At 40.8% G+C, this 57,671-nt stretch carries 46 protein-coding genes (2 of these 46 cut by a window edge); 26 read left to right on the forward strand and 20 right to left on the reverse strand.

The window, feature by feature from the left end:
• The 7 genes from I5349_RS07340 to I5349_RS07370 form a co-directional block, all read left to right on the forward strand.
• Nucleotides 1–135 carry the end of an ATP-dependent zinc protease family protein gene (locus I5349_RS07340; protein WP_226390096.1) on the forward strand. It extends 294 nt beyond the left edge of the window, so only the last 135 of its 429 coding nucleotides appear in the window; the start codon falls outside the window, past its left edge; its stop codon occupies nt 133–135.
• A 43-nt stretch (nt 136–178) separates the two neighbouring features.
• Nucleotides 179–1,084 carry a 30S ribosomal protein S6--L-glutamate ligase gene (gene rimK, locus I5349_RS07345; protein ID WP_226390097.1) on the forward strand — a complete coding sequence of 302 codons (906 nt, stop codon included), beginning with the start codon at nt 179–181 and terminating at the stop codon, nt 1,082–1,084.
• A gap of 1 nt (nt 1,085) precedes the next feature.
• Nucleotides 1,086–2,024, forward strand: a complete 939-nt coding sequence (gene hemC / locus I5349_RS07350; RefSeq protein ID WP_226390098.1) for a hydroxymethylbilane synthase — start codon at nt 1,086–1,088, stop codon at nt 2,022–2,024.
• 8 nt (nt 2,025–2,032) lie between these two features.
• Nucleotides 2,033–2,869 (forward strand): peptidylprolyl isomerase, encoded by an 837-nt coding sequence (locus I5349_RS07355; RefSeq protein WP_226390099.1) that lies wholly within the window; start codon nt 2,033–2,035, stop codon nt 2,867–2,869.
• Nucleotides 2,856–3,773, forward strand: a complete 918-nt coding sequence (locus I5349_RS07360) for an SDR family oxidoreductase (protein ID WP_226390100.1) — start codon at nt 2,856–2,858, stop codon at nt 3,771–3,773. Before I5349_RS07355 ends, I5349_RS07360 begins: the two co-directional genes overlap by 14 nt.
• A 45-nt stretch (nt 3,774–3,818) precedes the next feature.
• Nucleotides 3,819–5,213, forward strand: coding sequence for a sodium-dependent transporter (locus I5349_RS07365; protein ID WP_226390101.1), 1,395 nt, complete (start codon nt 3,819–3,821; stop codon nt 5,211–5,213).
• A gap of 152 nt (nt 5,214–5,365) precedes the next feature.
• The gene (locus I5349_RS07370; RefSeq protein WP_226390102.1) at nt 5,366–5,953 is read left to right on the forward strand and encodes a porin family protein; all 588 of its coding nucleotides are present in this window, start codon (nt 5,366–5,368) and stop codon (nt 5,951–5,953) included.
• Between the two features lie 59 nt (nt 5,954–6,012).
• Here the strand turns inward: I5349_RS07370 and I5349_RS07375 are convergent, their stop codons facing one another.
• Together I5349_RS07375 and I5349_RS07380 are read right to left on the reverse strand one after the other, a co-directional pair.
• Nucleotides 6,013–7,482: a Gfo/Idh/MocA family protein gene (locus I5349_RS07375; protein ID WP_226390103.1), complete on the reverse strand. Its 1,470-nt coding sequence runs from the start codon at nt 7,480–7,482 to the stop codon at nt 6,013–6,015.
• A gap of 179 nt (nt 7,483–7,661) precedes the next feature.
• A complete protein-coding gene (locus I5349_RS07380) occupies nt 7,662–10,442 on the reverse strand; it encodes a VPS10 domain-containing protein (protein ID WP_226390104.1) in 2,781 nt (926 codons plus the stop codon).
• A gap of 198 nt (nt 10,443–10,640) precedes the next feature.
• On the opposite strand from I5349_RS07380, the gene htpG reads away from it, so the two are divergent.
• A complete protein-coding gene (gene htpG, locus I5349_RS07385) occupies nt 10,641–12,521 on the forward strand; it encodes a molecular chaperone HtpG (protein ID WP_226390105.1) in 1,881 nt (626 codons plus the stop codon).
• An 81-nt stretch (nt 12,522–12,602) separates the two neighbouring features.
• Here the strand turns inward: htpG and I5349_RS07390 are convergent, their stop codons facing one another.
• The 9 genes from I5349_RS07390 to I5349_RS07430 all read right to left on the reverse strand — a co-directional run bounded on the left by I5349_RS07390 (nt 12,603) and on the right by I5349_RS07430 (nt 22,642).
• The gene (locus I5349_RS07390) at nt 12,603–14,021 is read right to left on the reverse strand and encodes a Glu/Leu/Phe/Val family dehydrogenase (protein WP_226390106.1); all 1,419 of its coding nucleotides are present in this window, start codon (nt 14,019–14,021) and stop codon (nt 12,603–12,605) included.
• 56 nt (nt 14,022–14,077) lie between these two features.
• Nucleotides 14,078–15,175, reverse strand: a complete 1,098-nt coding sequence (locus I5349_RS07395) for a DUF3810 domain-containing protein (RefSeq protein WP_226390107.1) — start codon at nt 15,173–15,175, stop codon at nt 14,078–14,080.
• Nucleotides 15,176–15,248: 73 nt separating this feature from the next.
• Nucleotides 15,249–15,830: a NifU family protein gene (locus tag I5349_RS07400; RefSeq protein ID WP_226390108.1), complete on the reverse strand. Its 582-nt coding sequence runs from the start codon at nt 15,828–15,830 to the stop codon at nt 15,249–15,251.
• An 80-nt stretch (nt 15,831–15,910) separates the two neighbouring features.
• Nucleotides 15,911–16,327, reverse strand: a complete 417-nt coding sequence (locus tag I5349_RS07405; protein ID WP_226390109.1) for a hypothetical protein — start codon at nt 16,325–16,327, stop codon at nt 15,911–15,913.
• Between the two features lie 81 nt (nt 16,328–16,408).
• Nucleotides 16,409–17,044, reverse strand: a complete 636-nt coding sequence (locus tag I5349_RS07410; RefSeq protein ID WP_226390110.1) for a carbonic anhydrase — start codon at nt 17,042–17,044, stop codon at nt 16,409–16,411.
• 6 nt (nt 17,045–17,050) lie between these two features.
• A complete protein-coding gene (locus tag I5349_RS07415) occupies nt 17,051–18,625 on the reverse strand; it encodes a SulP family inorganic anion transporter (protein ID WP_226390111.1) in 1,575 nt (524 codons plus the stop codon).
• A 139-nt stretch (nt 18,626–18,764) separates the two neighbouring features.
• Entirely contained in the window at nt 18,765–20,093 is a 1,329-nt protein-coding gene (locus I5349_RS07420; RefSeq protein WP_226390112.1) for a dicarboxylate/amino acid:cation symporter, read from the reverse strand.
• Nucleotides 20,094–20,112: 19 nt separating this feature from the next.
• Entirely contained in the window at nt 20,113–21,189 is a 1,077-nt protein-coding gene (aroC, locus tag I5349_RS07425; protein WP_226390113.1) for a chorismate synthase, read from the reverse strand.
• A 1-nt stretch (nt 21,190) separates the two neighbouring features.
• Nucleotides 21,191–22,642, reverse strand: a complete 1,452-nt coding sequence (locus I5349_RS07430; protein ID WP_226390114.1) for a BatD family protein — start codon at nt 22,640–22,642, stop codon at nt 21,191–21,193.
• Between the two features lie 112 nt (nt 22,643–22,754).
• Between I5349_RS07430 and I5349_RS07435 the strand changes: the two genes are divergently transcribed.
• Both I5349_RS07435 and I5349_RS07440 read left to right on the forward strand, forming a co-directional pair.
• Nucleotides 22,755–22,943, forward strand: coding sequence for a hypothetical protein (locus tag I5349_RS07435; RefSeq protein ID WP_226390115.1), 189 nt, complete (start codon nt 22,755–22,757; stop codon nt 22,941–22,943).
• 56 nt (nt 22,944–22,999) lie between these two features.
• A complete protein-coding gene (locus I5349_RS07440) occupies nt 23,000–24,124 on the forward strand; it encodes a PQQ-dependent sugar dehydrogenase (protein WP_226390116.1) in 1,125 nt (374 codons plus the stop codon).
• Nucleotides 24,125–24,151: 27 nt separating this feature from the next.
• Here I5349_RS07440 and I5349_RS07445 read toward each other — a convergent pair whose 3' ends face one another.
• Nucleotides 24,152–24,613, reverse strand: coding sequence for a YehS family protein (locus I5349_RS07445; protein ID WP_226390117.1), 462 nt, complete (start codon nt 24,611–24,613; stop codon nt 24,152–24,154).
• A 141-nt stretch (nt 24,614–24,754) separates the two neighbouring features.
• Nucleotides 24,755–27,367, reverse strand: a complete 2,613-nt coding sequence (gene clpB, locus I5349_RS07450; RefSeq protein WP_226390118.1) for an ATP-dependent chaperone ClpB — start codon at nt 27,365–27,367, stop codon at nt 24,755–24,757.
• Between the two features lie 189 nt (nt 27,368–27,556).
• On the opposite strand from clpB, the gene rlmN reads away from it, so the two are divergent.
• Together rlmN and I5349_RS07460 are read left to right on the forward strand one after the other, a co-directional pair.
• Nucleotides 27,557–28,618 (forward strand): dual-specificity RNA methyltransferase RlmN, encoded by a 1,062-nt coding sequence (rlmN, locus tag I5349_RS07455; RefSeq protein ID WP_226390119.1) that lies wholly within the window; start codon nt 27,557–27,559, stop codon nt 28,616–28,618.
• Nucleotides 28,619–28,732: 114 nt separating this feature from the next.
• Nucleotides 28,733–31,444, forward strand: a complete 2,712-nt coding sequence (locus I5349_RS07460) for a TonB-dependent receptor plug domain-containing protein (RefSeq protein WP_226390120.1) — start codon at nt 28,733–28,735, stop codon at nt 31,442–31,444.
• Between the two features lie 15 nt (nt 31,445–31,459).
• Here the strand turns inward: I5349_RS07460 and I5349_RS07465 are convergent, their stop codons facing one another.
• From I5349_RS07465 to I5349_RS07480, 4 genes are read right to left on the reverse strand one after another with little or no spacing between them, the layout of a single operon-like run.
• The gene (locus I5349_RS07465) at nt 31,460–32,344 is read right to left on the reverse strand and encodes a rhomboid family protein (protein WP_226390121.1); all 885 of its coding nucleotides are present in this window, start codon (nt 32,342–32,344) and stop codon (nt 31,460–31,462) included.
• Nucleotide 32,345: 1 nt separating this feature from the next.
• Complete coding sequence (locus I5349_RS07470; RefSeq protein WP_226390122.1) at nt 32,346–33,185, reverse strand: rhomboid family intramembrane serine protease; 840 nt, start codon at nt 33,183–33,185, stop codon at nt 32,346–32,348.
• A gap of 1 nt (nt 33,186) precedes the next feature.
• Nucleotides 33,187–35,025, reverse strand: a complete 1,839-nt coding sequence (gene mutL, locus I5349_RS07475; protein WP_226390123.1) for a DNA mismatch repair endonuclease MutL — start codon at nt 35,023–35,025, stop codon at nt 33,187–33,189.
• Nucleotides 35,025–35,402, reverse strand: a complete 378-nt coding sequence (locus I5349_RS07480; RefSeq protein ID WP_226390124.1) for a hypothetical protein — start codon at nt 35,400–35,402, stop codon at nt 35,025–35,027. Before I5349_RS07480 ends, mutL begins: the two co-directional genes overlap by 1 nt.
• A gap of 190 nt (nt 35,403–35,592) precedes the next feature.
• Between I5349_RS07480 and I5349_RS07485 the strand changes: the two genes are divergently transcribed.
• The 3 genes from I5349_RS07485 (at nt 35,593) to I5349_RS07495 (ending at nt 40,521) form a co-directional block, all read left to right on the forward strand.
• Nucleotides 35,593–38,559: a serine hydrolase domain-containing protein gene (locus I5349_RS07485; RefSeq protein ID WP_226390125.1), complete on the forward strand. Its 2,967-nt coding sequence runs from the start codon at nt 35,593–35,595 to the stop codon at nt 38,557–38,559.
• A 100-nt stretch (nt 38,560–38,659) separates the two neighbouring features.
• Entirely contained in the window at nt 38,660–39,802 is a 1,143-nt protein-coding gene (gene bshA / locus I5349_RS07490) for an N-acetyl-alpha-D-glucosaminyl L-malate synthase BshA (RefSeq protein ID WP_226390126.1), read from the forward strand.
• A 95-nt stretch (nt 39,803–39,897) separates the two neighbouring features.
• Complete coding sequence (locus I5349_RS07495; RefSeq protein ID WP_226390127.1) at nt 39,898–40,521, forward strand: sterol desaturase family protein; 624 nt, start codon at nt 39,898–39,900, stop codon at nt 40,519–40,521.
• Nucleotides 40,522–40,598: 77 nt separating this feature from the next.
• On the opposite strand, the gene I5349_RS07500 is transcribed toward I5349_RS07495, so the two are convergent.
• Nucleotides 40,599–41,756 carry an iron-containing alcohol dehydrogenase gene (locus I5349_RS07500; protein WP_226390128.1) on the reverse strand — a complete coding sequence of 386 codons (1,158 nt, stop codon included), beginning with the start codon at nt 41,754–41,756 and terminating at the stop codon, nt 40,599–40,601.
• A gap of 131 nt (nt 41,757–41,887) precedes the next feature.
• The gene (locus tag I5349_RS07505; RefSeq protein WP_226390129.1) at nt 41,888–43,723 is read right to left on the reverse strand and encodes a TonB-dependent receptor plug domain-containing protein; all 1,836 of its coding nucleotides are present in this window, start codon (nt 43,721–43,723) and stop codon (nt 41,888–41,890) included.
• 173 nt (nt 43,724–43,896) lie between these two features.
• Between I5349_RS07505 and I5349_RS07510 the strand changes: the two genes are divergently transcribed.
• From I5349_RS07510 to I5349_RS07535, 6 genes are all read left to right on the forward strand, one after another.
• Entirely contained in the window at nt 43,897–45,861 is a 1,965-nt protein-coding gene (locus I5349_RS07510) for a M1 family metallopeptidase (RefSeq protein WP_226390130.1), read from the forward strand.
• Between the two features lie 124 nt (nt 45,862–45,985).
• Nucleotides 45,986–46,855 (forward strand): glycerophosphodiester phosphodiesterase family protein, encoded by an 870-nt coding sequence (locus tag I5349_RS07515; protein ID WP_226390131.1) that lies wholly within the window; start codon nt 45,986–45,988, stop codon nt 46,853–46,855.
• A gap of 66 nt (nt 46,856–46,921) precedes the next feature.
• Entirely contained in the window at nt 46,922–48,091 is a 1,170-nt protein-coding gene (locus I5349_RS07520; protein ID WP_226390132.1) for a GNAT family N-acetyltransferase, read from the forward strand.
• 3 nt (nt 48,092–48,094) lie between these two features.
• Nucleotides 48,095–49,102 (forward strand): adenosine kinase, encoded by a 1,008-nt coding sequence (locus I5349_RS07525; protein ID WP_226390133.1) that lies wholly within the window; start codon nt 48,095–48,097, stop codon nt 49,100–49,102.
• Nucleotides 49,103–49,339: 237 nt separating this feature from the next.
• Nucleotides 49,340–50,665, forward strand: coding sequence for a M16 family metallopeptidase (locus tag I5349_RS07530; RefSeq protein WP_226390134.1), 1,326 nt, complete (start codon nt 49,340–49,342; stop codon nt 50,663–50,665).
• Between the two features lie 23 nt (nt 50,666–50,688).
• Complete coding sequence (locus tag I5349_RS07535) at nt 50,689–52,740, forward strand: M16 family metallopeptidase (protein WP_226390135.1); 2,052 nt, start codon at nt 50,689–50,691, stop codon at nt 52,738–52,740.
• A gap of 42 nt (nt 52,741–52,782) precedes the next feature.
• Here the strand turns inward: I5349_RS07535 and I5349_RS07540 are convergent, their stop codons facing one another.
• Nucleotides 52,783–54,420 carry a M61 family metallopeptidase gene (locus tag I5349_RS07540; protein ID WP_226390136.1) on the reverse strand — a complete coding sequence of 546 codons (1,638 nt, stop codon included), beginning with the start codon at nt 54,418–54,420 and terminating at the stop codon, nt 52,783–52,785.
• A gap of 141 nt (nt 54,421–54,561) precedes the next feature.
• Between I5349_RS07540 and rpmH the strand changes: the two genes are divergently transcribed.
• The 5 genes in view from rpmH to tsaB are tightly spaced (at most 44 nt apart) and all read left to right on the forward strand, a layout consistent with a single transcriptional unit that may run on beyond the window.
• Nucleotides 54,562–54,720: a 50S ribosomal protein L34 gene (gene rpmH / locus I5349_RS07545; protein ID WP_226390137.1), complete on the forward strand. Its 159-nt coding sequence runs from the start codon at nt 54,562–54,564 to the stop codon at nt 54,718–54,720.
• 44 nt (nt 54,721–54,764) lie between these two features.
• Nucleotides 54,765–55,142 carry a ribonuclease P protein component gene (gene rnpA, locus I5349_RS07550; protein WP_226390138.1) on the forward strand — a complete coding sequence of 126 codons (378 nt, stop codon included), beginning with the start codon at nt 54,765–54,767 and terminating at the stop codon, nt 55,140–55,142.
• Nucleotides 55,139–56,797 carry a S41 family peptidase gene (locus I5349_RS07555; protein WP_226390139.1) on the forward strand — a complete coding sequence of 553 codons (1,659 nt, stop codon included), beginning with the start codon at nt 55,139–55,141 and terminating at the stop codon, nt 56,795–56,797. The genes rnpA and I5349_RS07555 overlap by 4 nt, the downstream gene beginning before the upstream one ends.
• The gene (locus I5349_RS07560) at nt 56,794–57,606 is read left to right on the forward strand and encodes a sulfite exporter TauE/SafE family protein (protein ID WP_226390140.1); all 813 of its coding nucleotides are present in this window, start codon (nt 56,794–56,796) and stop codon (nt 57,604–57,606) included. The genes I5349_RS07555 and I5349_RS07560 overlap by 4 nt, the downstream gene beginning before the upstream one ends.
• 1 nt (nt 57,607) lies before the next feature.
• Nucleotides 57,608–57,671 carry the 5' portion of a tRNA (adenosine(37)-N6)-threonylcarbamoyltransferase complex dimerization subunit type 1 TsaB gene (gene tsaB / locus I5349_RS07565; RefSeq protein WP_226390141.1) on the forward strand. Its footprint extends 623 nt past the window's final position, so the window shows 64 of its 687 coding nt (coding positions 1–64); the start codon lies at nt 57,608–57,610; its stop codon lies beyond the right edge, outside the window.

The raw sequence follows: 57,671 nt of genomic DNA on the forward strand, positions 1-57,671 counted from the left end.
GCAGAATTTACGCTTACTAATCGTTCGGAGATGAAATATCCCATACTTTTGGGAAGAAAACTTCTCAAGGGTAGATTTCTAGTGGATGTCTCTAAAATGTACTTAGCCAAAAAGTCAAAGAGAACCGCGCTTTGAGCAAGTGAAGGCAATCCGCTCATTATTTTAAATCAGGAGAATTATGAAAATCGCTATACTGTCCAGAAACTCAAACCTCTACTCTACCAAGAGATTAGTAGAGGCTATTCGTGAGCGAGGTCATGAAGCCTTAGTGATCGACCACATGATCTGTGACTTGATCATCGAGCAAGAGGGACCCTCTATTTGGTACAAAGGAGCCAAGCTGACTGATATAGATGCGATCATTCCAAGGATTGGTGCTTCTGTTACTTTTTACGGTACAGCAGTAGTCCGACAGTTTGAAATGATGGGCGTATTTACAGCCATAGAATCACAAGCGATCGTACGCTCGAGGGATAAGCTTCGTAGCTTGCAGATTTTATCCCGATCAGGTCTAGGCATGCCAAAGACGGCTTTTACCAATTATTCCAAAGGAGAAAAAATGCTCGTAGAGCAAGTAGGTGGTGCACCACTGATCATTAAGTTACTAGAAGGTACACAAGGACTAGGGGTTGTTTTGGCCGAGACAAAAAAGGCCGCACAAAGTGTGATCGAAGCATTTCATGGATTAAAAGCTAGGATCATCGTCCAAGAATTTATCAAAGAAGCTAAAGGAGCAGATATCCGTGCCTTCATCGTCAATGGTGAGGTAGTAGGAGCGATGAAGCGCCAAGGAGTAGAAGGGGAGTTTCGCTCAAATCTCCATCGTGGAGGAAAGGCTGAAATCATCAAGCTAAGTAGAGAAGAGAAACAAGCAGCGCTCAAAGCAGCCAAATCCTTAGGACTTAATGTTGCTGGAGTTGACATGCTCCAGTCTGCAAGAGGACCGCTTATCCTAGAGGTCAACTCCTCTCCTGGTCTAGAGGGCATAGAGAAAGCCACGCAAGTCAATATCTCTGGCAAAATCGTAGAATACATCGAACAGGCAATAGAGACTAAAAAGAAAGTAAAAAAAATAAAAGCTTGAAATGAGTAAAGTAATCAAAATAGGCACGAGAGGGAGTAAGCTTGCTTTGTTTCAGGCGTATTATGTAGAGAAGTTGCTTAATATCTGTGGTCTACTTACCGAGATCGTGATCATCGATACCAAAGGAGATCAAATACTCGATGTGTCGATCGCTAAGATCGGGAGCAAAGGGGTTTTTACAGAAGAGTTGGAGGACAAGCTGAGTAGTGGAGAGATAGACATCGCAGTCCACAGTGCTAAAGATATGCAGTCAGTATTGCCTGAGGGATTTGAGTTGATCGCATTTACAGAGCGCGAGGTGGTGAATGATATCATTCTCAGCCACCGCAAAGACATCAATATAGCAGATGCCAATAAACCGCTCACGTTAGGGACTTCCTCTACCCGTAGAGTAGCCATGCTCAAGCACTACTATCCACATGTGAAGACGGTAGATGTCAGAGGTAATTTACAAACGCGCGTAGCCAAGATGGAGGCCGGACTATGTGACGGACTTTTACTAGCATATGCTGGGGCGCACAGGATGGGTTTTGATGAGATGATCGCAGATAGATTGGATATAGGGAAATTTACTCCTGCAGTCGGTCAGGGTAGCATCGCTGTCGAGTGTGCTACTTCACTAGATCCTATGATCAAAGGTACGATCCGCAATGCTGTCAATCATCCAGAGACAGCCTATAGATTATTAGCTGAACGCGCTTACCTCAGAGAGTTAGAGGGAGGGTGTAGTATCCCTGTTTTTGGATTGGCTACAGTTAGCGGGGCATCACTTTCACTTGAAGGAGGTATCGTGAGCTTAGATGGCCAGCAGATCATTCGTAAACAAGTCAGTGGTCCTCGTCATCAAGCAGAACAGCTTGGAGTGCAGCTAGCTGAAGCTGTGCTCACTGCAGGTGGAGATCATATATTAAAGGAGATAAAAAGTCAACTCAATAAATAAGTAGGAAGATGAAAAAGATCGGTTTGATCCTCATATTGGCAGTGATGTTCACTGCTTGTAAAACAGAAAAGGACTATCTAGTCACTATCCAAACGAGCTATGGCGATATGCAAGTGATTCTTTATGATGAGACGCCACAGCATAAAGCCAATTTTATCAAACTAGCAGAATCTGGGAGATATGATTCTACTATTTTTCATCGTGTGATCAAAGGCTTCATGATCCAAGGGGGAGATGTTTTCACCAAAGAAAAACTCAATCAAAGCGACATGTACACTGTACCTGCTGAGTTTGTAGCAGATAAGATCCACCGAAAAGGGGTCCTCTCTGCTGCGCGTATGGGAGATAATGTCAACCCTGAAAAAGCCTCTAGTGGCTGTCAGTTTTATATAGTCCAAGGGATGGTCTGGGATAAAGATCAGCTGCTAACGGACATGAGGAAGCTCAATCAGTATCTAGGTACGTTCATCACCATGGAGAGCAATCAAGCTCTGGCAGATGAGTACACTAAGATCTATGAAACAGGTGACAAGGATGCACTCAATGATTTCATCTTTAGTCTCAAACCAAAAGTAGAAACTTACTATGGTATAGACTTATCTCTCAAGAAAACACCTCAGCAAATAGAAACTTATACAACCGTAGGTGGTACGCCACATTTGGATGGAGAGTATACTGTATTTGGTGAGGTGATCAAAGGTCTAGAAGTGATCGATCAGATAGCTGATCAAGAGACAGGAAGGGCGGATAAGCCTCTTCAGGATATTTTTATGAAAATGAAAGTAGAGCAGCTTTCCAAAGCTAAGATTACGAAAGAATACGGCTATCAATATGAGCAAAAGTAAAAGAGTAGTTTTGGTCACGGGAGCCAATGGGCTTTTGGGGCAAAAACTACTTGTACAACTTTCAAATGACCCATCTATAGAGCTACATGCTACTGGAAGAGGTGTCCGTAGATTGAAGGATCAAGGAGCTTATACCTATCATGTGGCAGATCTATCGCTCGCAGCAGATGTCGATCGTATGATTGATCAGATCCAGCCTGATAGTATCATCCATGGGGCAGCTATGACCAATGTAGACCAATGCGAGACAGATCGTGAAGGATGCTATGCGGCCAATGTCACCGCTGTCAAAAACCTACTTGAGGCAGCAGCAAAGTATCAAAGCTACTTTTTACTAGTCAGCACTGATTTTATTTTTGATGGATTTGACGGGCCTTATGACGAGTCCGCAGAGGCAAATCCTCTGAGCTATTATGGTGAAAGTAAACTACTTGCTGAGCAGCTGGTACAGGCGTATACAGGGTCGTGGGGTATCGCTAGGACAGTACTTGTTTATGGAATTGCAGAGGACCTTAGTAGATCAAATATTGTGCTTTGGGTAAAGAAAAGTCTGGAAGAAGGAAAACCTATACAAGTAGTCGATGATCAGTGGAGGACACCTACTTTGGCAGAGGATCTGGCTACAGGATGTTTATTGATGGAAGAGACGCTCGCTACAGGTATTTATAATATTTCTGGAAAAGAGTTGATGACGCCCTATGAAATAGCATTACAGATAGCTGATTTCTTTAAATTAGACATAAAGCTCATCCAGCGAGTAGATGGCTCTATATTTACACAGACGGCTAAGCGTCCTGCTAAAACAGGTTTTATCATCAAAAAAGCACAAGAAAAGCTGGGTTTTCAGCCACATACTTTTGTGGAGGGAGTTGCTATTTTGGCAAAACAGCTTAATTTAGCCTAAATTTTAATATTGCATAATTAAACCAAACACCTTAAACTAAACAATATGGCAGCAATTCCTGATGCAGATAACAGAGGACAATGGGGCTCAAAATTTGGGTTTATCATGGCCGCAGCCGGATCGGCAGTAGGTCTGGGTAATATTTGGAGATTTCCATACGTGACTGGTATGAATGGCGGTGGTGCCTTCGTCATGGTCTATGTACTCTGCGTGATCCTGATAGGCGTTCCTTTACTTTTCACTGAGATGGGCTTGGGTAGCTTTACTCGCAAGAGTACTATCGGAGCTTTCAAAAAAACTGGTGCTAATCCATTTTGGATGGGTACAGGCGCTATTTTAGCCTTGTTAGTTAGCTTTTTCGTGCTTTCCTACTATGGCGTGATCGCAGGATGGACGATCGGTTATATCTTCAAGTCACTTTCTGGCTCTACACAGCCATTTGAGGCTTTTGCTTCAAATCCGATGTATACGATTCCCTTGATGGCAGTTTTTACTTTGGTTACTATAGTCATCATCCTTGGGGGAGTATCTGGGGGTATCGAGAAGGCAGCCAAAGTATTGATGCCAGTATTATTTATCCTGATCATCACTGTAGCTATTCGTAGTTTGATGCTGCCAGGTGCTATGGCTGGAGTGGAGTTTTATTTGAATCCTGATTTCAGTAAAATCAATGCCAATGTGATTCTTGCAGCCTTAGGACAAGCCTTTTTCTCCATGAGTATTGGTTGGGGTATCATGATTACCTATGGTTCATACTTACCTAAGTCATCTGATATTGTTTCAAGTGGTATTTGGGTTGGATTTATGGATTCAGCGGTAGCGATCCTAGCAGGATTTATGATTTTCCCAGCGGTATTTGCCTATGGTAAAAGTCCAGAGGCTGGACCTACGCTTGTTTTCCAAGTGTTACCTGAGATTTTTGCAGATATGCCAGGTGGTGCGATCATCGGAGCGATTTTCTTCTTGCTCCTCACTGTGGCAGCTTTGACTTCATCTATCTCGATGCTTGAAGTACCAGCTTCATATTTTATAGATGAGAAAAAGTGGAGCAGAAAGAAAGCTGCTTGGGTAGTAGGTGCTATGGTATTCTTAGTAGGTATCCCATCTGCGCTTTCTGCGGGAGGATCAGCTTTCTTTACAGATATGAAGGTGACTGTCTTTGGTGGTACAGAGGTCAAAGGTTTCCTAGATATCTTAGACTACTTCTTTGGTACGTTCTTTATAGTAGTAGTAGCATTGGTGACTTGCGTATATGTAGCTTGGAAAATGCCGATCGCTAATATCGTCAATGAGCTTTCTTATGGGTCGAAAATGTTTGATCCAAATACCCTAGCTTCTAAGACATTTGTCTTTTTTATCAGATTCGTATGTCCAATCACTATAGCGGCAGTATTACTCAATATGATGGGCATCTTTGGTGTGTTCTCTGGTGGAGGTTGATATGATTAACATAAAAAAATAAAAACTAACCCTGCTGACTATCAGTGGGGTTTTGTTTTTATATTCCTTTTATCTTTTGATTTAGGCTCTTTTTGGAATAGTGTTTGCCGATTGTTACATGTTATACAAACCAAATCTTAAATTTTAATATCATGAAAAAGATTATTTTAGCAATTGCCGCATTGTTTACTGTAGGTATGGTACAGGCGCAAGACTTTTCGATCGGTCCTAAGATTGGTGTTAGTACTACTAATATTAAAGTAGATTCTGACCAGTTTGAGAGTGGAGATTCGAAGATGGGTTATCACGTAGGTGCTTTTGCCAGAGTAGGCATTGGTTCATTTTTCTTACAGCCAGAGGTGCTTTATGTGAATTCGGGTGGAGAGATCAGAGAGCGTCAAGGACTTAACTCTAGATCATATGACGTAAGATTCAATAAAATAGATGTACCTGTAATGGCGGGTTTTAGATTTGCAGAGGTCTTTAGAATTCAAGCTGGCCCTGTTGCTAGCATTCTTTTGAATAGTGACGTAAGTGATGAGTTTCAGCAATTGTTCAATCCTGACTACAATAGGACTACTTTAGGCTATCAGGCAGGTATAGGACTTGACTTGGCTAACCTAGTGGTAGACTTAAAGTACGAAGGAAACTTAAGCAAAGCAGGTGAAGAACTTGGTGGATTTGCTACAGATCAGAGAGTGAATCAGTTGATCTTGAGTGTTGGTTTTAGAATATTCTAATCCACTTTCAAAGTAATAAATGAGAAAGCTCCGAAGATATCTTCGGAGCTTTTTTGTTGTTAGGCTTTTCCTAGTGTCCAGCCTGATCTATATTCTCTCCTGACAAATTGATTGGCCAGATCGAAGTTGGTCACTTTCATGTTTGGACCATCCCATAGGAGTTTGATATATCTGCCTGGGTAGTTGTATCTATTAGGTTCTCCATCTCTTGCTACTCTGATATCATAGCTTCTGATAGCTAGATTTCCCATCAAAACTGATTCAGTTAACGGGCCTGCTATGGAAAATGGCGAACTGAGTAGGTTAAACGGCTCACTGCCATATCCAGCGATGCAGGCATCCACCCACTGCTTATAGTGTCCAGCTTCACCATCAGCTACTCTAGGGATACTTACTGGTAGATTAGTTTCTTTGGTTTTAGAGGTAGGTAGTAGTTGTGGGTTTCTACCGTATGTAGAGCACATCATTTTACCTTTGGTGCCTTCTATGATCACACCATTACCTCCATCTCCCATGAGTTCGTTAGGCCCTAGTTCTTCGGGTCTGGTAGGCTGTATACCACCATCCATCCAGTGAAACTCAATATCAGGCTTTCCAGCTTGTTTGAAAAGTAGGGTGATATGTGAAGATGGAGGACAGCTTTCAGGGAAGTATCCTCTTTGAAATTCATCCACATAGACAGAACCTACACTTGCCTGAGCTTCGCTCGGATAGCCCAATCCCAACACTCTGAAAGGAGGCTCCATGATGTGACAGGCCATGTCTCCAAGCGCTCCCGTACCATAATCCCACCAGCCTCGCCAGTTGAAAGGCACGAGCTTTTCTACATAGTCTTTATAAGGAGCGGTTCCTAACCACAGGTCCCAATCGAGATCAGCTGGAGGAGTGACTTGATTTTTTGACCATGGGATGCCTTGCGGCCAAACTGGTCTATCTGTCCAGCAATAGACACGTGTAGCTTCTCCGATAAGTCCAGCATTATACCATTCCATCATTTGGCGCACACCATCACCAGAAGATCCTTGATTACCCATTTGTGTGACTACTTTGTATTTTTCTGCTGCTTGGGTGAGCATTCTAGCTTCGTAGATATCATGTGTCATTGGCTTTTGTACGTATACATGCTTGCCAAGCTCCATAGCAGCCATGGCTTGCACCGCATGGTTATGATCTGGAGTCGATACGGTGACCGCATCTATGTTTTTATGCTCTTTGTCGAGCATCTCGCGAAAGTCTTTGTAGTATTTGGCTTTAGGGAAATCTTTGCGAGCATTAGCTGCTCGTCTATCATCCACATCACAAAGGAAGGCTATGTCGGCATTACCAGCATTGAATACACCCTTGATATCATTGTAGCCCATACCGCCTGCTCCTATCCCAGCTACTCTGAGCCGATCACTTGGAGCGACAAATCCAGGTCCACCGAGTACATGTCTTGGTAAAAAATAAAATCCTGCTAGAGCTGTAGCAGTTCCTTTGATGAAGTTTCTTCTAGAGTCTCCATTTGGAGTTTTCTTGTCCTTTTTCATATCAATCGTTGGGTTTAGTGCTTGCTTTTCAAATCAATATAAGAAAATTATAAATGATTTACCTCTGATAAGTTGGCAGTGGTTGCCTTTCTAGTATTGAGTGGAGTTGATCAAAAGTTTAAAGCATAAAAAAAGCCTCTCCTATATTGGGAGAGGCTAAAATACATGAGCTTTGAAATTTATCTTATTTCAAAGGCTTTAGTGTCGGACTGATTACCCGCAGTGATTTTTAAGCTAAACTTTCCAGGTCTTATGTATTCACCACTATCATCTTTGAAGTCCCAACCGATCGTGTTGAAGCCTTTTTTAGCATCAATTGTGATCGTACGGACTGTATTGCCTTTGTCATTAAGGATAGTAGCTGTAGCAGTGCCTGAGCTTGGCAAGTAAGCCATCATCCAGGCATTACTATTGATGCCAAAAGCTGCCCATCTAGGATTGAATCTTTGATCATTGGCCATCACTACAGCAGCTGTATTCATGTCTTTGACAGCATGCATTGGATTGAGGTCTATGATGTAGATACTTCTTCCGTGAGTTCCTACTACTAGGTGGTTTTCTTTTGGCTGAATGATCATGTCATAGACAGCTACATTAGGCACTGAACCTTGGAAGATATCATAGTTCTTACCACCATCCATGCTGATGTATAGTCCGTGGTCAGTTCCTACGTAGAGCATGTTTTCATTTTTCAGATCTTGTCTGATGATGTTTGTAGCTTCTGCTGGGAGATTGCCTGCTACTGAGGTCCATGTTTTACCATAATCTGTACTCTTAAAGACATGGGCTTTGAAGTCATCATTTCTATAGCCAGTCAAAGTCACGAACACTGTACCAGCATAGTGAGGAGAGGTTTCTATGCTGCTAATCCATCTACCTTGAGGAAGTCCTTTATTCACAGCTGTCCATGTACGTCCATTATCCCTCGTCATCCAAAGGTTACCGTCATCTGTACCCACGTATAAGTTTCCAAACTCTTGGTGTGACTCTGCTATCCAAGTAGTGGTAGAGAAAGGTACATTACCTTGAGGTAGATTTTTGGTCAAATCACCAGAGATTGTTTCCCAAGTTTCGCCTCTATCCATGCTTCTGTACAGATATTGTGATGACATGTATACAATGTCTTGATTAAATCTGCTAAGGATGATAGGTGTTCTCCAGTTCCATCTGTTTGGCTGATTGCCGATGTCATGACGTGGCGTGATAGACTTTCTCTCTCCAGTAGTCGTATTTACTCTAGCGTATGATCCAAATTGAGATCCAGTATACACGATGTCATTGGTGCGCGTGTCTACGGCTACAGCCATGCCATCACCACCAGCGAGTCGCTTCCAGTCACCATTTTGGTAGCCTACATTGTGAGCATTTGACCAGACACCATTGTCTTGAAGTCCACCATAAACGTTGTATGGCTCAGCATGATCTACCATGATAGAGTAGAATTGACCGATTTGCATGTTATTGATATGAGTCCATCTCTCACCGCCACCATAAGACTGGTATAGACCACCATCAGTACCAAGCAAGATATGCTTACTATCCTTTGGATTGATCCACATAGACTGATGATCTGAGTGTACCCCTCCTACAGAGTCAGACGTAGCGAAAGTTTTACCACCATCTCTAGAGACCATAAGCGGTACACCCAGTACAAATATTTCATTTGGATCTTGAGTAGATACTCTAAGTTCTCCGAAGTAGTAGCCATAGGTATTGTATAGTCTGCTGAGGTCTGATTCGCTTACTTTTTTCCAGCTCTTACCAGAGTCTTCAGATCTATAAACTTCCGCACCAGTTACTGTACTGTTGATGATGGCAGCATTGGCATCTGTATTTCCTGATCCATTGTAGTTGGCTATTTGTACAGGAGTGATTTTGCCGATTCGAACTTCTTTTTTCACTACCTCAGCAGTGTATTTGGTAGCGAAGCCATTTCTTCTTAGAAACTGCTCTAGCTCCTTATTATCCAGCGCCTGTACATCTGCTGCTGACATGGTTTTGAATTTATCAAAACTCAAGCCCTCTTGATTGCCTCTGTTGGCAGGCCTTTCAGTTGTTTTTTCTTTTTGGCTATCGTGTAATACGTAGACTACGTTTGGCTCACTCTGACTGTACTCGATGCCTATACGACCCACAAAGTCTCCAAGTGGAAAACCATCTACTGACTTAGCCCAAGTCTCTCCTCCATCTTCTGATCGCCAGATCGCTGAGCCATCACCACTACCGATGAAGTTATTGGCTTGACGAAATCGCTCCCAAGTAGCGGCAAGTAATTGGTTTGGATTTTCGGGATTGATTGTGATTTGAATGACGCCTGTATTATCATCTACATATAGTGTGCGCTTCCAAGTCTTACCACCGTCAGTTGTCTTATAGAGTCCTCTTTCACTATTTTGTGAGTAAAGGCTACCCATCGCACCAACCCACACGATGTCAGGATTAGTTGGATGGATGATGATCTGACCGATGTGTTGAGAAAAAGGCAAGCCCATTAGCGTCCAAGTTTCTCCGGCATCAGTGCTTTTATATACTCCAGATCCAGCGTAAGTCGATCGGCTGGAGTTATTTTCACCAGTACCTACCCAGATGATATTGTTGTCAGATGGTGCGATGGCCATATCTCCTATGCCAAGTGCACTATGGTGATCAAAGATAGGCTTAAATGACTGACCATTGTCAGTAGTCTTGAAGACTCCACCTGAGGCTGCGGCTATATAGAATGTCTTAGTATCACTTGAGACTTCTATGTCTATGATTCGACCACTTGTTTTGATTGGCCCGAGATTGCTGGCAGCGTAGCCACTAAAGATCGTATTGTCTTTTAGTTTTTGGTGTTGCTCTACTGCTGCTTTGAGTTCTGCTGCTGTAGTAGGCTTCACTTCTTGTGCCACTGTAGCTGGTGCTATGCCGAGATAGAGGCAAGCCGCTAAAAATGAGACAGGTAGTAAATGTTTTTTCATAGCTGTTAGGTTGATTTTCAAACAATATAAAATTTCTTTTTACATGCTTTTCATAAAAAATGATGAATAGTGATATGCATGGTTGATTGGTTTAGGAGAAATCTTTTGTCCAACTGTCAAAATGACATTTTTTAGGCTTTGGAACGGTGCTTGACAAGTATAAATCAAACAGCACATAAACGTAAACTAAATATAATTATGCAAGAGAAGGGTACTATTTCGATCCATACCGAGAATATCTTTCCGATTATTAAAAAATTTCTCTATTCGGACAATGAGATATTTCTCAGAGAGCTTGTTTCTAATGCCGTAGATGCTTCTCAGAAGATCAAGCGTTTGGCTTCTTTGGGAGAATACAAAGGAGAACTGGGCGATGTGAGAGTAGAAGTGAGCTTCGATGAAAAGAAGAAAACAATCAAAATCAGCGACCGAGGTATCGGTATGACCGCAGAGGAAATCAAGAAGTATATCAATCAGATTGCTTTTTCGGGGGCTACCGAGTTTGTGGAGAAATTCAAGGATGCCAAAGATGCCAATGAGATCATTGGTAAGTTTGGTTTGGGTTTTTACTCAGCATTCATGGTAGCAGACCTAGTAGAGATAGACACTTTGTCTTATCAAGAAGGTGCAGAACCAGCCAAATGGACATGCGATGGCAGTACGAGCTTCGAAATCAGTAAAGGAAAGCGCAAAGAGCGCGGTACTGACATCATTCTGCATATCAACAAAGAATCTGAGGAGTTTTTAGAGCGCTTCAAACTACAGCAGATTTTAGATAAATATGCGAAGTTCTTACCTATTCCTATCGTGTTTGGGACTAAGACTAGACAAGTAGAAGATGGAGAGGATAAGGACGGTAAAAAGAAATATAAGTCTGTAGAAGAAGATAATATCATCAATACGACAGCACCTATCTGGACGAAGTCTCCAAGTGATCTGACTGATGAGGATTATTTAAATTTCTACAAAGAGTTATACCCTATGAGTGAAGATCCACTTTTCTGGATTCACTTGAATGTAGACTATCCATTTAACTTGACGGGGGTGCTTTATTTCCCTAAGGTCAAAAATGATTTCGACTTCCAGCGTAATAAAATCAAGCTTTTCTCTCGTCAAGTATTCATCACAGATGAGGTGAAGGATATCGTTCCTGAATTTTTGATGCTATTGCATGGTGTCATAGACTCTCCAGATATCCCACTCAATGTATCTAGAAGCTTCCTTCAGGCAGATGGCAATGTGAAGAAAATCAATAGCTACATCACTAAGAAAGTAGCAGATAAGCTAGGAGAACTTTACAAAAAGGATAGAAAAGCGTACGAAGAAAAGTGGAATGATATCGGGCTCTTCGTCAAGTATGGTATGATCAGCGAGGAGAAGTTCTATGAAAAAGGGAAAGACTTTGCACTTTTCAAAAACACAAAAGATGAGTATGCTACAATAGAAGAATACAAGGAGAAAATCAAAGACATGCAGACTGACAAAGATGGCAATCTAGTCATTCTATATGCCAGCGATGTATCTAAGCAAGATGCCTTCATCACCTCTGCCAATAAGCGCAACTATGATGTGGTCGTGCTGGACTCTCCGATCGACTCACACTTTGTCAATCAACTAGAACAAAAGCTTGACAAAGTAACTATGAAGCGTGTAGACGCAGACGTGGCAGACAAGCTGATCAACAAAGAAGAGAGTATCGCTAATGTACTCACTGAGGAGCAGACTAAGCAGGTGAAGGAGATCTTCGACAAAGCGATCAACAATGCCAACATGCAAGTAGAAGTCACTAGTCTGAATCCTGAGGAACTACCTGTCACGATCACTATGGATGAGTTTATGAGGAGATTTAAAGACATGGCGCAGACAGGTGGTGGGCCAAACTTCTATGGTGCGATGCCTGATAGCTACAAAGTAGCCATCAACGCCAATCATAAAGTCATAGATAAAATCCTCAAAGCAAGCGGAGAAGAACAATCTCGACTAGCCAAGCAGTCATTTGATCTAGCGATGCTAGCACAGGGAATGCTTACCGGCAAAGAACTGACGGCCTTCGTTCAGCGTAGCGTAGAGATGATATAATGTGTTAATCATCAAATAAAAACAAAAGTGCTCAGTCTCGATTTGGCTGAGCACTTTTGTTTGATAGCGTTTGCGCTAAACTTAAGGAAATATGCCTAGATCCAAGTAGCTCACTGCAATACGGTCTAGGGCTAGGATAAATCCAGCTGTTCGTAGACTTTTGATCTTTTTTTCATGGCGAACTTTATTCATACTGTGATAAGCGTTGACCATAGTCTCTTCTAGGCCAGAGTTGACCAAGTCTCTTTCACTAGCTCCCTGCGCGATGACAGCTCGCTGCTCTTCGCTAAACTTATCCCCAGTAGCTTGCTCGATATTATCAAGTAGTCGATCAAACTTCTGCATGTCATAGCGCTTTTCGATCTTGCCAAATGATACTCTTGAAAGATTTTTTAGCCATTCGAAATAAGACACTGTCACACCACCAGCATTGAGGTACATGTCTGGGATGACCATGATGTTTTTTTCAAGTAATATCTTTTCAGCTTCCTGCGTCACTGGGCCATTAGCGGCTTCTCCTATTATCTTTGCTTTAATGTGCGGGGCATTTTCTTTTGTGATTTGATTTTCCAGTGCCGCAGGGATCAGTATGTCACAGGCAGTAGTCAGTAGGTCTCCGCTATTCTCTATAAACTTGCCTTTTTGATAACCTTTGAAGCCTTTATTTTCTATTTGGTATTTTTTGATCGCTTCTACATCTATACCATTTTCATCATAGATGCCACCATTCCACTCAGCGATACCGATGATTTTAGCGCCAGCCTCTTGACAAAACAATGCCGAGTAATACCCTACATTACCTAAACCTTGAACGATGATTTTTTTATCTTTCAACCCTGTTTGTAGTCCTAAAGCTTCCATGTCTTCTTTGACACTGACAGCTTCTCTGATACCGATGTACACACCCATACCAGTCGCCTCTGTACGACCGTCAATCCCATGTTGAGATACAGGTTTACCTGTCACACAGCCTTTTGAATTGATCGAATCTGGGTTAAATGCCTCATAAGTGTCTACGATCCAAGCCATCTCACGGGCACCAGTACCATAGTCTGGCGCAGGCACATCGATAGCTGGCCCTATAAACTTCTTTTTGATAAGTTCAGAAGTATATCTCCTAGTAATTCGCTCTAGTTGACCGACATCGTACTTGAGAGGGTCTATACGCACTCCACCTTTAGCTCCACCAAAAGGAATGTTTACTAAGGCACACTTGAAAGTCATTAGGGCTGCCAAACCTTTGACTTCATCTTCATTGACATGTTCACTAAATCTGATACCACCTTTGACTGGAAGCTTGTGGTGAGAGTGCTGTATGCGATAGCCAGTGAGTACTTCATAGCTACCATCGTCTTTTCTCAGTGGGAAGTTGAACTTATAGATACTATTACACTGCTTGATCTGTTCTACCAGTCCAGGGTGCAGGTCAAGGTGTGCTGCGGCATCATCTACGAAGCTACAGACATCATTGAATAAGCTATAATCTTGATTTTTTGACATATCTAAAAATTTTGATTCAGCTTAAATTACGAATAAATAGGTTAAAACCAGTCTAATTATGGTTTTTCTAAACTAGCCAGTTCTCTAGTTTTCCACTCATAGACGAGCTGTGGCAGCTCTTGATAGCTTTTTATTCCAGCTTTTACTCCTTGGGTTTTGAGATAGATATCATTTGTTTTTTTACTGATCTCTATAGAAAACGGCTTGTAGAGCTGGCTATTCTTATAGATTGAGAGGATGTCATTGCGCACACTTCGAGACATGCTAGAAACTGTCTCTGCATAGGCCGCTTCACTCATTTTGAGTAGGTCATTGAGCAGGTATCTGAAGAGTCTTAGTTCTGCGGAGTACCTCAAGCGTGGATCTTCCGCTTTTGAACAAGCGATATAAGCCATCAGGTTAGCCTCGCCTTCATGAGTGATGCCATAAGCATGAGACAGTTCATGGGCTATAGTGAATGGTTTATCTACTGTATGAAGTGAGTTGTCAATATAGCTTTCTCCAAAAAAAGGCACATAAATACCCGCAATTCCGAATTTCCGAAGTAGACCATTTGGTCGGAGTGATTTGGTACGACCTTTTCCCCAAGTGAGAAAACCAAGACTGTCTAACGGCTTCTTAAGTGCTTCACGTACCAGATTTTCAGCTTCTTTGTGTGTCATGAGTTCGGTGATCGCAGCTGTATCAGGCTTGATATCATCTCTCAAGGTATTGAGTTTGTGGATCGTTTCTAATGCTAAAGATCTGACTTCATCTATTCTCAGTCGCTCAGGTGCTAGGGACAGTTTGTCTCTCAAGTCAGGTCGTGGATAGTTATAGCCCCAGAGAATAAAAAATAAACTAATGGCTAAGGCTACAGCACTCGCTATGTCCAAAATAGTGAAGGTAATTCGCTTTGACCAAGACCATTTTGGCAGGGGGGACTTTCGCTTGATGGCTTTGAATAGTTTCCAGCCCAGAAAAAGAAGGAATAAATGAAAGATAGGTAATGGAATAAGCCCTACACTGAAGTCAAAAATAAATCGAAGGCTAGGAAAAATAAACTGTCCATATACAGATTCAGCGAGTTGAGGATCTTGAATAAAAAAATGACGCACTAGCAGTACTACAGGCAATATCAAAATCCAAATCCAGCGTAATCTCCAGTTTATCATGTACGGGGGTTTTATGATAGATACGAGCTATCAGCAAAAAAGCTTCCAATTTTGGAAGCTTTTTGATAAAGTTTTAGCCGTTTAACGCTTCTACAGAGGTGACCTCTGGCACCATACGCTTGAGCAAGTTTTCTATTCCAGCCTTGAGTGTGACTGTAGAGGAAGGACAGCCAGAGCATGAGCCTTGCAGCATTACTTTGACTACTCCATCTTGGAAAGAGTAGAAGGTAATCGCCCCGCCATCTTGCTCTACTGCTGGTCTGATGTATTCATCCAGTATACCTTTGATGACTTTGACTGTTTCAGAGTCATTTGGGTCAAAAAGTGGATCGCTAGTAGGCGCTACTTTTACTACTGGTTGCTCACTTTCGAAGTATTTCTTGATCGTCTCTTTGATAAAGTCTTGGATATCTATCCATTCGATATCAGCTTTCTTAGTGACAGTAATGAAGTTGGCCGCGATAAATACTCGCTCCACAGCAGCGAAATTGAAAAGCTGCTCAGCTATCAGTGAATTATCAGCGCTTTTAGCGTCTGGAAAATCATAACTAATACCATCGCCCAAAAGCATGAAGTTAAGTACAAACTTCATAGAATTAGGGTTTGGATTGGCCTCCATGTATATATTGACAGGTCTTTTGGTCGCTTGTAGCATATTGATTTAGTGATTTTGATCGATGCAAATATAACAGCTACACACTAATATAGTTCCCTGAGATGCTGAATCATCATGTACTAATTGAATCTATAGCGGATACCCCAGCTTCCTCTAAAAACGTCCGGGTTGAAATTTGATCCAGTAGCGATCAGAGCTGCGGCTTCTATGTGAAATCCGAACCTTTTTTCTGCAAATGGATAAAACTGTACTCCGACAGGCAAGACTACCGATTCAAAAGCATTGAAACGGAAACCAAGTCCGCCATAGAAATTGAGATCTTCTTTTTCCACAAAATTATAACTACCAGCGATCTCGGGCGAGAAGTCATTGAAGCTAACGTCTGAGGCAAACCTCAAATGAGCATTGATTTTATTTTCAAAAGTATAAGTGCCTTCTATCATAGGTAGATTTGACTGATGGAAAGCTACAGCAAACTGCGCTTGTGCTTGAAAGCTCAGCAGGATTACAAAAAGGATTAAGCCTATTTTTTTCATGATGTTAAAAATTTGGTTTGAAAGTTAAACGTTCAAGTAAACCAATAATTGCAAAAATGTCATGCTCTAAGCAAGTGCATTTTACAAGTCAAACTGATAAAGATCAAAATCTTTAAAGTCTTGGTCTACATGAATGTCGAGATCTTTGATGATACCATCTCTGAGATCATAGACCCACCCATGCACTTGGATGTCCTGCCCAGATTTCAAGGCCTTTTGGATAAAGGAAGTCTTATAAATGTTAAAGACTTGTTCTCTCACATTGGCTTCTACGAGTCTATTGATTTTATCTTCTTCCGTTGCAGCATTATCTATGTAGGAGCGGTTGAGTCTGTAGACATCTTTGATATTCCTTAGCCACTTGTCTATCAGTCCATGGTGTGTGTTTTCTAGGGAAGCTTTGATTCCTCCACAGCCATAGTGCCCACAGACGATGATATGCTCTACCTTGAGCACATCGACTGCATACTGCATGACAGACATCAGGTTCATATCGGTATGCACGACTAGATTGGCTATATTCCTGTGCATAAACATCTCCCCAGCGTCTGTCCCAGTGATCTCATTGGCAGGCACTCGGCTATCAGAGCATCCGATCCAGAGATATCTCGGAGTTTGCTTGACTGCTAGTTCTTTGAAGTAGTTTTCATTGAGGGCTAGCTTTGCTCTGACCCATTTCTGATTGTTTTCAAGTAATTTCTGATAAGACTGCTGCATGGTGGATTATTTAAGAGGATTTTCTCTGATAAATCTCTCTATATTGATTAGGTCAACTTTGATGTTTTTGTAGGGTGCTGTTTCACGAACAAATTCATAAATAGCCTCTATCACATCGGGATCTATGTAGTAGCTTTTGCTAGCATCTATGATAAGATGCCTGTCTTCAGGCACTTTCTCTAAGAAAAGCATGACATTGGCTTTATTTAGAAAAGACACTTCTTCGGAGAGTAAGAGTGTGATTGGCCGCTGAGTAGTATCTTCTACATAGCTTTGTATATGGCTATTTTCCATATTTCTCTTGAGGATAAAAATGATCCCTACAGCCATACCTACACCTATACCGACTAGCAGATCAGTAAGTAAAATAGCTATGATCGTAATGATAAATGGGACAAACTGATCCTTGCCAGTCTTCCACATCTGTTTGAACAAGCCCGCATTCACTAATTTGTACCCCGTCACTAACAAGATGGCAGCTAGACTCGCATAAGGGATGTAATTGATCCATCTAGCAAAGAATAGCACAGCAAGAAAGAGTAGCATTCCATGGATAAAGGCGGCAAGCTTGGTCTGCGCACCAGAGTTGATATTGACAGACCCCCTCACGATGACTGCTGTCATCGGTAGCCCGCCTATGAGTCCAGATAATATATTTCCAATTCCTTGTGCTTTGAGTTCACGATTTGTTGGCGTAGTTCTTTTTCTCACATCGAGCTTGTCGATAGCTTTGACACTAAGCAGTGTCTCTAGGCTAGCAACTACAGTGAGTGTGATCGCTATGATGTAGACATCTACATGGGCCAATGCTGACCAGTCTGGTAAAGTCAAAAATGTCAGAAAATCAGCAAGACCGCTCGCAACAGGGATACTGACGAGTTGCTGTGTTGACAGATACCAGTTTTCGTTTTTAGAAAGCAGGAACAGTTGATTCAAGCATACGCCTGAGAAAACAGCGAGTAAGGGGGCAGGGATTTTTAGTAAGAATTTTGACTTTACTGAAGGCCATAGAGTGAGTATCAACAAAGAAACTACAGCGATGCTCAAAGCTCCAAAATGTATAGAATCGATGATGGTAGTGAAAAAATCTACCTCCTTATTTAACTGAATAAAACTGATACCTTCAAAGAAGGCTTCTTCTTTTCCGATGACATATGGGATTTGTTTGATGATGAGGATTATTCCGATTGCGGCAAGCATTCCTTTGATCACACTAGAGGGAAAATAGTCGCTCACGATCCCTGCTTTGACAAATCCCAGCACCAACTGTAAGACGCCACAGATGACTACTGCTACTAAAAAGGCTTCAAAGCTTCCTAGTTTTTCTATAGCTGAAAGTATGATCACCGTCAGTCCTGCGGCTGGACCACTGACTGCTAGTTGACTCCCACTTAAAAATGCCACTACTGCGCCTCCTATGATGCCGCTCACTATTCCAGAAAAGAGCGGTGCGCCAGAAGCCAATGCTATTCCCAAACACAATGGCAAGGCTATGAGGAAGACAATCAATCCAGCCTGAAGGTCTTGTTTAAAGTAAGCAAATGTTAATTCTCTATCGGGGGTTTTTTCAGATGCTTTCATAAATAAATCATTTAGGACAGTTTATTAAGTCCTATAGTAGATCACATTTGCTGTTTGATGTGGATACCTTATTAAAAGCAAGTTAAAAAAAAGAGTGGCTATTACACCACTCTTCTATCAATCTGAAAATTGATTTTAATTAATCGTTAGGAGTTAGAGGATTTGATTTTCTAATAAGTCCTGATGGTAACTCACCTTCTGTGGAGGCTACTACTGTACAGACTACAGCATCTCCAGTGAGATTGACTACAGTTCTGAACATATCGAGGATTCTATCTGGAGCTATGATCAAGGCGATACCTGCTCCAGGAACACCGATAGCTTCCAATACAATAATCAACATGATCAATCCTGCCCCAGGAACTCCAGCTGAACCGACAGCCGCTAGTGTGGCAGTCAGTACAATGGTTAGTTGCTGTGCGATGGTCAAATCCATGCCAAGTGCCTGTGCGATAAACACCGCAGCCACAGCTTGATAGAGGCTAGTACCATTCATATTGATCGTAGCACCAAGTGGTAGGACGAAGCTACTAACTTCTTCAGAGACACCGATCTCTTCTTCTACTTGCTTCATGGTGACAGGTAGTGTAGCAGAGCTTGAGCTAGTAGAGAAGCCTAGAAGTAAGGCAGGTCTCATGGCTTTCAAGAAATCGACAAAGGATATCTTGGTAAATGCCTTGAGCATCAAAGCATATACAATGAAGATGATGGCAGCTAAACCGCCTACAACCACTAAGCTATATTTCAATAAAGCTAAGAGAAGCTCTACTGCCGAGTCTGGGTTTTCGCCAGCGATCTCTACGATCAGTGAAGCCATCAATGCAAATACTCCATAAGGCGCTATCAGCATGATATATCCCACGATCTTGATGATCACATCATTGAGTGCATCGAAGAAAGAAGTGACAACATCTGCTTTTTTCTTCGGGATTTGAAGCAGCGCTATACCCATGATGATTGCAAAGAATACGACTTGTAGCATGCTACCATTGTCAGCTGCTGCTTGGATGATATTTTCTGGAACGATATCTACGAGTGGCTGTAGTGGGCCTTGCTCTTTGAGATCTGCAGCTGCATCTGATTTAGAGCCAGCTGCATCATCATAAAGTGACATGAGGTTATCTCTAGTATCGCTAGGTAGATTTTTACCAGGTTCGAAGACATTCACCAAAACCAACCCTAATGTGACTGCAATGATAGTAGTGATGAGATAAGCCAAGATGGTTTTTCCTCCAATCCTAGATAGCTTGGAGACATCGCCTAAATTAGATACTCCTACGATCAATGAAGCCAACACTAGTGGAACAGCTATCATCTTCAGCGCATTGATGAAGATGGTTCCTACGGGCTTTATGTAATCAATGGTAAAATCAGGTGCTATACTGGTCTTGATGATTACCAGTCCGAAGATCAAACCTAGTATCAAGCCTATGATGATCTGAGTATGTAAGGGAATCTTTTTCAGCATTTTATTTAGGGTTTAGAATTTATAGTTTGTTTAACCTACTGATGAGTAGGTAGTCTGCTATGACCAGTGCAGCCATCGCTTCTACGATAGGTACTGCTCGAGGGACTACGCATGGATCATGTCTGCCTTTGCCTGTGACCGTGACACTTTCGCCTGCTTCATTGACACTGTTTTGATCTTGCATGATGGTAGCTACTGGCTTGAAGGCTACTCGAAAGTAAATATCTTCACCATTGGAGATGCCACCTTGGATGCCTCCAGAATGATTAGTAGTTGTGCTGATGCCTTTTTCATTTTTTATGAAAGCATCATTGTGTTCGGATCCTTTCATTTTGACACCTTCGAATCCGCTACCATACTCAAATCCTTTCACCGCATTGATACTGAGCATGGCCGCGCCTAATGTAGCGTGAAGTTTTTCAAATACTGGTTCACCTATCCCTACAGGAACACCAGTGATCACAGCAGATACTACACCACCTATCGTATCTCTGTCTAGTCTAGTCTGATCTATAAGTGCGATCATTTGATCTGCCATGATAGGGTCAGGGCAGCGTACAATGTTATCTTCTGTTAGGTCTAGATTTAGGTCTGTGTACGGTTTTGAGAGGGCTAGATTTCCTACTTGGGATACGTAGGCTTTAGTCTCGATTTGGTAATGTTTCAAAAAAAGCTTAGCAATGGCACCAGCTGCTACTCTAGCGACAGTCTCTCTAGCAGAGCTTCGACCGCCACCTCTGTAGTCACGGATACCGTATTTCTCTTGGTAGGTATAGTCAGCATGAGAAGGACGATACTTGTCAGCGATGTGGCTATAGTCTTTGCTTCTTTGGTCTTGGTTGGGAATATTGATGTGGATGGGAGTACCAGTACTTTTACCTTCAAATACACCAGAGAGTATCTCAAAGGCATCAGCTTCTTGTCGCTGTGTGGTGATTTTAGATTGACCAGGGCGTCTTCTGGCGAGTTCTGCAGCGATAAAATCTTCATTAATCTCTATACCCGCAGGACATCCATCTATCGTCACACCGAGGGCTTTGCCATGCGACTCGCCATAAGTGGTGATGCGGAATATGCGCCCAAATGTGTTTCCCATATTATTTTTTGATCAGTAGATAAGCTATCAAAGCCAGCATGATGATCATGAAGACATTGATTAAAATCGAAAAATAATACTTATAATCTTTAGATCTAAGTGTATTGTCAGCTATTTCTATCCGTTCATATAATCCTCCAGGTAAGCTACTAGAGATATTTTGATTGGCTTTGCTTTCGCCCGAAACTTCAAATCTAGCTGTTGGTTTGAGCGTATCATATTGTGCTATTGCAGTATTAAAAAAGATCCATTGTAGTTGATCTTTCATTTCGTAAGATCCTGGTTCACTAAATTCAAGAAAGTAACTAAAATTCTTTGAGCCAGTGACTTGATTATTGCTTCTATTGATACGTTCGTTGGTATTTGGAGGATAGATCTGTATGCCTTCTTTGGAAGTGATGATCGGTGCAGGGATAGCACTGATATTGCCTACTCCGTATACATTAAAATCATACTTTAGACCCTTATCTGTAGTAGCTTCAGCAGTTTTGGGTTGCTCGGCTAGCTTAAAGTTCCCCACAGCTACTTGATCTTTGAGCGGGTGATCTGGAAGTGGATTTACTTTGACAGTTTTAGCTTTAGAGTAGTATGTTTTGAAATCTTCCTGCCTACTGCTACCAAAAAAAGAAGGGTTTTTGGCCACTTTATATTTGATCATCTCCAGAGGAACTGATTCAAAGGTGATGTCTTGGTCATTGAAAGGAAAATATGTCGCTTTGTAGAAACTATATTTGGTATATCTCTTACCTTGGATTTCTACACGCTCGCTTTCTATGTTTTGGATGTTGAAGTTTTCTTCCCAGCAATTTGAAGGGCGAATTTTTTTCAAGATCTCTACTAACTGCCTTCCTGGATCATGAAAATTGATGGGCGCTTGATTTTGATCAGATATATAAAAGGCCAAAGTAGTGGTAAAGCCTTCTCCTTCAAAGACTTCATCCTTATCAGTAGTCAGGGCAAAGAATGCATCATCTTCAAGCTCTATGAACTCTTGCTGTTGCGGTCTTCTATTGCCAAAGAAATCATCGAAAACATCATCGCTAAAAGGAGAAAAATTTCTTTGTTGTGCTTGCCCTGGAGGAAGGACCTTTACCGTTTTTCCTTGCACGCCATAGCTTACTCCATTGACTTTTAAGCTAAAATTGGGAATAGTGTAGGTACCTTCTTTGATTGGTTGATAGCTCTGAGTGATGCTCTGAGAGGAGGTCATCTGATTGTTGATGTAGCTCATATTTGAAGAGGAGGAAGTTCCTCTTTTCACGAAACCCTCTAAATCTGGGAAGGCATCATAGCTTGAGAGCTTTTCGTCAGTCACTGTGATGGTGATAGTGAAGTATTGATTCAACCTCACCTCATCAGGGCCAAGCTCTATCTTGACACTTTGTGCTTGAGACCACCAAGAAATACTAAGGAAAAGAAATAATAGTAAGCTCTTAACTGACGTTTTGATCATGTGAAAGCAATGATTTGATCACCGGAGTTTACAAATTTAATTTTATTTTTCATTTTGGTAACCGACTCCGATAGTTTTCGTAAATTTTAACGTAATAAACCCAATTATTAAGATGCTAGAATACACAAAAACTATCCTGATGAAGGTCAGTTTTGACAGAAGACTCTTTGAAAAAGAGTTGAAAAAGGCACTGAACCTCATCTTACCACATGAAATCATAGCGTTTAAGAGTTGGTGCTATGAGAAGTTTGGCCAGATATATGGCACTATTTTAAATAAGTATTTCGTGCAGTTTGCATGATCACATCTGAGCCTCCAAAAAAGGAGGCTTTTTTCTATTAATTTAATGAAAACACTATGAAAAAAAACCTACTCATAATCCTCATGTCAGGAATCATGCTGTCACCAGCGTGTGCTGATATACAGGATCCAGATTCTACTGAGCAAGCGCAGGTGGAATTTGATGTAGAAGTAGTCACTGATAAGCTATCCAATCCATGGGGGATGGCTTGGCTACCTGATGGTAGGATGCTGGTCACTGAGCGCGCAGGAGATATTCGTATCGTTCAAGATGGTAAATTATTAGCAGATAAAGTGCAGGGTTTTCCTGAAGTATATGCGCAAGGCCAAGGCGGCCTGATGGACATTAAGCTACATCCCGACTATGCAAGCAATGGTTGGATATACTTCACCTACTCAAGCCCTAGTGGAGGGGGAAATGCTCACACAGCAGTGTTGAGAGCCAAGCTCCAAGGCAATCAGCTTGTGAATCAGGAGAAGCTTTTTCAAGCACTACCACAGGTTAGATCTGGGGTTCACTATGGTTCACGCTTAGTATTTGATGGCAATGGGTATATGTACATTTCTGTAGGAGAGCGTGGCACTATGCAAAACGCACAAGACTTGTCTACGCATAGCGGCTCTATCATCAGACTTCATGACGATGGTCGTATACCATCAGATAATCCATTTGTCAATCAGGCTGGGGCTATGAGGGAGATTTGGTCTTATGGACACAGAAATCCACAAGGAATGGCAATGCATCCAGTCACAGGGGCTATATGGGCACATGAGCACGGTCCTAAAGGAGGTGATGAGCTCAATATCATACAAAAAGGCAAAAACTATGGCTGGCCACTTGTCTCATACGGTATCAACTATGACGGAAGACCAATTACTGACAAGCAAGAGATGGAAGGTGTAGAAAATCCAGTGCACTACTGGGATCCATCAATAGCTCCTTGTGGGATGGCTTTTGTGACTGGGGATAAATACCCTGGATGGAAAAACAGCATTTTGATAGGAGCTCTTAGCTTTAGATATGTGGCTAGAGTAGAGGTCAAAGACGGGAAATTCGTACGTGAGGAGAAGCTTCTACAGGATATCGGTAGAGTGAGAGCGATCGAACAAGGACCAGATGGTCTGATCTATGTTGCCACAGAATCACCTGGTCAAATCGTAAGATTAGTACCGAAGAAATAAACTAAACCCCTTCCTTGCGAAGGGTTTTTAGTTTCTAAACCTTAGTTGTAAACCCTTCAAAAAGTTTCTCAGAACTTGATCTTTGCATAGTCTGTACTGAGGCTGTGCTGGGTTTCTGAAAAAAGCACTGAGTTCATGAGGGCTTAGGTTGAATCCAGCCTCTTTGATGATAGCGAGCATGTCTTCATTCTGTAGGTTTAAAGCTATCTTTAGTTTTCTAAGCACAAGATTGTTGCTGAGTGTTTTTTCTGCTTTTAAGGGTTTGCCATCCTCTTTTACACCTCTCTTTTCTACGATCAAACCGTTTAGAAAAGCAGCTAAGTCAATATCATATATCCCCTCAAACTCCTCATCTTCATCCCTTTTCAGCCAGTTGCTCACCTGAGGTCTATCTACTGTTTTACCTCCTTGGGCAAAGAGGTTTATCATTTGCTGATCATTGAAGTCAAAAGTGTAGCGAAGGCTTCGTAAGATGTCATTGTTACTCATAACACAAAGATAGTAGGAAATCTCAGTACTGAGGATCTGACGCTTACTAAATAACTTACTGTAATCGACAGGAGTCTGTTTAATCAAAATAGCCACCTCGAATATTCAAAGTGGCTATTTGGAGGAGGGACTTTGATGAGATTAGATCGCGATAGGATCTACATTTTTGAAATAGACATTTTTGTCTGCATCTAAGTCCGCTAATACTGCACTATCGTTTTTAATATAGCCAGCCAATATCTGTTTGGATAGCTCATTTAAGATCAATCGCTGCATCATTCTCTTGAGTGGTCTAGCTCCAAAAGTAGGATCAAACCCCACCTCAGATAAATAATCCAACAGTTCTGGTGTAGCCTCTATCGTCACACCGCTTTCTTGTAAGCGATCTTGAATCTGCGTCCACTGGATGTCTACTATTTTTCTTAGGATTCGCTTGTTTAGTGGCTCAAACATGATGACTTCATCGATTCTATTAAGAAACTCTGGTCTCACAGATTTTTTGAGTAGCTCAAAAGCTTCTGTTTTGGCTTTTTCCAACACTTCTTCTTTATTCCACTCTTCGATTTCAGCAAAACGCTCTTGAATCAAATGAGAGCCTATATTGGTAGTCATGATGATGATCGTATTTTTAAAGCTGGCCACACGACCTTTGTTATCAGTCAGTCTACCATCGTCAAGTACCTGTAGGAGGATATTGAATACATCAGGGTGTGCTTTCTCTATCTCATCTAGCAAGATGACAGAGTAAGGCTTTCTCCTCACTGCTTCAGTCAACTGTCCGCCTTCATCATAGCCTACATAGCCTGGAGGCGCTCCTACGAGTCTGCTGACTGCATGTCTTTCTTGGTACTCGGACATGTCTATTCTGACCATGGCGTTTTCATCATTGAAGAGGTATTCAGCTAGCGCTTTAGCTAGTTCTGTCTTACCTACCCCTGTGGTGCCTAGGAAGATAAAAGAGCCAATGGGTCTTTTAGGATCTTGTAATCCTGCGCGACTTCTTCTCACCGCATCTGATAGCGCTATGATAGCTTCTTGTTGACCCGCTATTCTTTTGCCCAGTTCACTTTCTAGATTGAGTAGCTTGTCTCTATCACTTTGAAGCATTTTAGCAAGAGGAATCCCTGTCCACTTAGCTACCACAGCTGCGATATCTTCAGCATCCACTTCTTCTTTAAGCAGTGAGCTGCCTTGCTGCATTTCGCTCAATTCTTTTTTTAGTTTTTCGAGTGCAGCTTCGCTTTCGGTGATTTTGCCATAGCGAATCTCTGCTACGCGTCCATAGTCACCTGACCTTTCCGCTTGCTCTGCTTCAAGCTTATATTTTTCGATATTTTCTTTTTCTCTTTGGATGCCTGTGATTACGGCCTTTTCACTTTCCCACTTAGCTTTGATTACTTGTTGCTTTTCACTGAGCTCTGCGATTTCCTTGCTTAGGATTGCCTCCTTGTCTTTGTCTTTTTCTCTTCTGATCGCTTCACGCTCGATCTCAAGTTGCATGAGTCGTCTATTTAGCTCATCTAGCTCCTGTGGGAGTGAGTCGATCTCCATGCGCAGCTTAGCCGCTGCTTCATCCATTAGGTCTATAGCCTTGTCCGGCAGAAATCTATCTGAGATATATCTATGAGAAAGTTCTACAGCAGAGATGACTGCATCGTCTTTGATTCTCACTCCATGATGTAGCTCATACTTGTCTTTGATCCCTCGGAGGATAGAGATGGCATCTTGTACATCTGGCTCATCGACTATGACTGCTTGAAATCTCCTCTCTAGCGCCTTATCCTTTTCGATATATTTTTGGTATTCTTTGAGCGTAGTCGCACCGATGGCATGTAGCTCTCCTCTAGCTAGGGCAGGTTTGAGTAGATTTGCAGCGTCCATTGCGCCTTCTCCGCCTCCACCAGCACCGATGAGTGTGTGTATCTCATCTATGAAAAGGATGATCTCGCCTTCTGAGTCTGTCACTTCTTTGATGACTGCTTTGAGTCTTTCTTCAAACTCTCCTTTATACTTCGCACCAGCAACCAAAAGTCCCATATCTAGAGATACTATGATCTTAGATTTGAGATTTTCAGGCACATCTCCAGAGACGATTCGCTGGGCGAGTCCCTCTACGATAGCAGTTTTACCTACTCCAGGCTCTCCGAGTAGTATGGGGTTGTTTTTGGTACGTCTAGCGAGTATTTGCAGTACTCTTCTGATCTCTTCATCTCTACCGATGACAGGATCTATTTTGCCTTTTTTAGCTAGTTCGTTTAGATTTTTTGAGTACCGCTCTAAAGATCTGTATTTAGCCTCTGCGTTTGGATCTGTCACTTTATTTCCTCCTCTTAGTTCTTTGATTGTTTGGATCAGTGTCTTTTCTTGAAGTCCTTGGTCTTTTAGTAGTTGACCTACTTTTTCCTTTCCATGAAGCAAGCCTAATATCAGGTGTTCTATGGCAACATATTCATCGCCAAACTCTTTGAGATAGCTTGTAGCTTTCTGCAAAGCAGCGTGCGTATCGTTGCTGAGATAGGGTTGCTGACCACTTACTTTAGGGTATGCATGGATGATATCTTTTACTTTTTCAAGTAAAAGCCCTTTGTCCACTCCTGCCTTTTTAGTCAGGAAAGTGGTGACATTTTCTTCTTCTGTGAGAATCGCCTGAAGCAAATGACCAGGCTCAATGGCCTGTTGCTGAGAGGCAATCGCTATTTCAGCGGCTTTCTGTATCGCTTCTTGTGATTTTATAGTGTATTGTTTAAAGTCCATCTTGATATTGATTTGCTTTCGGGTCGATTGGATCAAATTTGAAACCAAGCATAAAATCAGGCTGTTTTCGGAAATTTTGACTTGTTTTTAGAAGATATGGAGAGAAAATAAGACAAAATGACTGAAATCAACAATTCAGCACTCCGTTAATCAGCACCTTTGGCGGAGAATATTTGTTACCTTTGCACTATGAGTGGGATGACGCAGAAAATAGATATCAGAAAGTACTCTCTGGCAGATTTAGAAGAGTTTTTTGTAGCTAAAGGAGATAAGAAATTTAGGGCCAAGCAAGTCTATGATTGGCTGTGGAATAAGTCTCTAAAAAACTTTGATGAGATGAGTAACATCTCTAAGGAAACTAGAGAGTTGCTGAAAGCGCACTTTATCATCAATCATGTCAAGGTAGACCATATGCAGCGTAGTACTGATGGCACGATCAAGAATGCGGTTAAACTCTTTGATGGTAAAGTAGTGGAATCTGTCTTGATCCCTACTGAGAAGCGGATCACCGCTTGTGTATCTTCTCAGGTGGGCTGTAGTTTAGACTGCAACTTCTGTGCGACAGCAAGGCTCAAGCGCATGAGAAATCTCAATGCGGATGAGATATATGATCAAGTAGTAGCAATCAAAGATGAAGCAGAGCAATACTTCAATAGACCATTGACTAATATCGTCCTAATGGGCATGGGTGAACCGCTACTTAACTATCAAAATGTCATGCAAGCCATCGATAAGATCACTTCTCCAGAGGGACTAGGTATGGCCCCGAGAAGAATCACACTTTCGACAGCAGGGATTCCCAAAATGATCAAGAAAATGGCGGATGATGGAGTGAAATTTAAATTGGCGATTTCTCTTCATTCAGCAATCAATGAAACACGCAATAAATTAATGCCCATCAATGAGGTCAATCCACTAGAAGACCTGATAGACTCACTTAAATATTGGTATCAAAAGACCAAAAGTATAGTCACTTATGAATATGTTGTATGGGAAGGGATCAATGATGACGAACGACATGCGCTGGCATTAGCGAATTTTTGCAAATATGTTCCCTCAAAAGTCAACCTTATTCAATATAATCCGATAGATGAAGGAGACTTTAGACAAGCGGCTCAATCCAAGGTCGATATGTACGTAAGGATACTTGAAAATCATGGTATAGTAGCCAAAGTGCGTAAATCTAGAGGGCAAGATATTGATGCGGCTTGTGGTCAGCTGGCTAACAAAAACGAAACGGCTATTTTATAATTTAACCAATTTTAATTTTTCTTTCTGAGATTCATTATTAGTTTCGCCTCTACAAAAACATGACTTTTTGATTAATAAATATTGATATAAAAACTGATTGGTTTGTTAAATAAAATGATGAATAAAAAAAATATTGCCAGCTTTGTGATTTGCTTTGTTGTGCTAATAGCCTTCAAGCCTTTTTCAAATATTGATGATTTAGCAAACAAAATCATCCAAACACTCAATGATATCTCTCAAGAGGCTCCAGTAGAAAAAGCATATCTGCACCTCAATGGGCATGTTTTTTCGCAAGGAGATGATTTATGGTTTAAGGCTTACGTCACTGCTGGTAGCTTCAATCAGCTGAGTCCTTTGAGTAAAGTACTCTATGTGGATCTATATGATGAGGCTGGACTTAGAGTTGACCAACGTATAGTAAAAGTAGAAAATGGGGTTGGTTTAGGCGACTTCATAATTCCGCCATTTTTGCCTCAAGGGAATTACACTTTGGTGGCTTACACCAATTGGATGAAGAATTTCGGAGAGGAGTATTTTTATCAGGACCAGATCACTGTTGTAGATCCATACGAAATCAACTTTAACCCTTCTATAGATATAACTGTAGAAGAATCAGCCAATCAGCTAATTTATCATATGGAGGTTCAGGCGATGGATAGATCAAATAATCTCATCTCAAATAAAAAGTTGAAGGCTAGCTACATCTCAGCGAATGATACACTCACTCAAACTAAGCAGTTAGATGCAAGTGCTCAAGCGAAGTTTAGTTTTACCACAGCTGATATCAATAATTTAGCTTTTGTGAGATTAGAACTCGAAGAGAATGAGTCTTCTGTGCTTTCTAAAAATATTAGATTACCCTACTTAGATCGCCAGATAGATTTTCAACTACTCCCTGAAGGAGGATATTTGGTTGAGGGACTTGCTTCAAATGTAGCTTTCAAGGCGATTTATCCAGATGGTACGGGAGCAGATGTCGAAGGATATGTTGCTGACGAATCAGGAAATAAGCTTGTCGACTTTAGTACTTTAGCATTTGGTATGGGGTCATTTAAGTTAGAGCCAGAAGCCAATGTCAATTATCAAGTGTTTTTCAAGACTTCAGGGCAATCGGGGTATTCAAGTCAAAAAATTGAGGATATTAGGTCTCAAGGTCTTGCTATAGAAGTAGATAATTCTAGAGAAGGCTTTGTCAATGTCTTATTAAAAGAAAAGGAGTTCTTCAAAGAGGAACAAGTTAAAGAGTTACTTCTTGTAGTGCAATCTGGAGGTTTTCCAGGATATGTTCAAAAAGTGGATTTGAATCTTGGGTTTTCAGGAGTAAGGATACCTAGAGGGAATCTGCCTGTGGGGATCAATGAAATATCCATCTTTGAAGAAAGCGGTAGACAATTAAGCAGTAGACTTATTTTTATAGATCAGCCGAGTAATGAGGCAGCTATTACAGAAGTGAATTTTTCCTTTGATAAAAGATCAAAGGAAAGTTTTAGTTTGAGCATTTCAGATAATGAAGGTCAGCCCATTATGGGAGATTTCTCAGTTTCAGTGCTGGATAATTCTGTTCCTGTCAAAACGAAAGGGAATAATATAAAGACGCAGCTTCTGCTATCCTCAGACTTGAGAGGCAGGATAGAAGATCCCTCTTTCTTTTTCAAAGATCAGAGTTCTGAGACTTTTAAAGCTTTGGATTTATTGATGATGACTCATGGATGGTCTCGATTTGATTGGAATAAAATTTTAGATGGCTCTTATCTATCTAGTTTTGATGATTATATCGAACAAGGCATCACCATCCAAGGTACGGTAAGTGAAAAGTATCCAACAAAAAAAGGTGTTGGCGGAGGGGAAATAACTTTTTTCCTTGGGGAAAATTCGTTTTCTGTCTTAGAGTATGGTGCTGACGGAAGATTTACAGTTTCAGATTTAAACTTTGAAGATAGTGCATCATTAGTTATTCAGGCAAAGGATAAAAGAGTAAAAGATCGTGTAGCAATTTCAATTGACGAACCTAGTCATGAGATGATAAAAAATCTGTATTTAGATGTTCTTTATATAGACGAAATAATATTTAAAGGCATTTCAAATAGCTTCAGTCGTTTGAATTATAATAAATACTTAAACTCTAATAATGAAAGTATTGTAGATTTAGAGGAAGTAACTATTGCTGCTAGTAACATAGTAAAAGAAGATATTTCAAGAATATATGGTAGAGGAGATGTTGTTATAAAACCCGAAGATGTTCCTGGTTTTCAATCTTTTACTAATGTTTTTCAAATGATTCAAGGAAGAATTGCGGGGGTTTTAGTTACAACTGATATTAATGGAGCAAGTATACAAATAAGAGGAGGCGGGAATTTATCAGGTAACTTACCTCCACTTATATTATTAGACAATGTTCCTGTAGATATTCTTACTGCATCTTCTATAAACCCGAGAGATGTAAGTTCTATCGAAGTGTTTAAAGATGCAGCTTCTACCTCTATTTTTGGTGCTCAAGGAGGAGGAGGAGCCATTGCTATTTATACAAAAACAGGAGAGGGTGTCTCAACTAGAGTAGACGGGATTTCAAATTTCAGATATCCTGGGTATTCTATTGCTAGGAAATACTATCAGCCTAAATATGATTCGCCAGATGCTAATAGTGTTCCTGACTATAGGCCTACACTTCTTTGGGAGCCGAACATCAAGTTGGATGCGACCAAGCAAGATATTGAACTGAAGTTTTTCAATAATGATATAGCAGATCAGTATTTGATCACTGTAGAAGGGATAGATAGTAAAGGAAGAATCTTACACTTCGAAAAAGTATGGAAAAGGGGAGAGTGAGTTTACGCTCCCCTTTTATTTTTTACTAGCATTGAAGAGCTTTTCTTTTTCTGACTTACTTAAGTTACTATAGCCTTTTTCAGCGATTTTATCCAAGATGGCATCTATTTCCTCTTGAGTTACTTGAGTAGGGTCAGTATTTTGAGTTTTGTTATTGCTTTGACTTCTTCTGTAGCTTACTTTGATCTTTGGATTTCTTTTAAAAAGTCGCTTTACCCACATAACAGATTTACTCCAGTCATTTCCCCTTCGAAGTTGGATGATATAGAGAAAACCAAGTAAAGCACCGCCCAAGTGTGCAATCTCTCCACCTGCATTGGCACTGACAGTATTGGCAAATGATAGTATGACATAAAATATAGCGATGTACTTAATCTTGACAGGCCCGAGTAGCAATAGGTGAAAAGTAAAGTTGGGCATGAAGGTGGCTGCGCCTACGACTATAGCAAATACACCCGCACTGGCACCTAGCATGGTGGAGTTAGCCACTGTGCCCTCTGAGAAGTAGGGAGAAATATTATAAATAGCCACATAAGCAATAGCACCCGCTATACCACCTAGTACATATAGTGAGAAAACGTGTTTGCTCCCAATAAAATCAAAAAGCAGTCTCCCAAACCAATACAGAAAGAGCATATTGAAGAGGACGTGAAAAAAACCCTCATGCAAAAACATATATGTGATGATCGTCCATGGTCTAGTAGCTAGCAAAGAAAGGTTTGAAGGAATTGCTAGCTGCTTCATGATGCTCTCATACAACTCTCCAAGCCCTGATAGCTTTAGTATGACTTGTGCCACTAAGACTACAGCAAAAACAGCAATATTGACAGCTAGGAGCTTGTACAAGCTGTTGTTGTCACGGGTAAAAGCGTGTCTTAATTCAAAGAAAAAACCATTCATATCAATAGAATCTTTTACTGTTTTTTTGCCAATACTTAATCAATAGAAAACCCACTAATGCGCCAAATAAGTGCGCAAGGTGTGCGATGTTGTCATTGCCTCCTACCCGGATGAACTCTGAGTAAAACTCATAACTAGCATAGAAAAGCACAAAGTATTTTGCCTTGATAGGAAAGGGAATGAAGAGTAAGAAAAGCTCTGTATTTGGAAAGAGGAGTGCAAATGCTACCAGTATCCCAAAGAGAGCACCTGATGCTCCCACCATAGGGGTATTTGCATCTTTTACTTTACTAGCCGTCATTTCTCTCACATATTCCTTAGATATTGCGATGAGTTTTTCGTCTGTTGGATTTTCAGATAGCCCCTCTCTAATTTGGAGTAGATTTTCCTTGAAACCTTCATTTCTAGGATCATTCATAATCGCAGCATTTTTATCCAAGAAGTCATAGACTATCCCGCTAAATTCACTGCTTGTAGGGTTTTCTATATAGCTTTCATATTGATTTTGGGCCTGGTATGAATTAAAGAACTTATATCCGCCATACAGCACACCTGCCAAAACTCCAGAAAGCATCCAAAGGATTAGGAATCTCTTTGCACCTAAAAACTGCTCTAATAGTGGGCCGAAGACAAATAGGCCAAACATATTGCTAAATAAATGCCAGCCATCAGCATGCATGAACATATAAGTGACAAACTGATACACCCTAAAGTCAGGTGACAAAATATTGTATAAAGCCAAACTACTGCTGAGACCCGTAAGTAGCATTGAAAATACTACGAAGACACCAATATTGGCTAGCAATAGGTTTTTGACTGTGGGAGTTAGGTTTCTAAACATACTATTTGTTGAAAAACGATTCTACTTTATCTAAAGTTAGGATAAAAAATGTTTTACTTCCAGAAAGCCCATAGTTAGGATTTTTGCAAGCAAAAAGCTGCGCCATAATCGTGGACATCTCTTCTGTTCCTAGCTTGACACCTGATTTGGTGCCCGATCTTTTAGCGATAGAACGCGCGAGATTTTCTTTTTTATCTATAGACAATTCATTTTTGTGGTGCTTGTATTGCTCGATGAGTCCCTCTAAAAGTGCTTTTTCATTAGTGATACTCACGTCTGCTGGGACTCCATTGACTAAAACGGTGTCTTTACCAAAATCACTGATTAGAAAACCCATCGCTTTGAGTTCAGGTTCCAAATCCATCAACAGTTCAAAATCCCCTTTGTTCAAGGTGACAGCCTGTGGGAAGAGGCTTTGCTGTGAAGCACCAGACTTATTTTGTAGGCTATTGAGGTATTTTTCATAGAGGATACGCTCATGAGCTGCTTGCTGATCTATGAACATCATGCCTTGTTTGACTTGAGCTACGATGTAGCGCTGTTGAAACTGGAAGATAGCTTGTCCAACGGTCACGAGATCGCTAGAAGTACTTAGATCTGGAAGTTGATTGGCTGCGCTAGAAAAGGTCAAGACTTCATTGTCTGATCTATCAGGCTGATCTACTTCATGTCTTCTAGGCTGATCAAAAAGCTGCTCCCATCCTTTAGCGCTTTCATTTTTGCTAAATGCAGCAGAAGAAAATTTCATATAGCTCCTTTCAGCCTGTTGTTGATCTTTTGGTGAAGGTGCATGATCAGTTCTAGCTTGATGAAAGTTGACATCAAGTGAAAAATCTATCGCAGGCACTACATTATGTGTCCCTAGTGCTTGCTTGACGGTAGCTCTGATGATGGCATAAACCGTACGTTCATCGTCAAACTTGATCTCTGTTTTAGTAGGATGCACATTGATATCTATATGCTTAGGATCGATATTTATAAATAAAACGTAGAATGGATGTTGTTCACTTTGTAGTAGCCCCTCATAAGCTCCGCTCACGGCATGGTGTAGATAGCTACTTTTGATGAATCGATTGTTGACAAAGAAGAACTGTTCTCCGCGGGTTTTTTTAGCAAATTCTGGTTTGCCTATATAGCCATGGATTTGGATGTGATCAGTATCCTCTTTGCAGCTGACTAGTTGCTCTTGATAGTTTTTGCCAAAAAGCCCTACTATTCGATGGCTAAGTTTGCCTGCATTGATTTTGTATGTTTCTAGGTCGTTTTGATATAGGGAAAATGACACTTCTGGATAAGCAAGAGCGACCCTTTGAAATTCATCCATGATATGGCGCATCTCTACAGGGTTAGATTTGAGGAAATTGCGTCTAGCTGGCACATTGTAGAAAAGATTTTTAACAGCGATAGAAGTGCCATAGCTGCACTGTACAGGTTCTTGCTTTTTGACTTCAGATCCCTCGATGACGAGTAGAAGGCCGAGTTCTGCATTTGCCTGACGAGTCTTCATCTCTACTTGAGCGACCGCTGCTATAGAAGCTAGTGCTTCACCTCTGAATCCAAACGTCCTGATAGCAAAGAGATCATCTGCGCTACGGATTTTAGAGGTAGCATGTCTCTCAAAGCTCATGCGAGCATCTGTTTCAGACATGCCTTTTCCATCATCGATCACTTGTATGAGTGATTTACCAGCTTCTTTGATGATGACTTGCACTTGTTTGGCGCCTGCATCTACGGCATTCTCCATCAGTTCTTTGATAACCGAAGCAGGTCTTTGTACTACTTCGCCAGCTGCTATCTGATTGGCAATAGCATCGGGTAGTAGTTGAATGATATCTGGCATTAGATGAATTTTCTGATTCTAAGGTAAAAGTATAAAGGAAAGGCTAGTGCAAAAATATAAAAGACTTGGTTGCCATAATAGTAATACCCTGCAAGTAGTCCGATGAGACAAATGATGATCACCATCCTGATGATAGCCGCTCTTCCTTCGGTGTCTTTAGATTTATAGTTTCTGCCTTTTGCTTCTTTGAAAGCACCTCGTATGCGTGAACTTTCATAAACATAGTCATCTTCGCTGCCTTCTGAGTTTTCTCCCTCTAGTTCTTTTTTGATACGACTTGTACGCTGCTCTATCTCTTCCTTGATAGGATCATAGTATCTTGGCTCTATGTTGAACCTTTGATTTTTAGCTGTTCTTATGATAGATGGAAACTTCATGATTGATTAAAACTTTGGATTATCAAAAGTAGACTTTATTGGCTTGATAATTGAATTTTGATGTTTGAATAAATAGCAGCCATTAATCCAAAATAACTTTGAGATGTAGCTGTTTTATTTATACTTTCAACGACTGATAGGGGTTTCCCTCAGTTTAAGTAGTTACTAATTTACAAAAAAATACGCTAGGATGAAGATTAAAGTTTGGCTAGTCATAGGAGCATGGATAGGAATGGTGCAGATGGGATATGCTAAAGATCCACTTGAAGGAGTGCAGCCAGACAATCAGCGTAGGTGGGTAGATAGTGTATTTCAATCTATGAGTTTAGACCAAAAGATAGGTCAACTCTTTATGATCGCAGCATTTTCGAATAAGGATGAAAAACATCAAAAGGAAATAGAAAAACTGATCCAAGATCATCACTTAGGAGGGTTGATTTTTTTTCAAGGCGGGCCTATCCGCCAAGCAGTTCTGACTAATCGCTATCAGTCATTGGCGAAGATTCCCCTTATGATAGGAATGGATGCGGAGTGGGGGATCTCTATGAGACTGGATAGTGTACCACAGTTTCCCAAGCAGATGGCACTTGGAGCGATCGCTGATGATAATAGGATATATCAAATGGGTGCTGAGATCGCTAGACAGTGTAAAGAACTCGGTGTACATATCAACTTCGCTCCAGTAGTAGATGTCAATAGCAATCCACTTAACCCTGTGATTGGATATCGCTCATTTGGGGAAAACAAGGAAAATGTCACTAGAAAAGGGGTAGCCTACATGAAAGGCCTTCAAGATAATGGAGTATTAGCTAATGCGAAGCATTTTCCTGGGCATGGAGATTCTGAAAGTGACTCTCACTATACCCTGCCTACCATCAAACATGATCTTAATACTTTGACAGATATAGATCTCTATCCATTCAGAAAGTTGATGGAAGAAAATCTGATGAGTGTAATGGTTGCGCACCTTTTTGTACCATCTCTTGATGCGGAGCCCAATAAGGCTACGACTTTGTCTAAAGCTGTAGTAACTGATTTATTGAAAAATCAAATGAAGTTTGAGGGGCTGATCTTTACAGATGCACTCAATATGAAAGGAGTGGCAAACTACTACAGTCCAGGTCAAGTAGATGTTATGGCATTGCTCGCTGGAAATGATATCTTGCTGTACTCAGAAGATGTACCTAAGGCTGTCACAGAAATAAAAAATGCCCTCGATTCTGGGTTGCTTTTAGAGAGTCAAATCGATGAAAGTGTCAAAAAAATCCTCAAAGCTAAATACTGGGCAGGACTTCATGACTATCAGCCGATAGTTACGGAGGGGCTATATCAGCGACTCAACTTACCACAGTCACAAATGCTCATAGAAGATCTCTATGCACGTGCTTTTACAACTGTGAGAGATGAGCCAGGGTTACTACCATTTACCAACCTAGACCTTCACACATTTGCATCTCTTAGCATTAATTCAGAGATAGGCCAAAATACTTTCAAAGAGTCGCTCAGTAATTATGCACCATTTGCACATTATGATTTGGCAAAGACTACCACTAGAAGTGATTCTGTCTATTATGACTTGACTCAAAAGCTATCAAGCTATAATACAGTAGTGGTAGGCTTGCATGGAGTGATTAGCAATACCAATAGAGGTCATGGTATAAAGCCCGAAGACATAAAATTCTTAGAGCAATTAGCTGAAAAGACCAATGTAGTACTGGTTGTTTTTGGAAATGCCTACAGTCTGCAGTATTTCGATAAGATACCAAGTTTGACTTGTATCTATGAAGAAAACCCAACCACACTAGCTTTGGCACCACAAATGCTTTTTGGAGCTAGGGCTTCTCAGGGAGCGCTTCCAGTGACGGCTTCTACCAAGGCGCAGTCAGAGCAACAGATTTTTGGTCCTAATTTAGGCAGGCTTAGCTATGGTGCTCCTGAGTCAGTAGGCCTAGATGGGGAAAAACTTAAGGAAATAGATTATCTCATAGATGATGCAGTAGCGCGTAAAGTATTTCCTGGGGCGCAGGTTTTGGTAGCTAAAAATGGCAAAGTAGTCTATCAAAAAGCTTTTGGGTATCAGACTTATGACAAACTAGAGCCTGTCACAAATGAGACCATCTATGACATAGCATCTATCACTAAAGTAGCAGGCACCATGCAGACGGTGATGTTTTTAGTGGATAATGATGCCTTAGACCTTGAAGAGACGCTAGGGCACTATTTGCCAGAGCTCAAAAAGACGAATAAAGGTAAAATCAAGATCAAAGATGTGCTAACACATGAGGCAGGGCTTCAACCATATATTCCGTATTTTACCCAGACCCTGATCGAAAGCCAGTTAGATAGCAACTATTACAGTAAGATGCCAGAGCATGGCTATACGACTGAGGTAGCCACAGGACTTTATGGAGTATCTTCACTACCAGATTCTGTCTGGAAATGGACCATCGAAAGTGATTTGAGAAAATTACCAAAGGGTAAAAAGCACTATGACTATAAGTATTCCGACATGGGGTACTATATCCTAAAAAAGATATGTGAGCAGATATTGAATCAGCCTATGGAGGATTTTCTTCAACAAAACTTTTATCAGCCATTAGGTCTGTCTACTATGACTTACTTACCACTATGCAAGTTTCCAGAGGAGCGGATCTCTCCTACTGAGTTGGATAGTACTTTTAGGAAAATGCTCCTCAGAGGTCATGTGCATGATCCGGGAGCTGCCATGTTTGGCGGTATAGCGGGACATGCGGGCTTATTTAGCAATGCAAATGACCTTGCTATTTTGATGCAGATGAATCTACAAGGAGGCAGCTATGGAGCGCAGCAGATACTATCTCCGAGGGTGATCAGGCAGTTTACCAAAAAGCAAAAAGAGGGTAATAGAAGAGGCCTAGGCTGGGACAAGCCAGACTATGAGATGGAGGAGGGACCTACTAGTAAGCTAGCATCACCAGAGACTTTTGGACATACTGGATTTACAGGTACAGCGGTATGGGTAGATCCTGAGCATGATTTGATCTATGTGTTTTTGTCAAACAGGGTATATCCAGATGCAAATAATAATCTGATCTCTAAAGAGAATATCAGACCGAAGATTCACCACATACTGTATGAGTCTATGGCTTCTTTTGATAAAAAGTACCGAGCAAACTGAACAAATATGAGGTGTTCGCGTGTTTAAGGTTTGTGCTCATAAGTATTGGTTTTGTTAAACAATATCAAAGTACAAAAGCACTTGAACTAAAAATAAGTCAATGAAGATTGGTATGGTTTGTTATCCCACATTTGGTGGGAGTGGAGTAGTAGCCACTGAGCTAGGCAAAGCACTGGCTAAGGAAGGTCATAAGGTTCATTTTATCACTTATAGCCAACCTACACGGCTCGATTTTTTTAATGAAAACTTGGCTTATCATGAAGTAGATGTAGCTAATTATCCCCTGTTTCAGTTTCCTCCATACGAACTAGCCCTAGCCAGCAAGATGGTGGATGTTGTAAAATATGAGCAACTAGACCTGCTTCATGTGCACTATGCGATCCCTCATGCTTCTGCAGCATATATGGCAAAGCAGATACTTAAAACACAAGGCATTCATATACCTGTGATCACTACGCTACATGGTACAGATATCACACTGGTAGGAAAGGATCCAAGCTATGAACCTGTAGTGACCTTTAGTATCAATCAGTCGGACGGTGTCACAGCGGTATCAGAAGATCTGAAAAGAGATACGCTAGAGCATTTTGATATTAATAGAGAGATAGAAGTAATTCCCAACTTCATCGATTTAGATAGATTCAAGAGACAGAAAAAAGAACACTTCAAGAAAGCCATCTGTCCAGATGGTGAAAAACTCATTGTGCACACTTCTAATTTCCGTAAAGTAAAGCGTGTAGAGGATGTGGTCAGGATATTTCATAATATCCGTAAGGTCATGCCTGCCAAACTCTTACTAGTAGGTGATGGGCCTGAGCGATCTAAAGCTGAAATTCTCTGTCGTGAGTTAGGCACCTGCAATGACACTAGATTTTTAGGAAAACTAGATGCCGTAGAAGAGGTGCTTTCTGTGGCAGACCTTTTTATCATGCCGTCTGAAAAAGAAAGCTTTGGATTAGCAGCTTTGGAAGCTATGGCCTGTGAAGTACCTGTGATCTCTTCTAATACAGGTGGTCTGCCTGAACTCAATGTGCAGGGAGTGACTGGCTTCATGAGCAATGTAGGAGATGTGGAAGATATGACTAGAAATGCACTGGTCATTTTAAAAGAAGAGAATCTGGGCAAATTCAAAGCGAATGCACTTGCTAGAGCTAATGAGTTTGACATCAAAAATATCCTACCACTCTATGAGGAGTACTATAAGAGAGTTAAAGAGCAAACTTTAATACCAACTATTCGTTAGTGATGAGCGAACAAATCGCAGGTATCAGTGGTTAAATAATTGTTTTAACATCAGATTTATTTCATTTCGTTTTTTAATAATAATACAGATATCAAATGAAAAAGATTGGAAGACTTGATAGACCAGACAACAACGGTTCAGCTCAACTATTTAAAAACCCATTGCTGGAAAAGTTATCTAGAACACACATTTCTGTTCCGATTTCTATGTTTTTAGTGATTAGCATTATCAGCTTTTACTATGCGGTGAAGCTTACAGACATTGGTCTAGGTCTGGGGATATTGATTATGTTAGGAGGTCTCCTAGCCTTTACTTTAGTAGAGTATGTGCTTCATAGGTTCTTTTTTCACATGGAGCCAGATAGCGGAGTGAAAGATAAGATTCAGTATAGCATACATGGTGTGCACCACGACTATCCTAAGGATAAAGACCGTCTCGCCATGCCGCCCTTTGTGAGTGCATTGTACACTGCTATTTTTTATTTTGTTTTTACATTCTTGATGGGAGATTTGGCGCTTTATTTTTTACCAGGATTTTTACTAGGATATGCGGCTTATCTATTTGTGCATTTTGCGGTGCATGCATTTCAGCCACCTAAAAACTTTTTGAAAGTACTATGGGTCAATCACGCTGTACACCATTACAAAGATCCCGATGCAGCTTTTGGAGTTTCTTCTCCTCTATGGGATTACATCTTTGGTACAGCTCCTAAAAAATAATCTTACTATTACTAATAGAAAATGCCCCTTGGAGAAGAACTCCAAGGGGCTTTTCATTTCATATATCTATTCTGATTTTAGAGCGCGTGCTCTAGGATTTTGGTGATATCTTGTTTCTTGATATCGCGGTGTTCACCGAGTCCGACATTTCCGAGTCGCTTGTCCAAGCGGTTAGCGATTTCTGATATGGCTTCGGGGCGTACATCGTAGTCTGCCAACTTGGTCTTAACTTCCAAGCTTTCGAAAAACTCCACTGTACGTTTAATGGCATTTTGGATTCTCTCTTCATCATTTCCTTCGTTTAAGTTCCAAATTCTCGATGCATACTGTAACAATTTTTCTTTTTTCTGCTCTGACTTGTGTGTGAGCAGCCCCGGCATCACCACGGCCAACGTCCGTGCGTGATCTATCTCAAACAAGGCGGTCAATTCATGGCCTATGCCATGAGTAGCCCAGTCTTGCGGTACTCCGACACCGATGAGTCCATTGAGAGCCATCGTACAAGCCCACATCATGTTGGCTCGGCTGTCATAGTCCTCTGGATTGGCCAGTGTCTTCGGTCCTTCTTCTATCAATGTAAGCAAAATCCCTTCCGCAAATCGATCTTGTAGTGGTGCATTTACTGGATAAGTCATGTATTGCTCCATCACATGTGAAAATGCATCTACTATACCATTGGCTATTTGTCTTTTAGGAAGTGAGAAAGTCGTCTCAGGATCTAAAATAGAAAACTGAGGATACACTTTTGCAGATCCAAAGGACAGTTTTTCTTGAGTCGCCTCTTTAGTAATTACGGCAAAACTATTCATCTCGGATCCTGTAGCAGAAAGTGTCAATACAGACCCTATTGGTAAAGCCTTTTTGACAGGGAGTCCTTCAGTGATGATTTTCCATGGGTCCTCACTCATCTCAGCACCTGCTGCTATGAATTTGGTCGCATCTATCACCGATCCACCTCCTACAGCTAGGATGAAAGTAAGCTTTTTTTGCTTGATGAGCTCTATAGCTTTGAGACAAGTCTCATAGCGTGGGTTGGCCTCTATACCACCAAACTCCGTGATGTCATAGTCGCTGAGTGCCTGCATTACTTGTGTGTAGACGCCATTTTTTTTGATCGATCCACCTCCATAAAGCAACAGTATTTTTTGATCCTTGCTTAATTCTTTTGGCAGATTTGCTATCTGGCCTTTCCCGAAAAGTATTTTAGTTGGGTTTTTAAATTGAAAATTATACATAGGTCTATTTGGTTTTTAGTTCATCTACCTATATACAACACGCGATCTCTGAAATAGATTTAGAAAAATGTAAAAAGGCTATCTACAAATCGTAAATAGCCTTTTGAAGTGGTTTGAAGATGATGGTAGTCTCAATAAATATTGAAAGTGACTCCTGCTCTAAACCATCTGCTAGGCATCTCGACAGTGCCAGCTTCGATATATTCTTCATTGGTGATATTTGAAGCTTCTAAGAAGAAGCCGAAGGCACCATTTCTATTGAAGTCTGCGCGAGCATCAAGTAGATGATAGGTAGGGAGTGTTTCTCTGTCTATTCTACGTCCTTTGATAGAGAGGCCTACTTTGTCTCCAAAGCCTAAGAGAACACCACCTAAAAACTGATGTCTCAATGCGGTGAATGCATATCTGCTCTCAAATCCCGCAGACTCTTGTAGGTCAGCATCATTAAAGTTGTAGGAAAGTGAAGCTTCTTCTACTTTGATACCTGCAAGCTTGAAATTAAATGCCGCTCTAGCGCTTAATTCTAGCCCTTGTATAAGCACCTTATTGAAGTTTTGTGGTTGCCAAGTCGTTGTGCCTTCGGGTCTTGTCCACTCTATGAGGTTATCCGTGGATCTGTTGAAGTAAACTGCTTCAAACTGTAGATTTTTTTTATTGAGCTTCCCGCCAAATTCATAGCTAAAGGCTTTTTCAGGCTCTAGATCAGGGTTTCCGATATTTGTAGGACCTATATAATATAAATCTGTGTAGGTCGGCACTCTAAAACTTGTTCCCATATTGGTATAAAGTCTTAATGCCTTCGATACCTGATATCCCGCTTCAAAACCAGGAAATGCTTTCCAGTCGTAATCAGAAATGTATGTAGCATACAAACCTGCACGAATGTCGATTTTTTCTGTCGGATTGATACGGTGTTCTAAAAATGAACCCACTATGTCTCGGAAATTATCACCTAAATTGTTGCTGACGATATTTTCTCTTCTCCCCTCTATGCCGACCCCTGTAGTTCCTAGAAATGTCTCTATTCGGCTATTCCACTCTAGGGCATAGATATTTGTACGGTGGATATTTTCATAAAAAGCAGGATCATCTCTTCTTAGTAAATATCGGTCATTATTGCCTCTCCAGTAAAATCGGGTGTTGGAGAAAAAAGTGCCATTGTCTAAAGTATGGGTCAACGCAACTAATGAAGTTCCTAGCTCTTCATATTGGTCTGGGAAAGCCGAAGTGTAGAAGCCATTTGCTCCAAAAGCACGCGCAGAGTAAGCACCCATAGCTCTGAAGTCTCCAGCGTATGTGTTCCATGCTGCTTCATAAAATAGATTGGTCACTTTGAAGTCAGAATTGTACCAGTGACCATCACTTTGATCATGAGAGACTGAGATCGTCTGTCCAAAGGTATCTCCCGCAGGAAGTGAGATGGCAGCACTAGCACCTCTCAAACCAAAATCTCCTCCATATATTTGACCAGTGATGCTTTTTTGCCTAGAGATATCCGTGATGATATTGACTGCTCCAGCATAGGCATTTTGTCCATAGATTCTAGCACCTGGACCTTTGAGTACTTCGATCTGACTGATGGACTGAAGCGGCACGGGGATATTCATCATGTGGTGACCAGTTTGAGGATCTGTAAGTCTGATACCATTGACCAAGATGAGTGTCTGATCAAATGAACCTCCTCTGATACTGATATCAGCTTGCGTGCCAGCCACTCCTCTTTGGCGAATATCTACTCCTGGAGTAAAACTCAAAACTTCTGATAAGCTTCTAGCAGGCGTCCTCAAAATCTCCTGTTGCGTGATCACACTTACATTTCTAGAGACTTGATTGAATGGAATTTCTAATCTATTTTCTTTGATCATGACTACAGGCAAGCCTACAGCACTTGTATCAGACGCTTCTTGTGCCTGACCAAATGATGTGTACAAGACTGATAAGATCATCAGAAGGTAGAATTTTTTCATGGATTCAACGTTTTATAGATGACAAAAATACAGCTGTAAATCATTATACCATGTATTTAAGGCTGCTTTTTATCCTTGATTATCAAAGCTGTTCAGCTGTATTTTATCAAATTGGAAAACTTAAATCAAAGCTTTGCTTAAATTAGCATCCATTCAAACAAACAATATCAGATATGCTTAAAAACAGAATCTTCTTTTTAGCTTTTTTTCTCATCATGGGAGCATCATGGACAAATGCTCAAGAGGGAAGAAAAAACAACTTATCACTTTTTGATAATGACATGAGCTGGCAGAGTAGCCCATACAGATCTGCTAGTGGTGCTCCAGGTGAGAAATATTGGCAAAACAAGGCAGACTATGTCATCAGAGTCAGCCTAGATGAGTCTACGGACATCGTCATGGGTGATGTCAAAATCACTTATACCAATAACAGTCCAGAGGATCTGCCCTTTGTATGGCTTCATTTGGAGCAAAATAGATTTACGGAAGATTCGCGTGGCACACTGACACTTCCGCTCACTAATAATGGCGGCAGATATGGTGGTGATGTAGATGGTGGTCACATCATCTCAAATGTGTCAGTCAAAGGAACTTCTCGAAGGGCGGAGGCTTATATGCCTGAATATCTAATCACAGATACTAGGATGCAGATCTGGCTTCAGCAGCCTGTTAAAGCTAACGGTGGTTCTGTAGAACTATCTATGAACTTTGAATATAAGGTGCCAAAAAAGGGTGCAGATAGAACATCCATATTAGATACTAAAAATGGTAAAGTTTATGCGATAGCTCAGTGGTATCCTAAGATGATCACTTTCGATGATATCAAAGGTTGGAACGTAGAGCCATACTTAGGTGCTGGAGAGTTTTATCTAGAGTATGGAGACTTTAATTATTACATCACAGTACCTTATGATCACATAGTAGTTGGTTCAGGTGACTTGATGAATCCAAGTGAAGTGCTACCAAAAGAAATTCTCAATAGATATAACCAGTCTAAAAATAATGCAGAGACTGTGATGATCATCAAGGAAGAGGAAGTGGGGAAGCCTGAAGTGACGAGACCAAAACAAAGTGGCACGGTGACGTGGCACTTCAGAATGAACAACACACGAGATGTGGCTTGGGCATCATCTAAAGCATTCATCTGGGATGGTGCACGCATCGATCTACCAAGTGGCAAGAAATCTCATGCACAATCCGTATATCCTGTAGAAAGCAAAGGTCAAGAAGCTTGGGGTCGCTCTACTGAATATACCAAGGCTTCTATAGAGCATTATTCAGAAAAATGGTTTGAGTACCCGTATCCAGTAGCGGTCAATGTCGCTTCAGAGATTGGCGGTATGGAATATCCAGGCCTATCATTTTGTGCGTGGGGAGATACAGGTGAGGCACTTTGGGGTGTGACTGACCACGAGTTTGGACACAACTGGTTTCCGATGATCGTAGGCTCCAATGAGCGACTATACCCTTGGATGGATGAAGGTTTCAATACTTTTATCAATCATTATAGCACACAGGCTTTTAACGATGAAGAATATCCAGCTACATTAGATAGGACAAGAAACTTTGTCTTTTGGTTTAATAGTGAAAATAGAGAAGGTATAGATACTTATCCTGATATCGTTCAGTCAAACAATTTAGGTATGACAGCTTATATGAAACCAGGGATAGGACTCATTTTGCTGAGGGAATACATTTTAGGACATGAGCGATTTGACTATGCCTTCAAAGAGTATATCAAGCGCTGGGCTTACAAGCACCCTACTCCACAGGATTTTTTCAATACGATGAATAATGTTGCTGGAGATAATCTTGATTGGTTTTGGAAAGGCTGGTTTTATGGAAATAAAAATATTGACATCTCGATAGACCAAATGTTTAGTAGAGGGACAGAAGCGTATGTGTATTTGAGTAATAAAGGAGGCGTACCGATGCCTGTCGAGCTGGAGTTTACTTATCAAGACGATTCTAAAGAGACTGTGATGCTACCAGTAGAGATCTGGCATAGAGGAAATACTTGGGTGTATCGTCATCAGGGGACTAAAGCTGTCAAGTCAGTGAAATTTGACCCTAGAGGGATCGTTCCTGATGTCAATGCAAGCAATGATGCGTTTCCAGTGAATATTTATGATAATTAAATGACAAGATCGGGGATTACTCAAAGTGATTCCCGATTTTTATTTTATACTTCATCAAAGCATCACATTGACATAAACTATTTGTGAGTGATATTAAGTTATTTCATGGTTTATTTATTGATTTATGAAAAAGAAGGTTTTAACACTAGTACTAATCAGTATGGTGATGACAGCTACGGGGCAGCAGGTAGACATACAAGGTCATAGAGGTGCACGAGGGCTGATGCCAGAAAATACCATCCCAGCCATGATCAAGGCCATAGATCTTGGAGTGACGACTTTAGAACTTGATGTAGTCATCACCAAAGATAGACAAGTAGTACTTTCTCATGAGCCGCATATGTCTGGTTTGATCTGCCTCACTCCTAGTGGCGAGCGGATAGCGATAGATGACCATAGCCACAATATCTACCAACTCACTTATGAGCAAGTAAAACAATATGACTGTGGCTCGATAGGCAATGCTGGTTTTCCGATACAAGTCAAGCTTCATACTTCTAAGCCACTACTCAAAGACATGATACAGACAGTAGAAAAGTATGTGAAAGATCATGGGCTAAAGCCAGTCAGGTATAATATTGAAATCAAGAGTACTGTAGAAGGAGATAATATATATCATCCTGATGTCACTGGGTTTAGCAGCCTTGTTTATGACTTGATCAGTCGAGAGCTAGACTGGGAACGCGTGACGATACAGTCTTTTGATTTTAGAGTATTGAGTCATTTTCGTGTGAAGTATCCAGATGTCCAATTGGCGATGCTGGTCGCAAACGATAAGACTTGGGAGCAAAATGTGCAAGACTTAGGATTTACACCAGAGATTTATAGTCCTTACTATAAAATGCTGGATGCCTCATCAGTCAAACAAATCCAACAAGCCGGCATGCTAGTGATCCCTTGGACAGTCAATGCTGTGAGTGATATGAAAATGCTTTTAGAATGGGACGTGGATGGTATTATCACAGATTATCCTGATAGGGCTAAGGGCTTGTAAGATTTAGGTTTTTTTACCTTTGAAATAAACACTATTTTTGGGCGATACTAAAGTATTGCCTTTTTTATGCGATTGATAGAAGTGAACACTACATCACTGGAAAATGAGTTTATCCTCTTTCCAGTTAGACTTTATAAAAACGAGCAAAATTGGATTCGTCCGCTAGATAAAGATATCAGAGACATCTTTGACATCAATAAAAACAAGCTTTTCAAGCAAGGAGGAAAGTGTATTCGTTGGATTCTAAAGGATGTCGAAGGCGTGACAATCGGTCGCGTGGCTGCTTTTATCAATCCTAAGGCTAATAAAAAGGAAGAAGTGCCTACAGGAGGAATAGGATTCTTCGAATGTATAGAAGATCAAGAGGCTGCAAACACATTGTTCGATGCGGGTAAAAGGTGGCTTGAAGCTCAAGGTATAGAGGCGATGGACGGATCTGTCAACTTTGGAGAGCGAGACAAATGGTGGGGAGTGCTAGTCGATGGCTTTTCGGAGCCTAACTACTGCATGCCATGGAACTTTCCTTATTATGCCAGTTTATTTGAAAACTATGGGTTTCAGCTTTATTTCAAGCAATTTACTTACCACAGGCCCGTTAAAAATCTCGACTTTGACCCACGGATGTACCAGCGTGGCGAGCACGTGCTGAACGATTCGGATTTTGAGTTTAGATACTTAGAAGGAGCAGAGATGAAGAAAGCTCCTGAGTACTTTGTCAAAGTATATAATCAGGCTTGGGCAGGTCATGATGGCGGTGGTAAAGAACTGTCCTTGATGATGGCCAAGCAGCTTTTTAAAAGTATGGGACCGATCATGGATAAGCGATTGATTTACTTTGGTTTTCACAAGGGGGAACCTATTTCATTTTTCATCTCCATCCCCGAAATCAACCAAATCTTCAAATACTTAGATGGACAGATGAACTGGTTGGGCAAACTGAAATTTTTATACTACAAAATGACCAAACCTAATCGCAAGATGTTAGGATTGGTCTTTGGTGTAGTGCCCAAGTATCAAGGTAAAGGCATAGAAAGTGCGATGATCATCAAATACACAGACCTGGCTTGGAGTAAGGACTATCCATATGAGGACATAGAACTCAACTGGATAGGGGATTTCAATCCTAAAATGATGAAAGTAGCTGAACAAATAGGTGCAAAAGTGAAAAAAACACATCATACCTATCGGTATTTGTTTGACCGTACAAGAGAATTTAAAAGAGCAAAAAGTATATAAAATATGACTAAGAAGTATGACGTTTACGGCATAGGAAATGCCCTAGTAGATATCGAATTTAAAGTGCAGGATGAGTTTTTTATCCAAAATGAAATAGAAAAAGGATTCATGACGCTGGTGGATGAGGAACGCCAAAATAAACTCATGAAGGCAATCAATGCTGCAGAAGCTAAGAAACAGTGTGGAGGTTCGGCAGCAAACTCTATCATCGCAGTCAGTCAGTTTGGGGGAAAGTCCTACTACTCGTGCAAGGTGGCAAATGATGAGTTGGGACAGTTTTTCATGAAAGATCTCAGAGCTGCAGGAGTAGATACTAATCTGCAAGAAGCGACTTTGGAGGATGGTATCACAGGTAAGTGCTTGGTGATGGTCACTCCTGATGCAGAGCGTACGATGAATACTTTTCTGGGGATCACCCAAAACTACTCTACAGCTGAAATCAATGAATATGCGCTGAAGGATTCTAAATATATCTATATAGAGGGCTACCTAGTCACATCAGACAATGGCAGAGAAGCCATGCTTACTGCTAAGAAAATGGCGGAAGCCGCTGGCGTAAAAGTAGCTTTGACATTCTCAGATCCAAGTATGGTCAAGTACTTCAAGTCTGGATTTGATCAAGTGATCGGTGCAAGTGTAGACCTGCTATTTTGCAATGAAGAAGAAGCCATGCTCTATACTGAGAAAGCAACTATCAAAGAAGCTCGAGAAGAATTGAAGAAAGTAGCAAAGGCTTTTGTCATTACTCAAGGTAAAAATGGCGCTTTGATCTATGATGGGGATACTTTCATCGATATAGAGCCTTACCCTGTTACTGCTATAGATTCAAATGGCGCAGGAGATATGTTCGCTGGGGCATTCCTATATGGCATCACTAATGGACATTCTTATGCACAGGCTGGAAAGATAGCCTCTTTAGCCTCTTCGAAAGTAGTGACTCAATTTGGACCTAGGCTCGAATGGCATGAGGTCAAAGAACTCCTTCAAAAAGCTACTGCGACAAACGTATAGCTGAGTATCAAAAAGACCTGTTTCAGGTCTTTTTGCATTTATGTCAAACAATTTCTTAAAGGGGATTTAAGAGAAGTGTTCGTTTTCGATCAAAATACCTGTATGAAAAAGCAGTCAAGTTCGAATTCGGACATTTTTATATTTTTTTCAAGAAATATTAATAAGATACCTCGTTGGATAAGTTGTTCTTATCAATTATTTTGCAATCCCATTGAATTATAAACAAACAATAAACTTATGAGAAAAATTAGTCTATTAGTTTCTCTTCTCTGTTTACTTACGCTCAGTACGTTTGCACAGAAGAAGATAGCATTTGAGGAATTTACCCTAGACAATGGTCTGAGGGTGATTATGCACCAAGACAATGCGACACCTATAGTAGCAGTTTCTGTACTATATCATGTAGGGTCTAAGAATGAAAACCCTGAAAGAACGGGTTTTGCGCACTTTTTTGAGCACTTACTTTTTGAAGGTTCCGAAAACTTGGACAGAGGTGAATACATGAAAGTCATACAGTCTGCTGGTGGTACGCTGAATGCTTTCACGTCTAGCGACCAGACTTACTACTATCAGATCATGCCATCCAACGAGCTGGAGCTGGCACTCTATATGGAGTCCGAGCGTATGCTACATGCAAAGATTGATCAAACGGGGGTGGAAACTCAGCGAGAGGTAGTAAAGGAAGAAAAGAGACAAAGCTATGACAATAGGCCATATGGATCTTTACTTCCAGAAACACTTAAGAGAGCTTACAAAGTACATCCGTATCAGTGGCCGCCAATTGGCTCGCTAGAGCACCTCAATGCCGCATCATTGGAGGAGTTCATGGCTTTTTATGAGACTTTCTATGTGCCTAATAATGCCATATTGACTATAGCTGGTGATATCGACCCTAAGCAGACCAAGGATTGGGTTAAAAAATACTTCTCAGAAGTACCAAAAGGAACCAAAACAATCCCGAGACCTACTGTAGTAGAACCTGCAATAGATGGAGAAATCAGAGATGTGATTTATGATAATATCCAATTGCCAGCAGTGGTACAGGCTTATCACATGCCTAAAAAGACAGATAAGGACTACTATACTTTCCAAATGATATCAAGTATTCTATCAGGTGGAAACTCTTCTAGAATGAACAAGGAGCTTGTCGATAATCAGCAAAAAGCAGTTGGTGTAGCAGCTTTGCCGCTTGATCTAGAAGACGGTGGGCTTTTCATCCTTTATGGCATCACTGCACAAGGAGTAGAGGCGTCTGAGCTTGAGCCAGAGATGGATAAAGTAATAGATGAGTTAAAAAATACATTAGTCCCTGAGAAAGAATTTCAAAAGCTTCAGAATCAAATCGAGAACTCAGTCGTATCAGGAAATTCTAGCATAGAGGGAATAACTCAGGCACTTGCAGAAGCAAAGCTATACAGAGGAGATGCTGACTATATCAACAATATTTGGGATGAGTACAAAAAGGTAACTCGTGAGGATATCCAAAGAGTTGCTAGAGAGTATTTTAAGAAAGATAGCAGAGTAGTATTATACTATCTACCTAAGCCAAGTGAAGATAAGTGATTTACAAAATGACTGATAAGACAATGAAAAAAACTTTATTATATATATGCGCGGGTCTATTGACATTTAGCACTGCTTTTGGGCAAGGGCTTGATAGATCTGTGAGACCAGAGTCAGGTCCAGCACCTGAGATTCAGATAGGTCAGCCAGCTACTTTTACACTAGCTAATGGACTAAAAGTGTTCGTAGTAGAAAATGATAAACTACCAAGAGTATCATTTTCATTGACTATTCCAAGAGATCCAGTTTTGGAAAAGGATAAGGCGGGACTTTCGTCTATGGTGAGCCAGCTAATGAACAGAGGGACTACTACTCGTACAAAGGAGCAGCTCGATGAGGAAAAAGACTTCATCGGTGCTTCAGTATCTGCTTCTTCTTCAGGTGGATATGGTTCTTCTTTGAAAAAACATCAGGACAAAATGCTTGAACTGATGACAGATCTGCTCTACAATCCAGCTTTTCCAGAAGAAGAGCTAGATAAGATCAAAAAGCAGGCACTTTCGGGTATAGCGCTTCAAAAGAATGATCCTAATGCTATCGCTTCTAATATCGTTCGTAGGTTAGTTTATGGTGATCATCCTTATGGTGAGCTAGATTCTGAAGAGACACTTAACAACATCACCGTAGAAGATATCAAGAATTATTACAAGACCTATTTCAAGCCAAGTAATGCATATTTAGTCATCGTAGGAGATATCACTAAGAAGGAAGCTGAGCAGGTAGCTAAAAAGCATTTTTCAAAATGGCCGAAAGGCACCATACCAACATTTGAGTATGAGAAACCTAAAGCGCCTGCTAAAACTATGGTGGCACTGCACGATAGGCCGAGCAGCGTACAGTCTGTGATCAATGTCAGCTACCCGATCGAGTTGAGCCTCAACTCACCTGACTATATCAAGACGCGTGTTTTGAGCTACATACTAGGCGGAGGTTCGTCTTCTAGGATGTTTATGAACTTAAGAGAAGATAAGGGTTACACTTACGGAGCTTATGCAAGTATAGGAAGTGATCGTTTAGTAGCTGCTGTGAATGCAAGTGCTAGTGTGAGAACAGAAGTGACTGACAGTGCAGTGTATGAGATCATGTACGAGTTGCGTAGAATCGTAGATGAGAAGGTCACTCAGGAAGAACTTGACGCTGCTAAAGCATACTTGTCTGGTAGCTTCGGCAGATCGCTAGAAAGCCCAAGTACTATCGCAGGGTTCGCACTCAATGTAGAGAGATACAATCTACCAAAAGACTTCTATGCAAACTATCTTAAGAGTCTTGATGCTGTAACTATTGAAGATGTACAGCAAGTAGCCAAAAAGTATATTCGTCCTGACAATGCCTATATCGTCATCGTGGGAAATACTGGTGAGTTTAAAGACAAGGTGGCTAGATTTGGCGAAGTCAAAATGTACGATATCTATGGAAACGAAGAAGTGCCTTCTGATAGTAAGATAGATGCTAGTGTCACTGCTGAGAGTGTCATCAATAAATACATCGATGCTATAGGAGGAAGAGCAAAACTCGAGGCCATCAAGTCTGTAGAAATGATCACTTCGGCAGAAATACAAGGAATGACTATCGAGACGACCACGCTCAAAGAACAACCAGGTAAACTGGCCCTTAGCGTGAAAGTTGGTGGGAATACTGTTCAAAATGTTGTATTGAATGGAGATAAAGCTAAGATATCTTCTGGTGGACAGAGCCAAATGCTTGAAGGCGCTCAAGTAGCTCCTTTTAAAAGTGGTGCTTTGATATTTCCAGAGTTAGATTACCTCAAAGAAGGATATAAGCTTGTACTTGAGGATATCAAAAGCGTAGAAGGTAAAGATGCTTACAGAGTCAAGGTGTCTGTTCCAGGTGGTGTGAGCATGGTAGAATACTATGATGTAGAGTCAGGACTAAAACTACAAACTGAATCAGCTCAAGGAAATGCAATCTATCGAGACTACAAAGCGGTGGAAGGAGTACTTTTCTCTTTCTTCCAATTGGCTACTAACCCACAGATCCCTATGCCACTTGAGACGAAAGTCACTTCTTTGAAAGTAAATACTCAAATAGATGCCGCTACTTTTAAAGTAGATTAATATCTATAAGAATAAGATTAAATAGGGAGATCTTTGACCTCCCTATTTTTTTAGCCATTTTTTCAAAAGATTGTTTTCTGATGATTGATGCTTTAGATGCAGATTGGTTACATCAAAGTAGGTTTGATTTGATCTCTTTAGATCAAACACTCTCTCTTCACCAAATCTTTTGACGTGAATTTCTCCTAATTTTGAGTCAAATGATATCACTTCATCTTGCAAGCTCAAACAAGCTGCGGCAGGACTTTTAGGAGCTATTTGGATGATTTTTTCTCCTTCGCGTTTAGCTCCAAAGTGAGCAGTGAGCAGATCGGGATGAGGTGATGTTTGTAATTCGATACCCACTTTGTCAAGGTAGCTATGCAGATCACCGATAAATGCGTGTGTGCCAAATAGATATTTATCAAAGAAATCAGTCAAGACTAAGCCACTCTCAGATTCACAAATTTTTATAAAATCGGTTAAAGTATATCCAGCATGATCTCCAAATAAGGCCCACATTTTCCTCATAATATCATCAAGTGATCGATCGCTTTCTATGCGAAGTTTTAGATCAAGCATTAGTGCTATGATGGCTCCTTTGGTATAAATGGATACCTTTTTATCAGGTATACCTTTCTTATATCCATCCATCCATAGGTCATGAGAGGATGCTACTATTGATTGATGTTGGTTACCGTAGTTATCAGCTTCTCGTTGGATGATTTTGGTCAATTCGGATAAGTATGCCTCTGTAGAAAAGTAACCACTTCTAGCCAGAAACAGGTCTCCGTAGTAAGTAGTGATGCCTTCTAACACAAACCCTTCAGATAGCATCACAGGCTTACTAAAGTCATAGGGGTGAAAAGTCTGAGGTCTGAGTCGAGTGACATTCCAAGCATGAAAAAGTTCATGAGAGCTGATGCCCATCAAATTGTCTTGAAACCCTTGTGATAAAAACTCTCCTGCTGGACCTAGTACAATGACTGTACTCTCCCTATGCTCTACGCCATGGTAAAATTTATAGGGAGTAAATTGAAAAAGAAAATGATAGGCTTGTGCTGGAAATGCTCCCATCATACTTACTTGAGCAGTAGTAAAGTTCTTAAAGTCGGGGATTAGTGCTTTTAAGTTTGCTTTCTCATCAAGTCCCTGTGCCCAAAGGTGAAAAGTCGTCTCTCCTACTTGGTAGCTTTCATGCATTAGTTCAGCTGAACAAATCAGAGGGTTGTCTACCATTTCAAAATATGACTTTGCAAACACTTCTTGCTTGATAGTCTTCAGTGCACAAGCAATTTGATATGATGGAGGTAAGTGCAATTCTAAACTACATGGGTGATGTACTTTGTCTTTTTGGTAGAGCAAAAAATTAATAGGATTTAAATACACTTGTCGATCGTCAACCCAAGACCCTCCGCCATCGAGCTGACCTGCATAGTAGACGTAGTTTACATGGATTTCTTGTGCGTCTTCACAGTATACGCGCCAGCTGTTGACAGTATCTTTTGTATAGGTCAGTACATGGCCATTTTCTGATCGGAAACTGATATTTCTGATGTACTGAGCGTAGTGGGCGACCTCATATCTCCCAGGTCGCCAGTCAGCCAGCCAAAATATCTCCTGTGTGGAGGATGCCTTTACAGAGAAACTAATACTGAAAGTATGTAAGTTTGCTTGTTCGATTTCAAATCTATATTTCATGATGTTTTGAATTTAAACAAAAGTAAATGACTGATTTGTATTTAAAAAAAAGCTAGCTATCTTTGCAGTCCTTTTAGAATGGTGTTTCGAGCGCCATCTTCGGCAATGTATTAAAAGAACTAATTAATAATCTATAAAGAGATGAAAAGAACATTTCAACCTTCTCAAAGAAAAAGAAGAAACAAGCACGGTTTCAGATCTAGAATGGCTTCTGCAAACGGTAGAAGAGTACTTGCTAAGCGTAGAGCTAAAGGCAGACATAAACTTACTGTTTCTTCAGAAAAGACATTGAAGAAATAAGATATTCCCATTGACGCATTTAGCTTCAGCTCAAATGATGATTGATGAAATATAAATTCACAAAAGAGGAACGTTTAAACAGCGAAAAAGCGATCAAGGAACTTTTTGATAAAGGTTCCTCTTTTTTTTTACACCCTTTTAAGTTACTTCTCATCACCACACCTGAGGGGTCTGTCAACAAAGTACTCATCTCTGTATCTAAGCGTAAAATCAAAAAAGCAGTAGATCGCAATTTGATCAAAAGAAGGATCAAAGAGGCATACCGTTTGCACAAGCATCTACTAGAATCACAGAATTTAGGCAAAGTCTCTATTGCATTTATTTATATTGCAAGTGACATCTTGCCTTATCAAGTGATCGAAGAAAAACTAATCCTTTCGCTCGAGCGTTTGGTAATAGATCTAAAGTCCAAAGTATCATGACTAAGCGTAAAATCACCCTTATTGTAGCAGCATTTATACTAGCTTCTACAGTTCTTTTTTCATTTAGCGTACGAAATGACAAACTTTTTGCGATAGCTAAAAACCTAGACATCTTTGCTTCTTTAGTCAGAGAGCTCAATACACTCTATGTAGACGAAGTGGCAGCAGAAGAGATCATCGAGACAGGTATCAATGCTATGCTAGAAGAGCTAGATCCATATACCCAATACATACCAGAGAGTCAAGCTGAAGATTTTAGAGTGATGACTACAGGTGAATATGGCGGAGTCGGTGCGTTGATAGGCAATAGAGGGGATCAGACCATTGTCATCATGCCATATACCGGTTTTCCAGCTCAGAAGGCGGGCATTAGGATCGCAGATGAGTTTCTCATGGTCAATGATGAAAATGTGAAGGGAGCTCCAACGGCTGATATAAGTGCGAAACTCAAAGGTCCAGAGAATACCAAAGTCAAAGTCACGCTGCTTAGAAATGGAGATACTTTAAATTTCGAACTATCCAGAAAGAAAATCACTATCAACAATGTGCCTTTTTATGGTATGTTAGAAGATGGAGTTGGCTACATTAAACTAGCAGATTTCACTACAAATGCCTCAAAAGAAGTCAAGGAAGCGCTTTTAGACCTCAAAGCTCAAGGAGCAGAGAAATTGATATTGGACTTAAGAGACAATCCTGGAGGGATCTTAGATGAGGCAGTGGGTATTTCCAACTTATTTATCCCAAAGGGAAAAGTAGTCGTCAATACAAAAGGTAAGCTATCAGAACTTAATAGGACATACAAGGCCCTAAACAGTCCAGTGGACAAAAAAATGCCTCTTGTTGTACTTACCAATAGCAGAAGCGCTTCTGCTTCAGAAATCATCGCTGGAGTTTTGCAAGATTATGACAGAGCTGTGCTTGTTGGTCAGAGGACCTTTGGTAAAGGCTTAGTGCAGACATCAAGACCACTTCCATACAACTCTCAGGTAAAAATCACAACTGCTAAGTACTATACACCAAGCGGAAGATGTATCCAAGCTATTGATTATGCTAATAGAAATGAAGATGGTAGTGTAGGCAAAATCCCAGATTCACTCAAAGTGGCCTTTAAAACAGAAGCTGGTAGAATAGTCTATGATGGTGGTGGAATTGATCCTGATATCAAAGTAGAGCAGCCAAATTATGCACCTATTACTTACAGCTTAGTAGCGCGTAACCTTACTTTTGATTTTGCTACTCAATACTTCTACAAGCACGACAAAATTGAGAATCCTAGATCATTCAAGCTCAGTGACCAAGAGTATGATGAATTTGTAAAATGGCTCGAAGATAAAGAATATGACTACATCACACGAGTAGAAAAGACTATTGATGACCTTGAGCAATACGCACAAAGTGAAAAATACTACAGTGATATAGAGGATCAGTTGAACGAACTCAAGAAGAAAGTTTCTCACAATAAGGAACAGGACTTGATCAAATTTAAGTCAGAGATCAAACAAGCTTTAGAAGAAGAGATCGTCTCTAGGTATTATTTTCAAGAAGGTATCATCGAGTCTTCATTGGATGAGGATATGGATATATCTGAAGCGCTTAAAATTCTTAAAGATCAAGCAACATATCAGCAGCTGCTAAAACCCAAAAAGAATAAATGATTGACATATTGGTCTTAGTTCTTGCGGGACTGATCGGAGGATTTCTTGCAGGCTTGCTAGGGATAGGAGGTGGGATGATTTACATATTGATTCTTCCAGTGGCCTTGACTAAAGCCGGAGTGCCACAAGAGGAACTCGTACAATATGTCATTGCTAATTCTACACTAGGGACTTTTTTTGCCTCAGTTTCAGGCATAGCAACACATATTAAGACCAAGACATTTTATTTGAGAGAAACGGTGTTTGTAGGAGTAGCAGGTGCGCTGACCTCTCTACTGATGCTTACTTTTGTGGTCAATACACCTTTTTACAATAGACTAATATTTAATGTAGTCGTAGTTGTCTTTTTGATTCTAATTCTACTTCAGGGGTATTTGAATCGAAAGAAACCAATCCAGACAAATGACTATCAAGTTTCCAAACTAGGCATGAGCCTTTCAGGTTTCCTCGGGGGAGGGATGTCAGCACTTTCTGGATTAGGAGGAGGTACTATTATAGTCCCGCTTTTAAGTAATTATTTTAAGGTGGATATCAAAAAGGCCAAATCGATTTCGATAGGGATGATTTTAATAGCTACTGGATCAATGGCTGTATTTAATTTTTTTGAAAGTCCAAGACTCCCTTATGAAGGAGCTCACGTAGGATATATGATATTATCTATATCACTCCCTATGGTTGTGGGAGTGCTTATTTCTTCACCTTTTGGTGTAAAATCCTCTCTTAGGATGAGCTCTACTATGCTTCAAAGGATATTCACTACCTTTGTATTACTTGTCATAGTTCAAAAAATCGTAGAAATCTTTTCTTGAAATGGCTTTGATTTTATCTATCGAGACAGCTACTCGCATATGTTCAGTTGCACTTCATCAAGATG

It is taken from the genome of Penaeicola halotolerans (genome assembly GCF_016464625.1).
GTDB lineage: Bacteria > Bacteroidota > Bacteroidia > Cytophagales > Cyclobacteriaceae > Penaeicola > Penaeicola halotolerans.

Coding starts and splice junctions, on each gene's coding strand:
- rimK (WP_226390097.1), top strand. CDS start 179: ATGAAAATCGCTATACTGTCCAGAAACTCAAACCTCTACTCTACCAAG.
- hemC (WP_226390098.1), top strand. CDS start 1,086: ATGAGTAAAGTAATCAAAATAGGCACGAGAGGGAGTAAGCTTGCTTTG.
- I5349_RS07355 (WP_226390099.1), top strand. CDS start 2,033: ATGAAAAAGATCGGTTTGATCCTCATATTGGCAGTGATGTTCACTGCT.
- I5349_RS07360 (WP_226390100.1), top strand. CDS start 2,856: ATGAGCAAAAGTAAAAGAGTAGTTTTGGTCACGGGAGCCAATGGGCTT.
- I5349_RS07365 (WP_226390101.1), top strand. CDS start 3,819: ATGGCAGCAATTCCTGATGCAGATAACAGAGGACAATGGGGCTCAAAA.
- I5349_RS07370 (WP_226390102.1), top strand. CDS start 5,366: ATGAAAAAGATTATTTTAGCAATTGCCGCATTGTTTACTGTAGGTATG.
- I5349_RS07375 (WP_226390103.1), bottom strand. CDS start 7,482: ATGAAAAAGGACAAGAAAACTCCAAATGGAGACTCTAGAAGAAACTTC.
- I5349_RS07380 (WP_226390104.1), bottom strand. CDS start 10,442: ATGAAAAAACATTTACTACCTGTCTCATTTTTAGCGGCTTGCCTCTAT.
- htpG (WP_226390105.1), top strand. CDS start 10,641: ATGCAAGAGAAGGGTACTATTTCGATCCATACCGAGAATATCTTTCCG.
- I5349_RS07390 (WP_226390106.1), bottom strand. CDS start 14,021: ATGTCAAAAAATCAAGATTATAGCTTATTCAATGATGTCTGTAGCTTC.
- I5349_RS07395 (WP_226390107.1), bottom strand. CDS start 15,175: ATGATAAACTGGAGATTACGCTGGATTTGGATTTTGATATTGCCTGTA.
- I5349_RS07400 (WP_226390108.1), bottom strand. CDS start 15,830: ATGCTACAAGCGACCAAAAGACCTGTCAATATATACATGGAGGCCAAT.
- I5349_RS07405 (WP_226390109.1), bottom strand. CDS start 16,327: ATGAAAAAAATAGGCTTAATCCTTTTTGTAATCCTGCTGAGCTTTCAA.
- I5349_RS07410 (WP_226390110.1), bottom strand. CDS start 17,044: ATGCAGCAGTCTTATCAGAAATTACTTGAAAACAATCAGAAATGGGTC.
- I5349_RS07415 (WP_226390111.1), bottom strand. CDS start 18,625: ATGAAAGCATCTGAAAAAACCCCCGATAGAGAATTAACATTTGCTTAC.
- I5349_RS07420 (WP_226390112.1), bottom strand. CDS start 20,093: ATGCTGAAAAAGATTCCCTTACATACTCAGATCATCATAGGCTTGATA.
- aroC (WP_226390113.1), bottom strand. CDS start 21,189: ATGGGAAACACATTTGGGCGCATATTCCGCATCACCACTTATGGCGAG.
- I5349_RS07430 (WP_226390114.1), bottom strand. CDS start 22,642: ATGATCAAAACGTCAGTTAAGAGCTTACTATTATTTCTTTTCCTTAGT.
- I5349_RS07435 (WP_226390115.1), top strand. CDS start 22,755: ATGCTAGAATACACAAAAACTATCCTGATGAAGGTCAGTTTTGACAGA.
- I5349_RS07440 (WP_226390116.1), top strand. CDS start 23,000: ATGAAAAAAAACCTACTCATAATCCTCATGTCAGGAATCATGCTGTCA.
- I5349_RS07445 (WP_226390117.1), bottom strand. CDS start 24,613: ATGAGTAACAATGACATCTTACGAAGCCTTCGCTACACTTTTGACTTC.
- clpB (WP_226390118.1), bottom strand. CDS start 27,367: ATGGACTTTAAACAATACACTATAAAATCACAAGAAGCGATACAGAAA.
- rlmN (WP_226390119.1), top strand. CDS start 27,557: ATGAGTGGGATGACGCAGAAAATAGATATCAGAAAGTACTCTCTGGCA.
- I5349_RS07460 (WP_226390120.1), top strand. CDS start 28,733: ATGATGAATAAAAAAAATATTGCCAGCTTTGTGATTTGCTTTGTTGTG.
- I5349_RS07465 (WP_226390121.1), bottom strand. CDS start 32,344: ATGAATGGTTTTTTCTTTGAATTAAGACACGCTTTTACCCGTGACAAC.
- I5349_RS07470 (WP_226390122.1), bottom strand. CDS start 33,185: ATGTTTAGAAACCTAACTCCCACAGTCAAAAACCTATTGCTAGCCAAT.
- mutL (WP_226390123.1), bottom strand. CDS start 35,025: ATGCCAGATATCATTCAACTACTACCCGATGCTATTGCCAATCAGATA.
- I5349_RS07480 (WP_226390124.1), bottom strand. CDS start 35,402: ATGAAGTTTCCATCTATCATAAGAACAGCTAAAAATCAAAGGTTCAAC.
- I5349_RS07485 (WP_226390125.1), top strand. CDS start 35,593: ATGAAGATTAAAGTTTGGCTAGTCATAGGAGCATGGATAGGAATGGTG.
- bshA (WP_226390126.1), top strand. CDS start 38,660: ATGAAGATTGGTATGGTTTGTTATCCCACATTTGGTGGGAGTGGAGTA.
- I5349_RS07495 (WP_226390127.1), top strand. CDS start 39,898: ATGAAAAAGATTGGAAGACTTGATAGACCAGACAACAACGGTTCAGCT.
- I5349_RS07500 (WP_226390128.1), bottom strand. CDS start 41,756: ATGTATAATTTTCAATTTAAAAACCCAACTAAAATACTTTTCGGGAAA.
- I5349_RS07505 (WP_226390129.1), bottom strand. CDS start 43,723: ATGAAAAAATTCTACCTTCTGATGATCTTATCAGTCTTGTACACATCA.
- I5349_RS07510 (WP_226390130.1), top strand. CDS start 43,897: ATGCTTAAAAACAGAATCTTCTTTTTAGCTTTTTTTCTCATCATGGGA.
- I5349_RS07515 (WP_226390131.1), top strand. CDS start 45,986: ATGAAAAAGAAGGTTTTAACACTAGTACTAATCAGTATGGTGATGACA.
- I5349_RS07520 (WP_226390132.1), top strand. CDS start 46,922: ATGCGATTGATAGAAGTGAACACTACATCACTGGAAAATGAGTTTATC.
- I5349_RS07525 (WP_226390133.1), top strand. CDS start 48,095: ATGACTAAGAAGTATGACGTTTACGGCATAGGAAATGCCCTAGTAGAT.
- I5349_RS07530 (WP_226390134.1), top strand. CDS start 49,340: ATGAGAAAAATTAGTCTATTAGTTTCTCTTCTCTGTTTACTTACGCTC.
- I5349_RS07535 (WP_226390135.1), top strand. CDS start 50,689: ATGAAAAAAACTTTATTATATATATGCGCGGGTCTATTGACATTTAGC.
- I5349_RS07540 (WP_226390136.1), bottom strand. CDS start 54,420: ATGAAATATAGATTTGAAATCGAACAAGCAAACTTACATACTTTCAGT.
- rpmH (WP_226390137.1), top strand. CDS start 54,562: ATGAAAAGAACATTTCAACCTTCTCAAAGAAAAAGAAGAAACAAGCAC.
- rnpA (WP_226390138.1), top strand. CDS start 54,765: ATGAAATATAAATTCACAAAAGAGGAACGTTTAAACAGCGAAAAAGCG.
- I5349_RS07555 (WP_226390139.1), top strand. CDS start 55,139: ATGACTAAGCGTAAAATCACCCTTATTGTAGCAGCATTTATACTAGCT.
- I5349_RS07560 (WP_226390140.1), top strand. CDS start 56,794: ATGATTGACATATTGGTCTTAGTTCTTGCGGGACTGATCGGAGGATTT.